Source organism: Pseudomonadota bacterium, assembly GCA_039818985.1.
Classification (GTDB): Bacteria; Pseudomonadota; Alphaproteobacteria; order Sphingomonadales; family Sphingomonadaceae; genus Alterisphingorhabdus.
Genome location: JBCBSU010000001.1, coordinates 1,265,817 through 1,323,487, shown reverse-complemented (window position 1 = coordinate 1,323,487; position 57,671 = coordinate 1,265,817). Strand labels below are relative to the sequence as shown.

General features: G+C 58.3%; 54 protein-coding genes and 1 tRNA gene (2 of these 55 cut by a window edge). 17 read left to right on the top strand and 38 right to left on the bottom strand.

The window, feature by feature from the left end:
• Positions 1–15, bottom strand: the 5' end (the start) of a protein-coding gene (locus tag AAFX04_06285; protein MEO1045029.1) for a lytic murein transglycosylase. 978 nt of this gene lie to the left of the window's left edge; 15 of the gene's 993 nt are visible here — the first part of the coding sequence; its start codon is at positions 13–15; its stop codon lies beyond the left edge, outside the window.
• Positions 16–236: 221 nt separating this feature from the next.
• On the opposite strand from AAFX04_06285, the gene AAFX04_06280 reads away from it, so the two are divergent.
• The 3 genes from AAFX04_06280 to AAFX04_06270 all read left to right on the top strand — a co-directional run bounded on the left by AAFX04_06280 (position 237) and on the right by AAFX04_06270 (position 2,916).
• Positions 237–326: transfer RNA gene (locus AAFX04_06280), tRNA-Ser, on the top strand.
• A 580-nt stretch (positions 327–906) separates the two neighbouring features.
• Complete coding sequence (locus AAFX04_06275) at positions 907–2,103, top strand: S8 family peptidase (protein MEO1045028.1); 1,197 nt, start codon at positions 907–909, stop codon at positions 2,101–2,103.
• A gap of 27 nt (positions 2,104–2,130) precedes the next feature.
• Positions 2,131–2,916 carry a DUF6065 family protein gene (locus AAFX04_06270; protein ID MEO1045027.1) on the top strand — a complete coding sequence of 262 codons (786 nt, stop codon included), beginning with the start codon at positions 2,131–2,133 and terminating at the stop codon, positions 2,914–2,916.
• A 15-nt stretch (positions 2,917–2,931) separates the two neighbouring features.
• Here AAFX04_06270 and AAFX04_06265 read toward each other — a convergent pair whose 3' ends face one another.
• The gene (locus AAFX04_06265; GenBank protein MEO1045026.1) at positions 2,932–3,228 is read right to left on the bottom strand and encodes a hypothetical protein; all 297 of its coding nucleotides are present in this window, start codon (positions 3,226–3,228) and stop codon (positions 2,932–2,934) included.
• Between the two features lie 243 nt (positions 3,229–3,471).
• On the opposite strand from AAFX04_06265, the gene AAFX04_06260 reads away from it, so the two are divergent.
• Positions 3,472–4,416 carry an alpha/beta hydrolase gene (locus AAFX04_06260; protein ID MEO1045025.1) on the top strand — a complete coding sequence of 315 codons (945 nt, stop codon included), beginning with the start codon at positions 3,472–3,474 and terminating at the stop codon, positions 4,414–4,416.
• 41 nt (positions 4,417–4,457) lie between these two features.
• Entirely contained in the window at positions 4,458–5,051 is a 594-nt protein-coding gene (locus AAFX04_06255) for a peroxidase-related enzyme (protein ID MEO1045024.1), read from the top strand.
• 24 nt (positions 5,052–5,075) lie between these two features.
• Here AAFX04_06255 and AAFX04_06250 read toward each other — a convergent pair whose 3' ends face one another.
• The 6 genes from AAFX04_06250 to AAFX04_06225 all read right to left on the bottom strand — a co-directional run bounded on the left by AAFX04_06250 (position 5,076) and on the right by AAFX04_06225 (position 10,258).
• A complete protein-coding gene (locus AAFX04_06250) occupies positions 5,076–5,387 on the bottom strand; it encodes a hypothetical protein (GenBank protein MEO1045023.1) in 312 nt (103 codons plus the stop codon).
• Positions 5,388–5,488: 101 nt separating this feature from the next.
• The gene (locus AAFX04_06245; GenBank protein MEO1045022.1) at positions 5,489–6,712 is read right to left on the bottom strand and encodes an amino acid permease; all 1,224 of its coding nucleotides are present in this window, start codon (positions 6,710–6,712) and stop codon (positions 5,489–5,491) included.
• Between the two features lie 17 nt (positions 6,713–6,729).
• Entirely contained in the window at positions 6,730–8,124 is a 1,395-nt protein-coding gene (lpdA, locus tag AAFX04_06240; GenBank protein MEO1045021.1) for a dihydrolipoyl dehydrogenase, read from the bottom strand.
• Positions 8,125–8,550, bottom strand: a complete 426-nt coding sequence (locus AAFX04_06235) for a hypothetical protein (protein MEO1045020.1) — start codon at positions 8,548–8,550, stop codon at positions 8,125–8,127.
• Positions 8,547–8,915, bottom strand: coding sequence for a hypothetical protein (locus AAFX04_06230; protein ID MEO1045019.1), 369 nt, complete (start codon positions 8,913–8,915; stop codon positions 8,547–8,549). The genes AAFX04_06235 and AAFX04_06230 overlap by 4 nt, the downstream gene beginning before the upstream one ends.
• 56 nt (positions 8,916–8,971) lie before the next feature.
• Positions 8,972–10,258: a pyruvate dehydrogenase complex dihydrolipoamide acetyltransferase gene (locus AAFX04_06225; GenBank protein MEO1045018.1), complete on the bottom strand. Its 1,287-nt coding sequence runs from the start codon at positions 10,256–10,258 to the stop codon at positions 8,972–8,974.
• A gap of 140 nt (positions 10,259–10,398) precedes the next feature.
• Here AAFX04_06225 and AAFX04_06220 point away from each other — a divergent pair, with 140 nt between their 5' ends.
• Positions 10,399–10,854, top strand: coding sequence for a universal stress protein (locus AAFX04_06220; protein MEO1045017.1), 456 nt, complete (start codon positions 10,399–10,401; stop codon positions 10,852–10,854).
• A gap of 74 nt (positions 10,855–10,928) precedes the next feature.
• Here AAFX04_06220 and AAFX04_06215 read toward each other — a convergent pair whose 3' ends face one another.
• From AAFX04_06215 to phaR, 4 genes are all read right to left on the bottom strand, one after another.
• Entirely contained in the window at positions 10,929–11,453 is a 525-nt protein-coding gene (locus AAFX04_06215; GenBank protein MEO1045016.1) for a peroxiredoxin-like family protein, read from the bottom strand.
• A gap of 124 nt (positions 11,454–11,577) precedes the next feature.
• Complete coding sequence (gene rnr, locus AAFX04_06210) at positions 11,578–13,824, bottom strand: ribonuclease R (protein ID MEO1045015.1); 2,247 nt, start codon at positions 13,822–13,824, stop codon at positions 11,578–11,580.
• Between the two features lie 4 nt (positions 13,825–13,828).
• Positions 13,829–15,361 (bottom strand): proline--tRNA ligase, encoded by a 1,533-nt coding sequence (gene proS, locus AAFX04_06205; protein MEO1045014.1) that lies wholly within the window; start codon positions 15,359–15,361, stop codon positions 13,829–13,831.
• A gap of 51 nt (positions 15,362–15,412) precedes the next feature.
• Positions 15,413–15,997 (bottom strand): polyhydroxyalkanoate synthesis repressor PhaR, encoded by a 585-nt coding sequence (phaR, locus tag AAFX04_06200; protein ID MEO1045013.1) that lies wholly within the window; start codon positions 15,995–15,997, stop codon positions 15,413–15,415.
• Between the two features lie 31 nt (positions 15,998–16,028).
• Here phaR and AAFX04_06195 point away from each other — a divergent pair, with 31 nt between their 5' ends.
• On the top strand, positions 16,029–17,105 hold the full coding sequence (locus AAFX04_06195; GenBank protein MEO1045012.1) for an alpha/beta fold hydrolase: 1,077 nt from the start codon (positions 16,029–16,031) through the stop codon (positions 17,103–17,105).
• 110 nt (positions 17,106–17,215) lie between these two features.
• Here the strand turns inward: AAFX04_06195 and alr are convergent, their stop codons facing one another.
• The 15 genes from alr to pgi form a co-directional block, all read right to left on the bottom strand.
• Entirely contained in the window at positions 17,216–18,247 is a 1,032-nt protein-coding gene (gene alr / locus AAFX04_06190; protein ID MEO1045011.1) for an alanine racemase, read from the bottom strand.
• A gap of 8 nt (positions 18,248–18,255) precedes the next feature.
• On the bottom strand, positions 18,256–19,893 hold the full coding sequence (locus AAFX04_06185) for an MFS transporter (protein ID MEO1045010.1): 1,638 nt from the start codon (positions 19,891–19,893) through the stop codon (positions 18,256–18,258).
• Positions 19,894–19,959: 66 nt separating this feature from the next.
• Positions 19,960–21,933, bottom strand: a complete 1,974-nt coding sequence (locus AAFX04_06180) for an acetyl/propionyl/methylcrotonyl-CoA carboxylase subunit alpha (GenBank protein MEO1045009.1) — start codon at positions 21,931–21,933, stop codon at positions 19,960–19,962.
• A gap of 247 nt (positions 21,934–22,180) precedes the next feature.
• Entirely contained in the window at positions 22,181–23,191 is a 1,011-nt protein-coding gene (gene bioB, locus AAFX04_06175; GenBank protein ID MEO1045008.1) for a biotin synthase BioB, read from the bottom strand.
• 27 nt (positions 23,192–23,218) lie between these two features.
• Positions 23,219–23,806, bottom strand: coding sequence for a hypothetical protein (locus AAFX04_06170; GenBank protein ID MEO1045007.1), 588 nt, complete (start codon positions 23,804–23,806; stop codon positions 23,219–23,221).
• The gene (gene scpA, locus AAFX04_06165) at positions 23,803–25,947 is read right to left on the bottom strand and encodes a methylmalonyl-CoA mutase (GenBank protein ID MEO1045006.1); all 2,145 of its coding nucleotides are present in this window, start codon (positions 25,945–25,947) and stop codon (positions 23,803–23,805) included. Before scpA ends, AAFX04_06170 begins: the two co-directional genes overlap by 4 nt.
• Positions 25,948–26,049: 102 nt before the next feature.
• Positions 26,050–26,850 (bottom strand): enoyl-CoA hydratase-related protein, encoded by an 801-nt coding sequence (locus AAFX04_06160; protein MEO1045005.1) that lies wholly within the window; start codon positions 26,848–26,850, stop codon positions 26,050–26,052.
• A 121-nt stretch (positions 26,851–26,971) separates the two neighbouring features.
• Entirely contained in the window at positions 26,972–27,406 is a 435-nt protein-coding gene (gene mce, locus AAFX04_06155; protein ID MEO1045004.1) for a methylmalonyl-CoA epimerase, read from the bottom strand.
• Entirely contained in the window at positions 27,403–28,407 is a 1,005-nt protein-coding gene (locus AAFX04_06150) for a DUF808 domain-containing protein (protein MEO1045003.1), read from the bottom strand. Before AAFX04_06150 ends, mce begins: the two co-directional genes overlap by 4 nt.
• A 106-nt stretch (positions 28,408–28,513) precedes the next feature.
• Positions 28,514–28,801 (bottom strand): GIY-YIG nuclease family protein, encoded by a 288-nt coding sequence (locus AAFX04_06145; protein ID MEO1045002.1) that lies wholly within the window; start codon positions 28,799–28,801, stop codon positions 28,514–28,516.
• 120 nt (positions 28,802–28,921) lie between these two features.
• On the bottom strand, positions 28,922–30,454 hold the full coding sequence (locus AAFX04_06140; protein ID MEO1045001.1) for an acyl-CoA carboxylase subunit beta: 1,533 nt from the start codon (positions 30,452–30,454) through the stop codon (positions 28,922–28,924).
• A 70-nt stretch (positions 30,455–30,524) separates the two neighbouring features.
• Positions 30,525–31,550 (bottom strand): NAD-dependent epimerase/dehydratase family protein, encoded by a 1,026-nt coding sequence (locus AAFX04_06135; protein ID MEO1045000.1) that lies wholly within the window; start codon positions 31,548–31,550, stop codon positions 30,525–30,527.
• 84 nt (positions 31,551–31,634) lie between these two features.
• Entirely contained in the window at positions 31,635–32,126 is a 492-nt protein-coding gene (locus AAFX04_06130) for a hypothetical protein (GenBank protein MEO1044999.1), read from the bottom strand.
• Positions 32,127–32,172: 46 nt separating this feature from the next.
• Complete coding sequence (gor, locus tag AAFX04_06125) at positions 32,173–33,522, bottom strand: glutathione-disulfide reductase (GenBank protein MEO1044998.1); 1,350 nt, start codon at positions 33,520–33,522, stop codon at positions 32,173–32,175.
• Positions 33,523–33,549: 27 nt separating this feature from the next.
• Entirely contained in the window at positions 33,550–35,067 is a 1,518-nt protein-coding gene (gene pgi / locus AAFX04_06120) for a glucose-6-phosphate isomerase (GenBank protein MEO1044997.1), read from the bottom strand.
• 106 nt (positions 35,068–35,173) lie between these two features.
• On the opposite strand from pgi, the gene lepB reads away from it, so the two are divergent.
• The 3 genes from lepB to era are packed head-to-tail and all read left to right on the top strand — an operon-like array spanning position 35,174 to position 37,604.
• Positions 35,174–36,034, top strand: a complete 861-nt coding sequence (gene lepB, locus AAFX04_06115; GenBank protein MEO1044996.1) for a signal peptidase I — start codon at positions 35,174–35,176, stop codon at positions 36,032–36,034.
• 32 nt (positions 36,035–36,066) lie between these two features.
• Positions 36,067–36,702: a ribonuclease III gene (gene rnc, locus AAFX04_06110; GenBank protein ID MEO1044995.1), complete on the top strand. Its 636-nt coding sequence runs from the start codon at positions 36,067–36,069 to the stop codon at positions 36,700–36,702.
• Complete coding sequence (gene era / locus AAFX04_06105) at positions 36,699–37,604, top strand: GTPase Era (protein MEO1044994.1); 906 nt, start codon at positions 36,699–36,701, stop codon at positions 37,602–37,604. Before rnc ends, era begins: the two co-directional genes overlap by 4 nt.
• A 128-nt stretch (positions 37,605–37,732) precedes the next feature.
• Here the strand turns inward: era and topA are convergent, their stop codons facing one another.
• The 3 genes from topA to plsY form a co-directional block, all read right to left on the bottom strand.
• Entirely contained in the window at positions 37,733–40,291 is a 2,559-nt protein-coding gene (gene topA / locus AAFX04_06100) for a type I DNA topoisomerase (GenBank protein ID MEO1044993.1), read from the bottom strand.
• 106 nt (positions 40,292–40,397) lie between these two features.
• A complete protein-coding gene (gene dprA / locus AAFX04_06095) occupies positions 40,398–41,573 on the bottom strand; it encodes a DNA-processing protein DprA (protein MEO1044992.1) in 1,176 nt (391 codons plus the stop codon).
• Positions 41,574–41,580: 7 nt separating this feature from the next.
• Complete coding sequence (plsY, locus tag AAFX04_06090) at positions 41,581–42,207, bottom strand: glycerol-3-phosphate 1-O-acyltransferase PlsY (protein ID MEO1044991.1); 627 nt, start codon at positions 42,205–42,207, stop codon at positions 41,581–41,583.
• Between the two features lie 135 nt (positions 42,208–42,342).
• Between plsY and murI the strand changes: the two genes are divergently transcribed.
• Together murI and hemA are read left to right on the top strand one after the other, a co-directional pair.
• Positions 42,343–43,143, top strand: a complete 801-nt coding sequence (gene murI, locus AAFX04_06085) for a glutamate racemase (GenBank protein ID MEO1044990.1) — start codon at positions 42,343–42,345, stop codon at positions 43,141–43,143.
• A 292-nt stretch (positions 43,144–43,435) separates the two neighbouring features.
• On the top strand, positions 43,436–44,650 hold the full coding sequence (gene hemA / locus AAFX04_06080; protein ID MEO1044989.1) for a 5-aminolevulinate synthase: 1,215 nt from the start codon (positions 43,436–43,438) through the stop codon (positions 44,648–44,650).
• A 28-nt stretch (positions 44,651–44,678) separates the two neighbouring features.
• On the opposite strand, the gene AAFX04_06075 is transcribed toward hemA, so the two are convergent.
• Entirely contained in the window at positions 44,679–45,581 is a 903-nt protein-coding gene (locus AAFX04_06075) for a DUF5694 domain-containing protein (protein ID MEO1044988.1), read from the bottom strand.
• A gap of 107 nt (positions 45,582–45,688) precedes the next feature.
• Here AAFX04_06075 and AAFX04_06070 point away from each other — a divergent pair, with 107 nt between their 5' ends.
• Entirely contained in the window at positions 45,689–46,687 is a 999-nt protein-coding gene (locus AAFX04_06070) for a ligase-associated DNA damage response exonuclease (GenBank protein ID MEO1044987.1), read from the top strand.
• Complete coding sequence (locus AAFX04_06065; protein ID MEO1044986.1) at positions 46,687–48,285, top strand: cisplatin damage response ATP-dependent DNA ligase; 1,599 nt, start codon at positions 46,687–46,689, stop codon at positions 48,283–48,285. Before AAFX04_06070 ends, AAFX04_06065 begins: the two co-directional genes overlap by 1 nt.
• Here AAFX04_06065 and AAFX04_06060 read toward each other — a convergent pair.
• The 6 genes from AAFX04_06060 to AAFX04_06035 form a co-directional block, all read right to left on the bottom strand.
• Complete coding sequence (locus AAFX04_06060) at positions 48,282–48,959, bottom strand: class I SAM-dependent methyltransferase (protein ID MEO1044985.1); 678 nt, start codon at positions 48,957–48,959, stop codon at positions 48,282–48,284. The genes AAFX04_06065 and AAFX04_06060 overlap by 4 nt on opposite strands.
• 4 nt (positions 48,960–48,963) lie before the next feature.
• A complete protein-coding gene (locus AAFX04_06055) occupies positions 48,964–50,184 on the bottom strand; it encodes a DUF3419 family protein (GenBank protein MEO1044984.1) in 1,221 nt (406 codons plus the stop codon).
• A gap of 163 nt (positions 50,185–50,347) precedes the next feature.
• Positions 50,348–50,890 carry a fasciclin domain-containing protein gene (locus tag AAFX04_06050; GenBank protein ID MEO1044983.1) on the bottom strand — a complete coding sequence of 181 codons (543 nt, stop codon included), beginning with the start codon at positions 50,888–50,890 and terminating at the stop codon, positions 50,348–50,350.
• A 95-nt stretch (positions 50,891–50,985) separates the two neighbouring features.
• Positions 50,986–51,714 carry an anti-sigma factor gene (locus AAFX04_06045; GenBank protein ID MEO1044982.1) on the bottom strand — a complete coding sequence of 243 codons (729 nt, stop codon included), beginning with the start codon at positions 51,712–51,714 and terminating at the stop codon, positions 50,986–50,988.
• Complete coding sequence (locus tag AAFX04_06040; GenBank protein MEO1044981.1) at positions 51,711–52,256, bottom strand: sigma-70 family RNA polymerase sigma factor; 546 nt, start codon at positions 52,254–52,256, stop codon at positions 51,711–51,713. Before AAFX04_06040 ends, AAFX04_06045 begins: the two co-directional genes overlap by 4 nt.
• Positions 52,253–53,242 carry a pyridoxal-phosphate dependent enzyme gene (locus tag AAFX04_06035; protein MEO1044980.1) on the bottom strand — a complete coding sequence of 330 codons (990 nt, stop codon included), beginning with the start codon at positions 53,240–53,242 and terminating at the stop codon, positions 52,253–52,255. Before AAFX04_06035 ends, AAFX04_06040 begins: the two co-directional genes overlap by 4 nt.
• A 62-nt stretch (positions 53,243–53,304) precedes the next feature.
• Between AAFX04_06035 and AAFX04_06030 the strand changes: the two genes are divergently transcribed.
• Entirely contained in the window at positions 53,305–54,525 is a 1,221-nt protein-coding gene (locus AAFX04_06030) for a saccharopine dehydrogenase family protein (GenBank protein ID MEO1044979.1), read from the top strand.
• Positions 54,526–54,635: 110 nt separating this feature from the next.
• Here the strand turns inward: AAFX04_06030 and AAFX04_06025 are convergent, their stop codons facing one another.
• Positions 54,636–55,856 carry an MFS transporter gene (locus tag AAFX04_06025; protein MEO1044978.1) on the bottom strand — a complete coding sequence of 407 codons (1,221 nt, stop codon included), beginning with the start codon at positions 55,854–55,856 and terminating at the stop codon, positions 54,636–54,638.
• A gap of 338 nt (positions 55,857–56,194) precedes the next feature.
• Here AAFX04_06025 and AAFX04_06020 point away from each other — a divergent pair, with 338 nt between their 5' ends.
• Together AAFX04_06020 and AAFX04_06015 are read left to right on the top strand one after the other, a co-directional pair.
• Complete coding sequence (locus AAFX04_06020; protein ID MEO1044977.1) at positions 56,195–57,367, top strand: carboxynorspermidine decarboxylase; 1,173 nt, start codon at positions 56,195–56,197, stop codon at positions 57,365–57,367.
• 173 nt (positions 57,368–57,540) lie between these two features.
• A protein-coding gene (locus AAFX04_06015; GenBank protein MEO1044976.1) for a type III PLP-dependent enzyme crosses the window boundary here: on the top strand, positions 57,541–57,671 show its 5' end (the start). The gene runs 1,060 nt beyond the window's last position; 131 of the gene's 1,191 nt are visible here — the first part of the coding sequence; it begins with the start codon at positions 57,541–57,543; the stop codon falls past the right edge of the window.

Genomic DNA, 57,671 nt, shown 5'->3' with positions numbered 1-57,671 from the left:
TGTCAGCAGCGTCAATGAGGCGATTATGGCTGCTGTTATGCGCGTTGCCCGCCTAAGCCAGAGACCCGCAAAAGACCGTCGGCGTGATGATTTTGAATGATAATGCAATGTCATACCCGGTTATTGCCACAAAGCCCGGCAGAGCCAAAGTCTTTCCCCCTCAGCCGACCGCTTTCTGCGTCCTGCTGCAATTTGCTTTTGCAACTACTGCAATATGGCATTAGGGAAGCGACGCCGGACAGGTGGCAGAGTGGTCGAATGCACCGGTCTTGAAAACCGGCGAGGGTGCAAGCTCTCCGTGGGTTCGAATCCCACCCTGTCCGCCATTATTTTGATCTCGCGACAATTCGCTGCGCTCATGTCTCCGATGGGGCGGCCTTTCGGCCGACGCGCAGTCGCGCTTGCGAACCCTAATGGGCTCGAATCCCTGTCTCTCAGCCATTTCCCCGTTTCCTGTGTTGGAGATCACCAGGCTTACACGCCTTGTCCTCGCTGATGCTGGCCATGCTCTGCTCTATGGCATCATGACAATATGTCAATTATGTGCACTTCTTGTCAAAGCCAGGTTTCACTGACATTTCTGTAAGTAAAATATATATCCAGCGCCTGACAAGTGTGACCAATTTATACAATTGATTGACGTCTATTCTATACAATTCGTTTACAATATATAGTGAATATTGAAAGCAACTGCTGTTAACCAAATGATTTTTCTTATATATTTGCAAATGTAACAGAGTGTCTATATCATTGTTTATTGCGACTCCGCGGCGAATGTGATTCCCCAATCGATTCACGATAGAAACATTATGCGGAGCGTTCGGGTGTGGCATCCGCCACCGTGCATGCCGGAAGACCGGTACTGCAACGCGCATGATTGTAACCCAACTCATGAGAGGAAAGATCATGCCAAAATCTAAAGCAGACGAACGTAAACCGGTGATCATCACCTTCAAGCGCAAAGACAAGCGCTCGACAAAGGCTGACAAGCAGGAAATCCTGCAGGAGTCGGTCACGTCCGAGGTCCGGTTCCTGACTTCCAATGATTTCTCGAAACAGGCGCGCGCGGTCGGTTCGGGCGAGGAGCTCAGCGCGATCGGCTATGACGTCAATCGCTACCAGGCACCATTGCTGATGGCAAACCTCACCCAGTCCGAAATCGACAAGCTGAAGAAGAACAAGGACATCGCCCGTATCGAGGAAGACGGCAAGATGTACGCGCTTGATGATGCCGGTCCGCTGGCCCAGACGACACCGACCGGTGTCAGTCAGGTCAAGGCACCTGCGGCATGGCCGAGCAGCCAGGGTGAGGGTATCAAGGTGTTTATCTGTGATACCGGTATCGATTCCGACCATCCCGATCTGGTGGCCAATCTGCGGACCGGAAAGAGCTTTGTCACCAATGAGAGCTCCACCGAGGACTATCATGGCCATGGCACCCATTGTGCCGGTACAGTCGCTGCAGCGATGAACGATATCGGTGTGGTCGGAGTTGCGCCCTATGCCTATCTCTATCCCGTGAAGGTGCTCGCCAGCAATGGCAGCGGCAACTGGAGCTGGTTGATTGCTGCGCTCGACTGGATCATGGACAAGAAAGGCGCACGTGTCGCCAGTATGAGTCTGGGCGGCGGTGGCGCACCGCAGGCACTCGGCGATATGTGCGAGGCGGCCTATGATGATGGCGTACTGCTGGTTGCCGCGGCCGGCAACTCCGGTCATGGTGCCGATACGGTCGGTTTCCCGGCCCGTTATCCACATGTCATGTCGATATCCGCGGTCGATGATTCCGATATCATTGCAAATTTCTCCAGCACTGGCCCCTCGGTCGAAGTGTGCGCGCCTGGCGTGCAGGTGCTCTCGACAACACGGGGCGGCGGCTATGGCCGAATGAGTGGGACGAGCATGGCATGCCCGCATGTCTCGGGCGTGGCGGCTCTGGCCTGGGGCTCGCATCGCGGTGCCAATAACAAGCAGATCCGCTGGATCCTCAACACCTTTGTCGACAAGGTCGGTGATCAGGATCCGGAAAAATATGGCAAGGGCCGGGTCGATGCCAACACGGCTGCTTTCTATATCGGGAATGCTCCCGAGTTCGTGATCTGATCTCTACCGGCTGAACGGGGGCGGGATATGCAGCGTCAGGATTTCCGTATCGAGGTTATCGGTCTGGTTCCACGCTTTCATCGTCCCACCCCCGCTTCACCCCGCACCCGCGACAGCGTGCCCTCAGGCTATGGCACGCGCGAGCAATGCCGCCCCTTTGTTGCGGCAGCGGCGCTGGGTGTGACAATCCCCTCACCCTTTCGCTGGGGTTATTGCACCGCCGATGCCGTGCCTGCAGGCTGCCGCAAATTTCGCTCACCAATAGAAGGCGGATGTCCGGACCGGCTATTCTATGTTGAGGATGACGCCAAATATGGCTTTCACCGTAACCAGTTCACCATTTCCGATATTGTGCGAAGCGGTGCCGGTGATGTGGTCATTCCCGGACTGAGTTTCTTCAATCGCGAGGATCAGCAGCATTTCGTCAAGCTGCATCTACCCTATATTTTCCGCACTGATGAGGATGTCGGCCTGTTCTTCGACGCACCGGTCAATCGTGACAATGAAAATGGTCTCACGCCGCTCTCGGGTCTGGTCGAAACCGCATGGTATAGCGATGCGGTCAATCTTGTGCTGCAATTACCACCCATGCCGGGCGCGGTGCATATCGCCGCCGGCGATCCGATTGCACAAGCCTACCCAATGCCGATGGCGATCGTCAGAACCAGCCTGGATTTCCCGGAGCACCATCGCCGTGTGGTCCGTGATACATTTTCAGACATGGCCGCATGGCGGGCAAAGATCAAAGCCGATCGTTCCGCCTATAAAAAGATCGCCAAGGCGCAGTCCGGCAAAGCCGGTGCCGAAGACTGATAGCCTAAGCAATGACTATTGCTGTTCGGGAATTCCCATCATTCCGTCCGGTTCGATACGGCGAATGCCTTCGATCTTCGCCAGCGTCTGCAGACCTTTAAGCGTGACATTGCAGATGATGATCGGGGTGCTTTTCATTTCAGAGACAATTTCGACGCCGGGAAGCGCGATATCAGGACGCGCCGACTTTTTCTCATAGGTAATAATCACCCGCTCGACATGATCTGCATCGGCTTTGTGCTGCGCAAATTGCTGATACAGTACGTCACTCACCTGTGGCATATTACTGTCTCCTGGAGGCGCTTCGGCCATGGACATCCTATTCGGGCTTTCAGGCGTTTCACTCTCGGGGACCATGGGCACCGTATCGGTCTGTGCCGTCTGTGTCTGACTGCACCCCGGAGCGGTGCCAAGCATGATGCAACCGGCGAATGAGGAAAAAAGAAGTGCCTGTGCTTTGCTGTACATTACCGACTATCAAATCCCATAATTACCGGCACAATATACACTTTGCTTCAGCAAAAATGAAGGATTCACCGCGTGTTTGCCGCCTCCCTGAAAACAGAAAGCCAAGCATCTGACAGCCTTGAACAATTTAATATTGTTCAGCTTGGCGATGGGCGTGATCTTGCCTATGCCTTTTTTGGCGATCCGGATGGTTTTCCGGTTTTTTACTTTCACGGAACGCCGAGCAGCAGATTCGAGGCGGCTTTTGCCGACGATGCCGCATGCATACATCATATGCGCCTTGTCGCAGTTGATCGCCCCGGCTTTGGCCGTTCCAGCTTTCAACCTGAGCGCCGTTTTGTCGACTGGCCGGGTGATGTCATCGCTCTGGCTGATCACCTGAAACTGGAGACTTTCGGCATTGCAGGACATTCGGGCGCTGGACCACATCTCTTTGCCTGTGGTGTATCGATATCGCCTGATCGACTGGCATTTATCGGCGCCCTTGGCCCATGGGGTCCGATTGCGACAGCGGAAACCGCACACAGCCTCAATGCGCTGGACCGCGCCTATATGCGCATTGCACGGCATATGCCCTGGACAATGCGTGCTGCCTTTGCGCCCATGGGTTGGGCCATTCGCTACTGGCCAGACCTGTTCTTCACGATCATGAAAAACGCCGTGTCACGGGCGGATCGTATGGTGCTTGAAAACTCCGCGATGCGAACCCTATTCCAGACAATATTGTGCGAAGCCTTCCGCCAGGACAGCCGCGGTCCGGCATATGAAGCGGGCATTGCCTATCGCGACTGGGGGTTCGATATTGCCGATGTACAGGTTCCGACCTGTATCTGGTTGGGTGAAGAGGACATTTTCGTGCCTCAGGCCATGGGCCACCACATGGCAGAGAATATAGCCAATATCGAGTTCCACTTCGTCCCCGGCAAAGGCCATTTCAATATCGAGAACTGGGACGATATATTTGCTGCATGCGCGCGCCACATATCGGGGCACGTATCTTCAGCCTTGCCTCCGGAGACACTCTCGCCCTAGCCTTGGCCCGATATCCGCATATGCATCAGGGAGAAACCGCTATGGCAGGACGCATCCACCCGCCCGAAACTATTGGTGCCGAAAGTGCCCGGATAGTGGCGATGGCTGAAGCGGTGATGGGCTTCACCCCCAATTCGATGCTGGTCATGGCGCATCGGCCTGACCTGCTCAGCGGTTTCGCCCAGCTGATGCAATCGGTTTACGGCCCGGCGTCGACACTGGCACCCGATCTGCGCCAGCTTATCGCCTATGCCGTAAGCAGTGCCGCCGGATGTCTCTATTGCCAGGCGCACACTGCCCATGGGGCGCACCGGGCGCAGGTGGATGAAGCCAAGCTCGCCGCGATCATCGATTATCACGCTTCACCGCTTTACAGCGATGCGGAAAAGGCGGTGCTCGATCTTGCCTTTGCTGCGGGGCAGCACCCCAATGGTGCGACCGACGCACATTTTGCTGTGCTGAAAGCGCATTTCTCCGATGCCGAGATCGTCGATATCGTCTCGGTGATCGCCATGTTCGGCTTTCTCAACCGATGGAATGACACATTGGCAACACCGCTGGAGGCGCATCCGCGTGAATTTGGCGAGCGTGTATTGCAGGATGCCGGCTGGCACCCCGGAAAGCATCGCGCATGAGAAAACGCCTTACCGACGCAAAAATCAGGTTTCTTTCGACGGACGGGTATTTGACTGCTGCATGTCGTCATAGCCATTGACCATGGCGTTCATGACGCTGTCAGCCTCTTCCCTCGCATATTCCTGGGCTTCTTCAGGGGTCGAGCCATAGGCGACTTCGTCCTTGGCAAGAGCCTCGATATAGGCACTGCGCTTTTCCAGACACGCCCCTTGGGCAGCCTTTTTGAATGCGCGGGTACCGGTCTTCTTGTCGAGATGCTCGATCGTTACATCGACCATGCAATTGGAATAATCCTTGCGTAAGGAATCCAGATCTCCGGCCTGTGTAACCAGCATGAGTGCTATCAAGCTGCTAAACATTGTTCACGCCCTCCTTCTGGCGGCAGCATAATCCAAATATCGATGCCGGAAAAGAGAATATAGCCGATTTTACGATGCTATCCGGCAACTGAAAGCTGCGCGGTCAGCAGGACAAGGCTGAACAGCAATCCGGCAACAGGTACCAGCAGCGGATAGCTGGCAATATCGTCACCACTGGCCCTGCCGGTCAGCTTAAGCCTGATCAGCGCGGCGTTGATCAGCACGAATACGCACAGGGTGATGAAGCTTGTGGCGCCGGCCAATGTGCCGGTCGGGAAGAACATGGCGAGCAGCAGGACAACCGCTCCGGAAAAGAATGTCGCCATAATCGGCGTGCGCGTTTTCGCATTGACCGCAGCCAGCCAGGCCGGTGCACCGCCACGGCGCTTGCCGAGATCATGGATGACCCGCGCCGCCATGACAATCTGTGCCAGCGCGCCATCGACGATCACCAGCAGGCCCAATATGGCCAGAAAGCTGCCATCATAGCCGCTGGCACGCATGACTTCGACCAGTGGTGCGCTTGTCGCTGCCAGCGCGTCCGGCGAGAGTGTCGATACTGCCACAAGCGCGACCGCGCAGTAGAAGAACAGCGACACGCCCATGGCGATAATGATAGCGCGGGGCAGTGAACGTTTGACGTCCTGCACCTCTTCGCCCAGGGTCACCAGATCCTCGAAGCCAATAAAGGCGTAGAAGGCGAGGAAGCTGCCGAGCAAGACGCCCATCGCCCAGCCCGTGCCGTCGCCGAGCCCGCTCACCGCCCGTTCCGGATAGTTGATGACATTATCGCCAGCAACAAACAGAACGATCACCAAGCCCAGCAAACCAGCCCCGGTGCAGATCAGCATGAACCATATCGACTCCTTGATCCCGATGGCGGCGATGGTGGTCAGCGCGATCAGAAGCAGTGGGATCGAGACATTTGGCGGGATTGGCAGGAAAGCCATGAGATATCCGGCAAAACCGGTGGTAATGGTCGCCGAGGACACCAGACCGGCGGCGATAACCGCCCAGGCAGTGATCCAGGTCAGCCAGCGCTGCCCAAAAGCGGTATCGATATACACCGCCGACCCGCCGCTTTGCGGGAAACGCGCGCCCAGCTCGGCATAGCTGAGCGCACTGAACCCGGCAGCAATGGCGGCGAAGAGAAAGGCCAGCGGCGCCAGATAGCCCGCTTCACCGGCAATTTCACCGATAACAACATAAATGCCCGCACCAAGGATGGTTGCGAGACTGTACACCGCGAGCATATTGGGTGTGACCACGCGGGCAAGTTGTTTGTCCTGCTCTCCCGCCATGGCTCCTCCGCGATCAGCTACATATGCAATGTGCGTCCATAGGCTGATAGCACAGATTCATGCATCATTTCAGAAAGCGTTGGATGCGGGAAGACGGTGTGCATCAATTCTTCCTCGGTGCTTTCGAGCTGACGGGCAATGGCATAGCCCTGGATCAGTTCGGTGACTTCAGCCCCGATCATATGCGCCCCGAGCAGTTCGCCGGTCTTGGCATCGAATACGGTTTTGATAAAGCCATCGGCCTCGCCCAGCGCAATCGCCTTGCCATTGCCGATAAAAGGGAAATTGCCGATTTTCACCTCATGCCCGGCTTCTTTGGCCTTGGCCTCTGTCAGGCCGACTGAGGCGACTTGTGGGCGCGAATAGGTGCAGCCCGGAATATTCCAGGTGTCGAACGGATGCGGGTTGAGCCCCGCCATATGCTCAATCGCGACAATGCCCTCATGGCTGGCCTTATGCGCCAGCCATGGCGGGCCGGTAACATCGCCAATGGCGCGAATACCCTTCACATTGGTGCGGCCAAAGCCATCCACCTTGATATGGCCGCGATCGGTCTCAACACCGAGCGCTTCGAGTCCGATATTCTCGGTATTGGGAGCGATACCGATAGCAACAATGGCATGGCTGAAATCATGGGCTGTCGTCTTACCGTCCTTGGTCTTGATCTTGGCGGTGACACCCTTGCCGCTGGTTTTGAGCTCCTCAACCCCTGCCCCGGTGAGGATGGTCATACCCTGTTTTTTCAGCGTCTTTTCCATATGTGCGCTGATATCTGCATCCTCGACCGGCAATATGCGGTCGAGCATTTCGACGATGGTGACTTCGGCGCCCATATCGCTGTAAAAGCTGGCAAATTCGACTCCGATCGCACCAGAGCCGATAACCAGCAGCTTCTCCGGCATCACCTCGGGTGTCATCGCATGACGATAGGTCCAGATACGCTTGCCATCGGCCTCAGCAAAAGGCAGGTCGCGTGCCCGCGCGCCGGTGGCGACGAGGATTTCCGGCGCTTCCAATTCACGGGTCTGGTCACCCTGTGTCACTGACAGTTTGCCGACACCCGTAATGGTACCAGTACCTTCAACCACAGTAATCTTGTTCTTCTTCATCAGCGTTTTGACGCCAGCATTGAGTTGCCCGGACACCCTACGCGAGCGCTGAACGATCTTGTCGAGCTCAAAACCCGCCTTTTCGACCTTCAGGCCATAGGCATCGGCATGGCTCATATAATGGAAGATTTCCGAGGTGCGCAGCAGTGCCTTGGTCGGGATACAGCCCCAGTTGAGGCAGATACCGCCAAGCCGCTCACGCTCGACAATCGCGACATTCATCTTCAATTGTGCCGCGCGGATGGCAGCAACATAGCCACCGGGGCCGGAACCGAGGACGATTAGATCAAATTTTTCCGCCATTTATGTAATTCCTATATGCTTTACAGCCCAGTCTGACATTCGCCATAACACACCCCATAGGCCTCCCAGCAAGAATACGAGCAGCAGCGGTGGCAAAACACTTTTTGGGGGTTGGCCCTGGCGATTTTTTCTTCTTTTTTCTCTGTTGATGAATAGCAAAGCTGAGCAAAAAATCAGAACAATTGATGCTGCGACTATGGGAATGATAATGTCCGCCATATCCGGGTTACGATCAGCGCCTACTATGGCCTCCAGCGGAAGCAAGAATACCAGCGCCGCAAAAGTCAGTGGCAGCGTGTAGAAAAGTGGCAACATCAGGACGAGTGGGGCCTCTTTCTGTTTGCTTAATCCGGTAAATATTACAAATGGTACCCATAGGGTTATTACAAATATCCCTACCCGCATGAATAAAGTGGCCAAGATCACGAACCAATCGCTCCTGATAATTCGACCAGCCATTCGGTAAGCCGCCAAAGCACGCCCCAAATCGCGCCCATCAATACCCAGAAAACAAAGCCAGCCCAATCATTCCATTTGCCTTTGGAAAGTCTGTCCGTGAGGCTGGAAATTTCGCCCTTCTGCGCTATCGCGAGGGTTACGAAGAATACCAACGTCCCGCCAATGACTGGAATAGCAATATTCTTGAGTGCGGATTGGCCAATGTGATCTAGATAATATTCAGCCGGGACAAACAGTAAAAGCGCCCCTATTATGGCTGGAATGGCTCCAAAAAACGGTATCAGCACCACCATCATGCTGTTTTGTTGCTTGCTAAAAGATGCGAACAGCATGATTGGTAGACAGAACAGCACGATGCTTATCGCAACTCTGGCCAATATAATTAGCATCAAGCAACAAGTGCCATCGGGCTTTCAATCAACTGCTTCAGCGCCTGCATCAGCTCTGCCCCATCTGCACCATCAATAGCGCGATGATCAAAGCTGCCGGTGGCACTCATTATTGTGGCGATTTGTAAGGAATCATCGATCACCGCCGGGCGCCTCTCCCCTGCCCCGACCGCGAGGATCATGCCCTGGGGCGGGTTGATCACCGCATCAAACTGGGTAATGCCAAACATACCCATATTGGAAATGCTCGCCGTTCCGCCCTGATATTCATGCGGTTGCAGCTTGCCGTCGCGCGCCTTGCCCGCCAGTTCCTTCATCTCGGTTGAGATGGCGGAGAGCGATTTGGTGTCGGCTTCCTTGATGATCGGCGTGATCAGGCCCGAAGGTGCGGCGACCGCAACCGAGATATCGGCACGCTCATAAGTGATAAGCTGGTCGCCAGCAAAGCTGACATTGCATTTCGGCACTTCCATCAGCGCCTTGGCCAGCCCCTTGATCAGCAGGTCGTTGACCGACAGCTTGATGCCCTTGGTCTCGAGCGCGCCGTTCAGTTCTTTGCGCAGCTTGAGCAGCGCATCGAGACGAATGTCAAGCGTGAGATAGATATGCGGTACCGTCTGCTTCGCCTCGGTCAGGCGACGGGCAATGACCTTGCGGACATTGTTGAGCTTCTCGGCGCTGTACGGAATATCGGTGACAAATTCGCTCGGTGCCGTAGTCGGTACACGCGTTGTAGCTTCTGCGGCAGGCGCGGCGCTGGCGATCACCGGCTGTGCCTGTTCGACATCGGCCTTGATAATCCGTCCCTTGGGACCGGAGCCACTGATCTGCTTGAGATCAAGCCCCTTATCGGCGGCGATACGCCGCGCCAGCGGACTGGCCTTGACCCGCTCGGACCCTGAGCTCGCAGGCGCTAGAGCGGGAGCCGGGGCGGCAGCAGGCACGGGCGCAGTTTCTTCCTCTGCCGGCGCTTCGGTCGCCGCTGGGGCCGCAGCGGGCGCAGCACCGCCAAGCTGCATCGCCGCAGCCTCGGCAATATCTTCGCCATCCTCGGCGAGCACGGCAATCGTCTCGCCCACCGCGACGTTCTCGCTGCCCTCGGCAATGATGATCTTGGCGATCACGCCCTCATCGACTGCCTCGAATTCCATTGTCGCCTTGTCGGTCTCTATCTCCGCCAGCAGATCACCGCTGGTCACTTCATCGCCTTCCTTGACCAGCCATTTGGCCAGCGTACCTTCCTCCATTGTCGGAGAAAGCGCAGGCATTTTCAGCGCGATGGGCATGGTATGACCTCTTTCGTTCGGGGAGGAAGCAGATTGACCGCCCTTCTGTCGTTTCGACCCTTATATGGTCAAGTCCATATCCCTTGCCACAAGGCGTTTTTTCGCACAATCTGCAAATGCTGCCCGCACCGGAGAAGATCATGCGTAAATATCTCGTCGTTATCGATGAAACGCCCGAGGCCCGGATTGCCTTTCGCTTCGCCTCGCGCCGGGCGGAAAAGACCAATGGCGCGCTGCACATTCTGGCGCTGGTGCCGAAAGAGGATTTCGTTGCCTGGGGCGCTGTTCAGGCGACCATTGCCGATGAGGCCGAGCGCCGCGCCGAGGCGCTGGTCGCCGGTGTAGCGGGCGATTATTTCAGCCAGTCGGGCAAGCGCCCGGCCATTGCGGTGATGCAAGGCGATGCGGTCGAAAGTCTGAAGAAATTTCTCAGCGAGCATGATGATATTACCGCGCTGGTGCTGGGCGCAGCGGCGAGCGGTGCGCCTGGTCCGCTGGTCAGCCATTTCGCCGCCAGCCAAGCCGGGTCACTGCCCTGTCCAGTGATGGTGATACCCGGAGGATTGGGCAATGAGGAAATCGACCGGCTGAGTTGAGCGCGACTTGAGAGAAATAGCGGAGCCGGCTATTCGCCGCGTGCAAAACGGCTCCGCCATATGCTGCAATCAGATCAGGCAGCGACTTCACCGCGTGCCGGATAACCATGCTCCAGCGCATAATCAATGCCCTGGATCAGTTCACCCAGCGGCGGCCGGGTAAACGGCATGGTCTGGACGCTGCCGAAATAAAGGGTTCCGTCAGGGCGAACCAGAAACAGGCCCGGCTCGGAGAAACGCTGCGGTTCATTGTCGTTGATGCCGTCGGAGAGATAGAGGCCGAAGCTGCGCGCCTGTTCTTCGGTCAGACCATAGCCGAGCGTCAGTGCGTCAATCCGCCATTTCCCGGCGGTTTCACGAGCTCGTTCCTCACTGTCCATGCTGATCGCCACCGCCTTGATGCCGCGCTCTTCCAGTTCGGGAAGCTTGCGCTGCAGTTCGCTGAGCTGGCCGCGACAAATCGGGCAATGCAGCCCACGATAGAACAGGATTAGGGTGAAATTCTCAGCCTGACTATCGGCCAGAGTAAAATCCCCGCTCTGCACGGTGGGAACCGAAAGCGCCGGTACGGGCTGTTTGGGAAGCAATTGGGTCATCATCTATCTCCTTCTGACCGCATGACAAGCGGATGGGACGGCTCCCTCATCTGGCACAAATGGGAAAGCGCGATGACCGATGCAGCAAAGAAAAGCTTATACGGCCAACAGTCTGGGTATCGCGACGCTATTTCCGGATATTACGCGGTTTGCCCCTGCGGCCCTGACGATATTTGCCAGCTCGGCGACCTGTTGGCTTGGTGCGTGGCGCATGGCTTTCATAAGGCAGCGGCTCTGGTTTTTCAGGCTCGAATTTCATCGCACCGGAGACCGGATTGGCTTCTACCAGACGCATTTTCAGCCGCTGGCCAACGGCATAGCGGGTATCGCTGATCTCTCCGGTCAGGCTCTGCGCCGCTTCGTCATGGGTGAATCGCTCACGCCCTAGTGTCGACACCGGCACCAGCCCATCGCCGCCGAAATCGACAATGGTGACGAAGAAACCGAAGCTTTGTACCCCGGTGACGCGGACATCGTAAATCTGACCGATGCGCTCGGCGAGATAGGCGGCAACATAGCGGTCAACCGTCTCGCGTTCGGCCTCCATGGCGCGGCGCTCGAAACCGCTGATCGCCTCGCATATCGGTCGCAGGTCTTTGGCGTCATCGCTGCTGAGTCCCTGCCTGCCGCTGTCCTTGCCGGCAAGCCGGTACCCCTCGACCAGCGCGCGATGCACCAGCAGGTCGGCATAACGCCGAATGGGCGAGGTGAAATGGGCATAATGGCCCAGCCCCAAACCGAAATGCCCCATATTGTCGGGACCGTAATAGGCCTGGGTCTGGCTGCGCAGCACCTGGGTGGTGAGCAGGATACGCATATCCTCATCCTCAACCCGGGCCAGCAGCCGGTTGAACAGCTCGGGGCGGATCACCTGACCCAGCGCCAGGTTCATATCCATGGTGCGCAGATAATCGCGCAGCGCCACCAGCTTTTCGCGCGACGGGGTCTCATGCACGCGATAGGCAACTGGCTGTTTCTTCGCCTCGAGCGCCTTTGCCGCAGCGACATTGGCGGCGATCATCATGTCCTCGACCAGGCGATGCGCATCGAGTCGCTCGCGCACCGCGACACCACTGATCGCGCCCTTGTCGTCGAGCACGATGCGGCGCTCGGGCAGGTCGAGTTCGAGCGGATTACGGCGCTCGCGCGCCTTTACCAGCAGCTTCCAGCACTTCCAGAGCGGTGTCAGCACGTCCTTGGCCAGCGCGCTCTTGCCCGCATCATATTGCGCCTGGGCATCCTCATAGGCAATATTGTGCATCAGGCGGATCACCGCACGGCTGAAGCGCCAGTCTTTGAGATCGCCATTGGCGGCGATGCGCAAATGACCGGCCATGGCGGCGCGATCCTCACCCTGTTTCAGTGAGCACATATCGGCCGAAAGCGTCTCGGGCAGCATCGGCACCACGCGATCAGGGAAATAGACGCTGTTACCGCGCCTGCGCGCCTCGCGGTCAAGGGCGGTGCCGGCACGAACATAAAAGCTGACATCGGCAATGGCGACGATCAGTTTATAGCCGCCTGGATTGTCTTCGCTGTCATCGGGTGCAGCCCAGATCGCGTCGTCATGGTCGCGCGCATCGGCAGGGTCGATGGCGATAATCGGCAAATGCCGCAAATCCTCGCGGTCCTCGATGCCGAGTGGCTGTTTCGCCACCCGGGCTGCCTCGTCGAGCACCGCCTCGCTGAAATGATCGGGAATGCCATATTTGTGGATCGCCACCGCCGAAAAGGCTCCGGGCTGCATCGCATCACCAATGACCTCACGGACATAGGCACGGGCCCGGTCACGCACGCCCCTTTGCTCGGCACGGACAAGCTGACCGATTTCGGCATCGCCCATATCGGAGATCGGCACGGTAAAGCGTTTCGACTTGTCGGTCATCGCCAGCATCGGATTGCCGCGCGCATCTTGCTGCAACACGCCGAGCAGCATTTCGCTGGCCTTGGCCAGTTTTTTCATCGGATAGGCGCGCCAGCCCTTCCCAACCTGTTCGGTACGCGCCAGCACCCGGTCACCCTTGCCCAACGCTGAACGGCGACCGCGCTCGACGATGCGCAATTTGGGCGCCGGTGTTGCCGCATGCCAGCTTTCGGGCAGCGCAGTCACTTCGTCATTATCGACACTGATGATGCGCAGCACCGTGACTTTGGGCACGCCGCCCATTTTGTGGAAGGCACGGCCCGGTGTGCTGTCGATCAGCCCCTCATCGGCCATGTCCTTGAGCAACGTTTTCAGCGCGATCTTGTCGGCACCACGCAATTTGAAATGACGGGCGATTTCACGCTTGCCTGCCGGCTGCTCGGAGCCGGCAATGAAATCGAGGATCGCCTTGCGTGTCGGCAGATGACTGGCGGATGCCTTGCTCGACACCCGCTTAATAGGCCTTGCCGACCAGAATACGCTCGACCGCCGGCTCGCCGGTGAAGATGCATGCCCCGGTCGCTACGCCGGCATCCTGCGGCACATTGCGCAGCGTCAGCTTGCGCCCCTTGAGGACTTCCTCGACCTGTTCCAGCGCCGCGCCGGTCGGCTTGCTCCAGCTCACCTCGAGCCAGCCAATATGGCCTTTTTGCGCAAAATGTTCGGTCAGTGCCTCAAGCGTGGTCACATCATCGCGGATATTGGCCCGGGTACGTTCCGCCGCCTCGTCGAAAAGCTGCTGCTGGATCGCTTCGAGCATCGGCGCCGCCGCTTCGGCAAACGCACCACGCGGCATCACCTCGCTGGCGAGTTTGCCATTGTCCTGATAGAGCGCGGCGCGGTTGAGCACGGTGACATTGCCCGCCTCGGCATCGCGACCGCCAATCTCGACCAGTATCGGCGCGCCTTTCTTGACCCAGGCCCAGCGCTTGACCGCGGCTTTGCCGGGACGGCTGTCGAGATGCACCCGCACCGACTCACCCAAAGCGGTGACCCCATTGAGCGATGCCGCCACGTCGCGGCAATAATCGAGCAGCGCCTCGTCCTCGGGCTGGTCGCGCAGCATCGGAATGATGATAATCTGATAGGGTGCAATAGCGGGCGGCACGCGCAGGCCGTCATCATCGCCATGGCTCATGATGATGCCGCCGATCATGCGGGTCGAAACGCCCCAACTGGTGGTATAGGCAAACTGGAACTGGCCTTCGCGATCCTGATAGCGGATATTCTGCGCCTTGCTGAAATTCTGGCCAAGATAATGCGACGTGCCGGCCTGAAGCGCCTTGCCATCCTGCATCATCGCTTCGATGGAATGAGTCGCATCGGCACCCGGGAAACGCTCATTTTCCGGCTTCTCTCCCGCGATCACCGGCATCGACAGATCTTCCTCGGCAAAGCTGCGGTACATTTCGAGCACCTGCAATGTATGCTCGACAGCCTCTTCCTCACTGGCATGGGCGGTATGGCCTTCCTGCCAGAGAAACTCGCTGGTGCGCAGGAACATCCGGGTGCGCATCTCCCAGCGCACGATATTGGCCCATTGGTTAATCTTGATCGGCAGATCGCGCCAGCTTTGCAGCCAGCGGGCGAAGGCGGTGCCGATCATGGTTTCTGATGTCGGACGCACCACCAGCGGCTCTTCGAGTTTTGCTTCGGGATCTATATCGAGGCCATTGTCGCCCGCCTTGAGCCGGTGATGCGTGACCACTGCCATTTCCTTGGCAAAGCCGTCGACATGTTCGGCTTCCTTGGCGAAATAGGACATCGGAATGAACAGCGGGAAATAGCAATTTTCATGGCCGCTTGCCTTGATACGCCTATCGAGCAGCGCCTGCATCCGTTCCCATATGCCATAGCCCCATGGCCGCATGATCATGCAACCGCGCACGCCTGATTCTTCGGCGAGGTCTCCCTCGGAGATGGCGAGTTGATACCATTTGGCAAAGTCTTCCGCCCGGGTGACGGGCAAGGCGTTTTTCTTGGGCAAGGGATCTGCTTTCTTGAACGAAATTATGGCCGGGCGCTGTCGCAGCCAGAGTCAGTCTTTCTGGGTCAGATTATCGAGCTGGCGCTGCATCGCCGCGAGCTGCTGCTTCAGCGCATCGATATCATCACTCTTTGGCGATGGTTCGGCTGGTTTGGTCTTGGCATGGTCCTTGTGCGAGCCGCCCGCTTTCGGCGTGAAGGTTCGCACCGCCGTCTCGAACATCTCCATATTGCGCTGTGCAATCTTCGCGAAGGGGTTATTGGCAATACTGTCGCCAACCATGTTTTGCAGCTTCTGCTGATTGTCGCGAAAGGCCTGCATAGACGCTTCGAGATAACCCGGCATCATCGCCTGCATCGAATTGCCGTACATGCCGATAATCTGGCGCAGGAAACTGGTGGGCAGGATTTGCTCCTCGCCGCTTTCCTCATCCATGATGATCTGGGTCAGGATCGAGCGGGTGATGTCATCGCCGCTCTTGGCGTCGATTACCTTGAACTCATCGCCATTGCGAATAAGCGTCGCAATATAGTCGAGCGTGATATAGCTTGATGAATGGGTATTGTAGAGCCGCCGATTGGCATATTTTTTGATGATGATCACGCCATCATCGGTCTTGTGTTTTGAGGCGGGCATGATTTTCAGAACTCCATGAAGGAAGGCACCATTGGCCGATAACCCCCTTCTAGCATCCCTGCATGATGCACCGCAACATGGTCCGCGACCGCTCCCGCTTTTTCTGGAGATAGCGCGTGAGCAATTGCAGCATGATCCCGAGGCACTGGCCGAATTGCTGACGGGTCTGGAGCGGTTTCAACAGGCCACCAGGTCTGCACCGGCGAGTGATGCTGCGATCATCGATGCACAGGGCCCGGTGCAACTGACGCGGTGCAACAGCCGGGATCTGTCACAGCCTCTCGATATCATCCTCGTGCCCTCCCCCATCAATGCGCCGCAGATACTCGACATGGTCGAGGGGCGCTCGCTGATCGGTCATCTGGAAACGCAGGGGCTGGCATGCGGGCTGGTCAATTGGGGCGCGATAACGCCCGATCGTGGCATGGAAGACGCGACCACTTTTGCCCGCGACTATTTGCGACCGCTATTGCAGCGTCAGCAACAGCCGGTGCACCTGATCGGCTATTGTCTCGGTGGGCTACTGGCGCTGACAGCAGCGAGCATCGCCGATGTACGCAGCCTGACCCTGATCGCCAGTCCATGGAACTTTGCCGGCTATGGCGATGATCGCCGCGCCGACATACAACAATTGTGGCAGCGCAGTCGTGAACAGTGCCAGTATTTACGCGTCGCACCAATCGAGCTGATCCAGCAGGGCTTCTGGTCGCTTGACCAAAGGCGCGTTGTCCAGAAATACCGCGCCTTTGCCCGGATGGATGCAGACAGCACAGAAAGCGCGATCTTCATCGCCATTGAGGACTGGGCCAATGGCGGCGAGCCTCTGCCCTTCGCCTTTGCCGACCAGCTCTTTGATGACTTTATCGCCAGCAATATTGCAGCATGTGGTGAGTGGACCATTGATGGCATTAGCATTGGACCGGAAGCCGTGAATGCACCGGTGCTAGAGCTGCTGTCATCGACTGATCAGATTACGCCGATGGCAACATCCGCAGGCTTTCCCAACCGCCATGTCTATGCCGGCGGCCATGTCGGGATGGTTGTTGGACGCAGTGCGCGGCACAAAAGCTGGGCCGATATCAGTTCATGGCTGGCCAGTAATTCATAACCCTAAAGTCCGTTCGCCCTGAGCCTGTCGAAGGGCTGTATTTCCCACGCAAAAAACGACGCTTCGACAAGCCCAGCCCGAACGAATGTTTTGGCTTCAAACATGACTCGTTATGACCAGCGACGCTGGAAGCGGCTGCCCAATACGGTCAGCAACTCATATTGCGACAGACCCGAGGCAGCAGCAGCGCCGGGCAAGTCATAGTCCACATCAACCCAGTCTCCCTCGGCGATATCGTCCGCACCGGTGATATCGATGATCGTCAGATCCATCGAAACCCTGCCGACAACCGGCAACGCGCGACCGGCCATATGGACCTGACCATTATTGGAAAAGCCGCGCAGATAACCATCGGCATAGCCCAGCGAAATCGTTGCAAGGCGCATGTCATGCGGCGCGGTGAAAATGCCATTATAGCCGAGCGTCGCCCCTTTGGGGGCATCGCGTATTTGCAATATGGCCGCCTTAGGGAACACCACCTGACGGATATTGTCGCGCAATTCTTCGCGAATGATACCGCCATAGATCGCAATGCCGGGGCGGGTGACATCGAAATGATAGTCTTCGCCAAGCGCAATGCCAGCACTGTTGGCAAGGCTGTAGCGCCGCGCCGGAACCGCGTCTTTCACTGCAGCAAAGGCTTTTTGCTGCGCAGCATTTTTTGCGGAATTTTCATCGGCGCTGGCGAGGTGGCTCATGCAGATGTCAATTTTCAGCTTGCGCACCAGCGGGTCACCTATATCTTCCGGGGCCAGTCCGAGACGGAACATGCCGGTATCGATCATCAGGTCGCATAGCCCGCCACCGGCATCGATCCAGGTCCTCGCCTGGGCCAGCGAGTTGATCACCGGCTTGGCCGGCATCTGGCTGGCAAGGTCGAGGTCATTCTCACCGACGCCGTGCAGCACCGATATCCCGGCTTCGGATGTTACCCGCAAAATCTCGCGCGCCTCGGTCCAGTGGGCGACAAAGAAATCGTTGCACCCGGCTTCGCGCAGGCGTTCGGTGACGGCGCGTCCGCCCAGTCCATAGCCCTCGGCCTTGACCGCAGCGCCGGTGCTGGCCTGCCCGCTCATACGGTCGAGCGCCCGCCAATTGGCCACCAGCGCTTCGCCATCGAGATCAAGCCGCAGGGTGCGCATGGCGTGGCCTATTCGTCCCATTCATGGGCATTGAGCGTTTCCTTCAGACCAAAGGCTGTGACCAGAAACGCCATCGCGACGACCGCCATGGTATACCACAGCCCGGCATAGGGATCGCCGGTCTTGGCGATGATGAAGCTAGCGATAAAGGGTAGGAAGCCGCCAAAATAGCCGGTGCCGATATGATAGGGAATCGACATCGAGCTGTAGCGGATACGCGGCGGAAACATTTCGGCGAGCAGCGCCGCAACCGAACCATAGGTCGCACCAGACAGTGCGCTGAGCACCAGCAGGCTGAGGATGATGACCACCATCGCACCGGGCTCAGGCACGACCGGTGTAAAATCATAACCGGCATGCGCCACTGCGGTCTCGATCTCGAATTCGCTCGGATCGGTCAGCCGTTGCTTACCCACGGTCACGGTCACCGGGTCGTCGGCGCTACCATCGCCCAGCTCGTTGAGACTGTAAGGCAGTCCCTTGCCGGTGAAATAGGCGATCACCTTGCCGCAATCGGTCGCCTGCACCTCGGCAAAAGGGCTATAGTCACAGGTGCTGCCGCTGATGGTGATTGGCGCGCTGAGTTTGGTCTTCTCCAGTTCCGGATTGGCGACGCTGCCGAGCATCCAGAAGGTTGGGAACAGTAAGATCAGCGTCAGGAAATAGCCCCAGACAATCGGCTTTTTGCGCCCGACCTTGTCCGACAGCCAACCAAAAAAGATGAAAAAGCCCATGCCCATAGCGGCTGCAATGCCGACCAGAATTTCCGCCGTCGTCTCTTCCACTCGCATCGGCCCGCGCAAAAAAGTCAGGCCGGAGAACATCGCAGTGTACCAGATGACGGTCAGGCCCGCGGCAATGCCGAACAGCGCCACTAGAAGCCGTTTGATATTGCCGGGATAGGTGAAGCTCTCCTTGAACGGGTTGCTGGCGATCTTGCCTTCCGCTTTCATCGCCTGGAACACGGGGCTTTCCGACAGCATCAGCCGCATCCACAACGACACCGCGAGCAGCACCAGCGACAGCAGGAACGGCACCCGCCAGCCCCAGTCATTCCAGGTCGCATCGCTCATCAGCGCCTTGCTGGACAGCACCACGATGAGGCTAAGGACAAAGCCGCCGACCACGCTGGCCTGGATAAAGCTGGTATAGAAGCCGCGCTTTTCCGGTGGTGCATGTTCGGAAACATAGATAGCAGCGCCGCCATATTCCCCGCCCAGCGCCAGCCCCTGCAGCACGCGGAACAGGATGATGATGATCGGCGCAGCGATTCCGATGGTCTCGGCCGAGGGGATCATCCCCACCCCGGCAGTGGCAATACCCATGAGCGTGACAGTGACCAGAAAGGTGTATTTGCGGCCCAGCCTGTCGCCGAGAAAACCAAACAGCACCGCACCTAGTGGTCGGAAACCGAAGCCGACGGCAAAGCCAGCCCAGACCAGCAGCACCTCCAGCGTCGCATTATCGCTGGGGAAGAATGTTCGCCCGATTATTGCGGCCAGCGTACCGTAGATAAAAAAATCATACCATTCGAAAATGGTGCCGAGCGAAGACGCGCCGATAACCAGACGGATGTCCTTTTTAGACGGCACATAAACATCGTCTGCGCCCGATGGGACGGCATCGCTGCTGAGTGTCTCAGCCATTATCTCTCCCCTGTCCGCGCAATGTGACCCTGCGTCGGATATTCTGCAATGCCTGCTTAGCCGTGATCAGTCCAGCTCCATGATGATTTCGTCAACCGCAAGACTGTCGCCGGCCTCAGCCTTGATCGAAACCACGGTCGCGGCTTTTTCGGCGCGCAGAATGTTCTCCATCTTCATCGCTTCGACAATGGCAAGCGGCTGACCTTCCTCGACCTTGTCGCCTTCCGTGACCATGGTTTTGACGAGCAGGCCAGGCATCGGGCAGATGAGCAGCTTGGAGAGGTCGGGTGGAGTTTTTTCGATCATGTGCACCGCATGACGCGCGACATGATCGGGCAGCACCCGCAGTTTGTGGATCGCGCCGCGTGTCGTCAGCATCAGACCGATCTCAGACGTCGCCACTTTAACCGCCAGTTCCGCGCCATCGACTTCGGCAACCACCAAACCATCGCCTGGCGTATAGGCCATGGAGAGATCGACTTCGGTACCGTCGACGATAATCACATCCTCGCCAATGGTGACTTCCATCGCCGCATCACCGCTGACGACCTGCCATTCGGATGACGGCCGCAGCCGTTTGCCCAGTTGGCCGGTAATGCGAAGGTCGCGATCGGCTTCGGCGGTTTTGATAAACGCCGCAATCGCCGCGAGCTGGCGCAGCAACTGGGCCGATGCAGGCGCGCCTTCAAAGCCCTCGGGATATTCCTCGGCGATAAAGGCTGTGCTGATATCGCCCGAGCGGAAACGCTCATGCTGCATTACTGCAGAGAGGAAATCGAGATTATGGCCAAGCCCCTCGATGACAAAGCGGTCGAGTGCATCAATCTGCGCATCAATCGCCGCCTCGCGCGTTTCGGCCCATGTAATGAGTTTGGCAATCATCGGGTCGTAATAGATAGAGACTTCGCCGCCTTCGGTAACACCATCATCGACACGTACACCATCTTTCGCTTCCGGCGGCTGATAGCGCACCAGACGCCCGATGGACGGCAAGAAGCCGCGATAGGGGTCTTCGGCATAGACACGATTCTCGACTGCCCAGCCCGTCAGCGTCACATCATCCTGGGTGAGCGCCAGCTTCTCGCCTGCCGCGACGCGGATCATCTGCTCGACCAGATCAAGCCCGGTAATCTGTTCAGTCACCGGATGCTCGACCTGAAGTCTTGTGTTCATTTCGAGAAAGTAGAAGCTCTTGTCGGCACCAACGATCAGCTCAACCGTCCCTGCGCTATAATAGCCAACCGCCTTGGCAAGAGCCACCGCCTGTTCACCCATCGCCTTGCGCATGTCCGGGTCAACAAAGGGCGATGGTGCTTCCTCAACCACTTTCTGATGTCGTCGCTGGATCGAACATTCGCGCTCGCCGAGATAGAGCGTATTGCCATGCTGATCGCCCAGCACCTGAATTTCGATATGGCGCGGCTGCTCGATAAATTTCTCGATAAACACCCGGTCATCGCCAAAGCTGTTCAGCCCCTCGCGCTTGGTCGCCTCAAAGCCCTCACGCACATCCGCTTCGGACCAGGCGAGCCGCATACCCTTGCCGCCGCCGCCGGCGCTGGCCTTCATCATCACCGGATAGCCAATATCATTGGCGATTTTCACCGCATGCTCGGTGTCGTCAATCTCGCCGACATAGCCAGGCACGATATTGACCCCGGCCTCACGCGCCAGTTTCTTCGATTCAATCTTGTCGCCCATCGCGGCGATGGCGTTGGCCGGCGGGCCGATAAAGGCGATGTCATTCTCCGCCAGCGCCTTGGCAAAGCTTTCACGCTCGGAGAGAAAGCCATAGCCCGGATGCACCGCCTCTGCGCCGGTGTCCTTGCAGGCCTGAATGATCTTGTCGGCGAGCAGATAGGATTCCGCAGCAGGCGGCGGCCCCAGATGCACCGCCTCATCCGCCATCTCGACATGCGGACTGCGTGCATCGGCATCGGAATAGACCGCGACTGTGGCGATACCCATTTTTTTGGCGGTGCGGATGACGCGGCAGGCGATTTCGCCGCGATTGGCGATCAGGATTTTTTTGAAAGTCATTTCACGGTCAACTTTCTAAGCAATTTCGCAAAGAGAAAGAATGAGATTATGAACAGGATCTGCGATCCAGGAAAGAACCAAAATCTCCTAGCGTCGCTCCAATTACAATCTGTACTAGAAGAAAATGCGGGGCATGGGCCCATCGACCACACGTATAGGCTTAATAGTCCCCAAAAAACACCAGCAAGGAGTAATAGCTGTAGCAATAAATGCGCCCAAGCTGGCATAGTCCCTTTCTGCTTGCTCATCACTCTGCGGCTTCAACTACCTGCTCTAGTTTCTCCGCACGCATAGGCTCCTCACCCTGCAGCGCCTTTAGTCCCAGCTTCGCAAACAATTCCGCATCACTGTCATCCCCGGCATTGGGTGCGGTGAGCAGCTTGTCGCCGGTAAAGATCGAGTTCGCGCCTGCCATAAAGCACAGCGCCTGTGTTGCCTCGCTCATGCTTTCGCGGCCTGCGCTGAGGCGAACCATCGACATGGGCATGGTGATCCGCGCCACCGCAACGGTGCGGACAAATTCGATATCGTCAATCTTGGCCAGCGGCGTATCGGCGAGCATATCGCCCAGCACCGTGCCCTTGACCGGCACCAGCGCGTTGACCGGCACGCTTTCGGGATGTTGGGGCAGTGTGGCCAGCGTATGGATAAAGCCGACGCGGTCATCACGCGTCTCGCCCATACCAACAATGCCGCCGGAACAGACATTGATGCCACTGTCGCGCACATGCTCCAGCGTTTCGATGCGCTCATCAAATTTGCGGGTCGAAATCACCCGCTCATAATATTCGGGTGAGCTGTCGATATTGTGATTATAATAGTCCAGTCCCGCCTCGGCCAGCATATCCGCCTGTTTACGCGTCAGCATGCCCAGCGTCATGCAGGTCTCCAGCCCCATATCGCGCACGCCTTTGACGATCTCGACAATCGCCGGCATGTCGCGGTCCTTGGGGTTGCGCCACGCCGCACCCATGCAGAAACGCTGCGAGCCATTGTCCTTGGCTTGCGCCGCCATTTGCAGGATCGCGCGGACGTCCATCAGTTTGGTAGCTTCCACCCCGCTATCGGCATGGACCGATTGCGAGCAATAGCCGCAATCTTCAGGGCAACCGCCAGTCTTGATCGACAACAGCGTGCATAGCTGGACCTCATCCGACGCATGGTATTCACGGTGCAAAGTAGCGGCGCGGAACAGCAATTCGGTGAAGGGCAGATCGAACAGCTCTGCAATTTCCGCGCGGGTCCAGTTAGTTTTCATTTTGCTCTTTCTGTGTTCTGCCGGGCTTTACAGGGTCTCCGACACATATTCGGGCAATCGCATGACAATCAGCCGCGCCATCAGCCGGCCTTTGCCATCGGGGCTGCTTTTGAAGAAGATGCGAAGATGCTCCCCTGCTTCATTTTCAAAGGTCCATATAGTCGTATTTCGGCCGCGGCGACCAGAAGATTCGCCATTGCCGATCAGCAGTTTGCGGTTGATACTCCCGGCTATGGAAAGGTGGTCGGGCGCGGTGGCAATGGTGGTGGCAACCGCGCATTGCGGCGCCGGCATTGCGCCACGCGCCATAGCCGGCGTCACATAGTCGACCCTGACCGCTCCATTGTCCCAGCGCCACGGCGCACGCGAGTTGCGATCCCGCGAAAGACCATGGACATTGTCCTCCATGGCGCGGCGAAAGTCGGTCTCCGAGGGGAATGGCGCGAAGCAGAAATCGCGGAAAATGTCGACCATGTCGCTGGCGGTCATATCGGGGGAAAGCATTATCCGGGCTTCCGACTCCTCATCCTGCACCGGCTCCTGTCCTGTCTGCGCCGCTGCCGAACCCACCGGCACCAACAGCGTAACAGCACAGAGGGCGGCGAGACGCTTCACTCGGCCGCTTCCCGCGTTTCACTATCGGGCGGCGGCATATTGTGGCCCAACAGCCGCAGCACATCGGCGGCGCATTCGACGATATTCGAGCCGGGACCATAAATGCCGACCACACCATTGTCGCGCAGATGCTGATAATCCTGTTGCGGGATCACGCCACCGGCAAAAACCTTGATATCGCCGCGCCCCGCTTCCTTCAGCCTCGCGATCAGCTCGGGGATCAGTGTATTGTGTCCGGCGGCGAGGCTGGATGCGCCAATGGCATCGACATCTTCGGCAATCGCCAGTTCCATGGTTTCCTGCGGCGTCTGGAACAATGGGCCGGAGACAACCTCAAAGCCCATATCGGTAAAGGCCGAGGCGACAACATTTGCGCCGCGGTCATGGCCATCCTGCCCCATTTTGGCGACCATGATCTTCGGTGCCATGCCATTGCGCGCTGTGATGCTTTGCACCGCATCGACAACCTGCGCATAGCGCGCGTCATTGTCATGCGCCGCTCCATAAATACCGCGCACAGGATTTGGCTGGGTGGCATAGCGACCGAAAACAGCTTCCATCGCCGTGCTGATCTCACCCAAAGTGCAACGCGCCCGCGCCGCTTCCACCGCCAGGCCCAGCATATTGCCATCGGCCTTCGCGCCTTCGGTAATCGCTGTCAGTGCCGCCTGCGCCTTGACCTCGTCGCGTTCGGCGCGCGTCTTTTCGATGCGCTTGATCTGTTCGGCACGCACCTTGGCATTGTCGATTTCGAGAATATCGACCGGTGGTTCGTCCTCAAGCCGATATTTATTGACCCCGACAATAACGTCCTCGCCCTTGTCGACCCGCGCCTGACGCGCGGCGGCGGATTCCTCGATGCGCTGTTTCGGCAAGCCACTGGCAATCGCCTCGGTCATGCCCCCTGTGGCATCGGTTTCAGCAATCAGCGCTTCGGCTTTCTCGACCAGCTCGTTGGTCAGTGCCTCGATATAATAGCTGCCGCCCAGCGGATCGACGACATTGGTCATGCCGGTCTCTTCCTGCAGGATCAGCTGGGTGTTACGCGCCAGTCGTGCCGAGAAATCGGTGGGCAAGGCAATCGCCTCATCAAAGCTGTTGGTGTGCAGGCTCTGGGTGCCGCCAAAGGTCGCGGCCATCGCCTCAATGGTGGTGCGGATGATATTGTTATAGGGGTCCTGCTCGGTCAGCGAGACACCGCTGGTCTGGCAATGGGTGCGCAGCATCTGGCTGCGGGCATTGCCGCCAAAATCGGCGATAATCTTCGACCACAGCGTCCGCGCCGCACGCAGCTTGGCGACTTCCATGAAGAAGTTCATGCCGATGCCGAAAAAGAAGCTGAGCCGTCCTGCAAAGGCGTCGATATCCATGCCGCGATCGAGCGCAGCTTTCACATATTCCTTGCCGTCAGCAAGGGTGTAGGCCAGCTCCTGTACCGCCGTCGCACCAGCCTCATGCATATGATAGCCGGAAATCGAAATCGAGTTGAAGCGCGGCATATGCTCAGCGGTATAGGCGATGATATCGGCGATAATCCGCATCGAGGGCGCAGGGGGATAGATATAGGTGTTGCGCACCATAAACTCTTTGAGGATGTCGTTCTGGATCGTGCCCGAAAGCTGATCCTGCGCCACGCCCTGCTCTTCTGCAGCGACGATGTAAAAGGCGAGACAGGGGATCACCGCGCCGTTCATCGTCATCGAGACCGACATTTTGTCGAGCGGAATCTGGTCGAACAATATCTGCATATCGGCCAGCGTGTCGATGGCAACACCCGCCTTGCCGACATCGCCCGTGACCCGCTCATGGTCGCTGTCATAGCCGCGATGGGTGGCGAGATCGAAAGCGACAGACAAGCCCTTCTGCCCGGCGGCGAGATTACGGCGGTAAAAGGCGTTGGACTCTTCAGCGGTCGAGAAACCGGCATATTGCCGGATGGTCCAGGGCCGCCCGGCATACATGCTGGCCTTCACACCACGGGTATAGGGCGCAAAACCGGGAAACCCGGGATCGGGAGCATCCTCGCCGGTATAAAGCGGTTTGACATGGATACCCTCGGGCGTATCCCAGCCCAAAGCGCGGCCCTTCACTTCCTTGGTTTTAAGGACCTTCCAGTCATCGAGAGTCGGTTTGTCTGTCATATTTGTCTAATAACCGTTCGGGCTGAGCCTGTCGAAGCCCTGTTCTTTTTTGCAAGAGAAAGTGCGACCCTTCGACAAGCTCAGGGCGAACGGTATTTGTATCTATTTACCGGTAAACTGCGCCTTTTCTTTTTTCAAAAACGCTACCGCACCGATGCGGGCATCATCGCTATTGCCCGCATCACGCTGGGCATTGGCTTCGGCGTCGAGCGCCTCGGCATAACTCCGGTCAAGATTGTCCACCGCCAGACGCCGCATCAGGCCGAGCGCCATGGTCGGTCCTTCGGCCAGCCGCTTGGCCAATGCCCGCGCTTCGTCCATCAGGCCGTCATTGTCGACAACGGCGTAGACCATACCCCAGTCATAGGCTTTCTGCGCCGGGATTTTCTCACCCAGCATCATCATTTCCATTGCCCGTGCCTTGCCAATCAACCGCGGAAGCATCCAGGTTGCACCGCCGTCCGGCACCAGGCCGATATTGACGAACGCCTGCAGGAAATAGGCGCTTTCCGCAGCCAGCACGAAATCGCCCGCCAACCCCATGGAACAGCCGACACCGGCAGCCGGTCCATTGACCGCAGTGACGAGCGGAATCGGCAGTTCGGCAATCGCCCGCATCATCGGGTTATAGGCATAGTTGAGCGAGTATTTGGCGCCATCGCCACCCAGGCCGCGCGACTTGCCTTCGCCAGCACCAGCGGCAAGATCTGCACCCGAGCAGAAGGCCCGCCCTGCCCCGGTCATCAGCACGCAGCGCGCGCCTTCACTCACTGCCTGGGCCAGTGCATCACTGATCTCGTCCGCCATTTCCAGCGGCGCTGCATTGAGCCGCTCCGGACGGTTCAGCGTGATGGTGGCTATATTGTCGGTCAGGTCATAAAGGATGGTTTGAAAGTCTGACATCCGCTTCCTCTCTCATTTTCGTCATCCTGAACTTGTTTCAGGATCTGGCCACAAGCTATATCGATTATCATTTGCTGGCAGGAGATGCTGAAACAAGTTCAGCATGACGATGATTTGATATTCATGCGTCTTTCGGCGTTTCCATTATCTCGGTCAAGACCCCGCCCATATCCTTTGGGTGGACGAAGAAGATCAGCGTGCCATGCGCGCCGATACGCGGCTCGCCGAGCACTTTTTTGCCCATCGCCTCGAACTCGGCCTTGGCGACGTGAATATCGGGAACCTCATAGCACATATGGTGCTGGCCGCCTTTGGGATTGGTCTTGAGAAAGCCATGGATCGGCGAATCTTCGCCCAGCGGTTCGATCAGCTCGATCTGAGTGCCTCTGCCGCCGTCCTGACCGGGGGTATCGACAAAGCATACTTTTACGCCCTGCGCCGGCATATCGAATGGCTCATGGATTTCGGTGGCGCCCATGACATCGCGGTAAAAGGCGATGCTGTCGGGAATGGACGGCGTGGCGACGCCGACATGGTTTAGCGGTCCGAGTTTCATGCGGTCTGTTCTTCCTCTTGGGTCGGTCCGTGCGGGATCAGCCGGTGCACAATCGGCGCGATTACCGCACCTATGGCGATAGCGATTACGCCGGAGAGCACCGCAAAGACAAGCCATTCGATCAGGCCTGTCGCACCTGCAGGTGCGATATTGGAAAACCAGTGGCCCACCCCTTCGATCCAATGCTCGGGCCCATGCCAGCCCAGCACCGCGGCATTATGCACCAGCAGGCCGCCGCCGACCCAGGCCATGGCCAGCGTGCCGACAATCGAAATGGTGGTCAGCAATTTGGGCATGAACAGCACCAGTCCGCGACCGAAAGCGGCCATGCCATTGGTGCGCGTCTTGGCAAGGTGCAGCCCGAAATCGTCCATTTTGACGATCAGCGCCACCGCGCCATAGACGACGACGGTAATCACCACGCCGATCAGCGCCAGCACCAGCGCCTGTTGCCACCAGACTTCCTCGGCGACTTCGGAGAGCGCAATCGCCATGATCTCGGCCGAGAGGATCAGGTCGGTGCGGATCGCGCCGGCGGCCATGGCTTCTTCGCGCTCCGGACCCACCACCACCGCCGGTTTGTCACGGACATTGCTCTCGTCAACATGGAACAGCTCGAGAACTTTCTCCGCCGCCTCATAGCTCAGGAACAGCCCGCCGATAATCAGGATCACCGGAATCAGAAACGGCGCAAACTGGCCGAGCAGCACCGCGATCGGCAAAAGGATCACCAGCTTGTTGAAGAATGAGCCTTTGGCGATACGCCAGATCAACGGCAATTCGCGCGCCGGGGAAAAGCCGGTGACATAGCTCGGCGTAACCGCCGCATCGTCAATCACCACCCCGGCGGTCTTGGTCCCCGCCCGCGCGGCGGCGGCGCCGATATCATCGGCAGACGCCGCCGCGACCTTCGCCATTGCTGCGGCGTCATCGACAGAGGCAGCGGCTGCTTTGGCTATAGCGGCGACGTCATCAAGAAGGGCGACTAGTCCTGAGGGCATTTATTGCACTTCCCGCAGCGTCATTGCGAGGAGCCGGAGGCGACGCGGCAATCCAGAGCAATCCCGTAACACCCTGGATTGCTTCGCTTCGCTCGCAATGACGGACTTATAGAATGTCATCGTATAAATCTTTCCATTGAGGGTTGAGGGCTTCGATCAATTCCAGCTTTTTACGCCGCGAGCCACCTTTGATCTGCTTTTCACGCAAAATAGCTGTTTCTATGGTTTCATGCTGCTCATACCAAACAAGCATCTTGCACCCATAGCGTTTGGTATAACCCTCCACCAATCCCTCGCGATGCTGATAAACACGTTTAGGAAGATCGGAAGTGACACCAGTATAAACCGCGCCATTCCGCCTATTAGCCATCATATAAACGTAAGGATGCTTCACGAAATGCTCTCTCAATCCGTCATTGCGAGGAGCGAAGCGACGTGGCAATCCAGAGCAGCAGGGCACGGCGCTAGCGGCTCTGGATTGCTTCGCTACCCTCGCAATGACGATTGGTATTAATCACAACGGAATATTATCATGCTTCTTCCAGGGGTTCTCCAGCTGCTTGTTCCGCAGCTTGCGTAACCCCAGCGCAATCCGCTTTCGCGTGGAATGCGGCATAATCACCTCGTCGATAAAGCCCTTTGACGCAGCGACAAACGGGTTGGCAAAGCGGTCTTCATATTCCTTGGTGCGCTCGGCGATCTTGTCGGGGTCACCCATCTCCTTGCGGAAGATAATCTCCACCGCGCCCTTCGCGCCCATCACCGCGATTTCGGCGCTGGGCCAGGCATAGTTCAGATCGCCGCGCAGATGTTTTGACGCCATCACATCATAGGCGCCGCCATAGGCTTTGCGGGTGATGACAGTGATTTTCGGCACCGTCGCCTCGGCATAGGCGAAGAGCAGCTTCGCGCCGTGCTTGATAATGCCGCCATATTCCTGCGCCGTGCCCGGCAGAAAGCCCGGCACATCGACAAAGGTGATGATCGGAATATCGAAGGCATCGCAGAAGCGGACAAAGCGCCCGGCCTTTTTCGATGCACCGATATCAAGGCATCCGGCGAGCACCATCGGCTGATTGGCGACCACGCCCACCGTGCGCCCTTCGACCCGGCCAAAACCGCAGATGATATTGGCCGCATGTGCAGGCTGTATCTCGAAGAAATCGCCCTCATCGAGCGTTTTGCGGATCAGCTCATGCATATCATAGGGCTGGTTCGGGTTATCGGGGATAAGCGTGTCGAGGCTGTCCTCAATCCGGTCCCAGGCATCGGCGGTGGGCCGTTCGGGGACGTCTTCGCGGTTGGAGAGCGGCAGAAAGTCAATCATCCGCCGCGCCGCCAACAGTGCCTCGATATCATTGTCATAGGCGACATCGGCGACGCTGGTCTTGGTGGTGTGCGTCACCGCTCCGCCCAGTTCTTCCTGCGTCACCACCTCATTGGTCACCGTCTTGACCACATCGGGGCCGGTGACGAACATGTATGAGCTGTCCTTCACCATGAAGATAAAGTCAGTCATGGCGGGAGAATAGACCGCACCACCGGCGCATGGTCCCATGATCAGCGAGAGTTGCGGCACAACACCGCTGGCGAGCACATTACGCTGGAACACCTCGGCATAGCCGCCGAGCGATGCCACACCTTCCTGAATCCGCGCGCCGCCAGAGTCATTCAGGCCAATCACCGGCGCGCCGACCTTCATTGCCATGTCCATCACCTTGCAGATTTTCTCTGCATGGCGCTCGGAGAGCGAGCCGCCGAACACCGTGAAATCCTGGCTGAAAACATAGACCAGACGGCCATTGATCGTGCCCGATCCGGTGACCACTCCATCGCCCGGTATCTTCTGGTCCGCCATGCCGAAATCGGTGCAATTATGCTCGACATATTGGTCCAGCTCTTCAAAGCTGTCCGGATCGAGCAGGATATCGACACGCTCGCGCGCGGTCAGCTTGCCCTTGGCGTGCTGGGCGTCGATCCGTTTCTGACCACCGCCCATATGCGCTGCCTCGCGCTTGGCTTCCAGCGCCTCGATAATGTCCTGCATAAATGCATCCTCTTGTTTACCGGATTTATGATGCTGCGATAAGGTTCGGCCAGATAGCTGGCAAGACTTGTCAGCCTTTTATGATGCCATGCGCCACCAGACTACGCGCCGTGTCCTCTATCGACTGTTCAGCCGGGATATAGTCAAAGCCCAGGGTTCGGGTGGTATGAGTGCCGTCAACATCGCGCAAATTGCCAAGCTCTCCCTTGACCTGCTTCATCTCTTCCATGAACAGGGCGAGCAACTTTACCAGGAAATCGGGCATGTTGCCGCTGGGTACTTTTTTCGCATATTCAGGCACCCGCCGACGCAGGGTTTCGGCCATATCGGCCATCCACAAGAAGCTCTGGCTGGCCGGGAAACGCTCACCCCGGACCTTTTCCGCCGCAGCCTCGAGCGCCAGCACATGCGCCTTGGCAACATCGCGCACATCAACCACGCCAATGCCCATATTGGGGATAAGCGGGATCGAGCCATCCATCAGCTTCTTGACCATCTCGATAGAGGTGGAGAGATCATCATTCTCGACCGGACCGAGCACGGCCACCGGATTAACCGAGCAGAACAGCATATCCGGCGCATTTTCGGCGACCCAGTCACGCGCCGCGCGTTCAGCAACGGTTTTGGACTGGATATAGGGCGCAACACCGGGCGCGTTGAGATTGGTCCAGTCATTCTGGTCAAAATGCGTCTTCGCTCCGCCATGGCCATAGGCAATGGCTGCCGCTGAACTTGTCTGGACAAAGCGGGTGACACCGGCATCCCTGGCAAAACGCAAGGCGCGCAATGTGCCTTCGCGTGCCGGGATGATCAGCTCATCGGCATTTTTTGGCACCGCCATCGGAAAGGGCGATGCGACATGCGCGACATGGCTGCAGCCCTGATTGGCCTCGGACCAGCCCGCATCGGACATCAGATCAGCCTCGAATATCTGCAGCCTGTCACCGGCATCGGACCAGCGCTGGTGCAGCCGGTCTTCGCTTTTTGCTTTTGAACGGACGGTGGTGTTGACCTGCCAGCCCTTGTGCAGCAGCTGGTCGATCAGTTCACCGCCAATATAGCCCGTGCCGCCGGTTACCAGTGCCCTGCCCGTCATAAGCGCCTCTCCATTGCGTTTTGTCTAGCTTATGAGGCGCTAGGGCAATTGGCAATGTCGGAAGGATGCCGTGGTGCAGTCGGTCTATTCGGCTTGCGGCTGTTTCAGGCGCGCCTCGAACATCGGTGCCACCGTTTCGGAATAGAACAGCAGTTCGGCGGGTTCATGACGCCATGCGGTGCGATATTCGGGGAAGCCGATCGCAGCTTTTACACTTTGGCCATCGCTGCCATAGGTTGATCGCATCGCGGCAATGATCGCGTCTTTTTCACCCGGCTCTACCAATATCCAGACAATGTGCAGCGCATCATCGGCGAAGACGAATTCAGCAAGACGCGGGCGACCAAGAAAATCGAAGCCCTGACAGTCAATCTGACTGTGTGATTCCTTGGCCAGTGGAATGCGTGGCGGATCGAATTGCCGTAGCTCGATAGCGGTGCACAGACCTTCGAGCTGTGTCATCATTTCTTCGGTTGACGCACCGAAGGTGACAATATCGGGCTTGCGCGGGTCGAGTTCCGGCTGTTGCGCGGCAACCTGTGCCGGCATCATCGCGGCAAACAGCAATTCGATCATGGTGGCGACATCCTTTCCTGTAATTGTCGCCACCTGTTATACTGTATTACTTCAGCAATACAAGCTCTTCCGCCATGCTCGGATGCAACGCCACGGTGGCATCGAAATCATCCTTGGTCAGTCCGGCTTTCACCGCCACTGCGGCTGCCTGCAAAATCTCCGGTGCATCCGGGCCGATCATGTGCAGGCCGAGGATCTTGCCGCTTGGATGCTCGACAACCATCTTATACAGGCTGCGCTCGTGCCGGTCGGCAAAAACATTGCGCATAGCACGGAAATCCGAGGAATAGACCCGGATATTACCATATTTGTTGCGCGCTTCGCCTTCGGTCAGGCCGACCGAAGCAATGGGTGGCTGCGAGAACACCGCCGAGGGAATACAGCCATAATCGACAGTCTTGGGATTGTTGTTGAACACTGTCTCGGCAAAGGCCTGGCCTTCGCGGATGGCGACTGGCGTCAACTGCACCCGGTTGGTAACATCGCCCACAGCGTAGATGCTTTCGACGTTGGTCCGACTATATTCATCGACCTTGATCGCGCCCTTGTCATCAATCTCGACTCCGGCATTTTCCAGACCGAGCCCGTCAATTTTCGGGCGGCGGCCGGTAGCGGCAAGCACGACATCGGCAATGACCGGGCGATCCCGGCCATCCATATAGACATCGAGCGCGCCATCTTCGCGCTTCTCGATCTTGTCGAAGGTGCAGTTGAAGCGATAGTTGATGCCCTTGCTCATGCCGATCTGCAGCAGGCGATCGCGCAGACTTTCATCATAGCCGCGCAGGATCACATCGGAGCGATTGACAACGAACACCTCGCTGCCCAGCCCGTTGAAAATACCGGCAAACTCATTGGCGATATAACCACCGCCTGAAATGATGACGGTTTCAGGCAGCTTCTCGAGATGGAACATCTCGTTCGATGTAGACATATGTTCACTGCCCGGAAATTCCGGAACAACCGGCCAGGCACCGGTGGCAATCAGGATATATTTGGCGGTGACAGTCTTGCCGCCCGCCAGCTTAACCTGATTTGGCCCGGCAACCTCTGCGCGCTCGAGTATGATCTCGACATCATGATTGTTCAGCGTGTCGGTATAGGCGCTGTTGAGCCGGTCGACATCCTTGAGCACATGGTCGCGCAATGTGTGCCAGTCGAACCTGGCATTATCCCAGGTCCAGCCAAAATTTTTGCCATCTTCCAGCTCTTCGGAAAAATGCGAGCCGTAGACCAGCATCTTCTTGGGTACACAGCCACGAATGACGCAGGTGCCGCCGACGCGATACTCTTCGGCTACAGCGACTTTGGCACCGAAAGAGGCCGAAACGCGGGCGGCACGGACACCGCCCGAGCCGGCGCCAATGACGAAAAGATCATAGTCGAAATCACTCATAATCTGGGTTCCTTTATCCGCTGCGTGCTATCGCAATCCAACGCGATCGAGCAGCGCCTGTGTCGATGGATCAAACTCCCCGGCACCCTGTGCAGAAATGGACTTGGCGATGCTTTTCCCCAATTCAACACCGAACTGATCAAAGGGATTGATGCCGAAAAACACTGCGTTGGCGAAAACGCGATGTTCATAAAAGGCGATAAGCGCTCCTATAGCAGCGGGTGAAACATCGTCGAGTAAAATGGTTGTGGAGGGGCGGTCGCCGTCATAATGGCGATGCGGATCATCCGATGCCCTGCCCTGCATCAGCGCCGCGCCCTGGGCAAAGCAGTTGGACAGCAGGATTGCATGATGCTCAGGGTCAAGATCATGTCCCGGCTCGGCGCTGGCGACAAATTCGACAGGCAGGATGTGGCTACCCTGATGCAAGAGCTGGAACACCGCATGTTGCGCATCGGTACCCACCCCGCCCCAGCTGATTGGCGCAGTTGCTGCGGTCACGGTATCGCCATGCAGTGTCGCCGATTTGCCGTTACTCTCCATTTCCAACTGCTGAAGATAGGCAGGCAGCAGCCGCAACCGCTCGTCATAGGCAAACACCGCGCGAGTCTGCGCCCCTGCTCCGCGCGCATAATATTGATCGACACAGGCGGCTAGCAGCGGCGCATTCCTGGCAAATGGCGCATCACGAAAATGTTGATCCATGGCGGCAGCACCGGCGAGCAGTGCATCAAACGCCTCCTGCCCCGCTGCCAGCATCAGCGGGAAACCGATTGACGACCATAAGGAGTAGCGACCGCCAACGCTTTCGGAAAAAGGCAGGATGCGGGCATCATCAATGCCCCATTCACTGGCTTTTTCCGGCGATGCGGTAAGCGCGATGCAGCGGCCATAGGGATCATCGATACCCTGCTGTTTCAGCCAGGTGACGGCGCTGTCGGCATTGCGCAATGTCTCGGTTGTGGTGAAGGTTTTCGAGGCAATGGCGATCATCGTCGCCGCCGGATCGCAGGCCTCCATGGCCTCGGCCAGCGCCGCGCCATCGACATTGGAGACGATATGCACATCGCATTGTGCTTCCTCGCGCGCCAGCGCATCACACAGCAGTTCCGGCCCCAGCGCCGAACCGCCAATGCCGATGTGAATGAGGTGCCGTATCGGCCCAAAAGCACCAGCCTGAATCGCCGAGGCCAGTGCATAGGCACGCTGGTGCAGGGCATAGGCGCGTTCGACCGCTTCGGGCGAACCGGTGCCGCGTTCGGCGCTATGTTCAGCAGCGCGCTGCTCGGTGGGATTGACGATATCGCCGCTCAATAGCTGGTCACGCGCCGGTGCCATGCCGATATCTTCTGCCCTGGCCGCGAATCGGGCGATAATATCATCGGTCAGATGGGTTTTGCTGAAATCGAAATAGAGCGTCGCATCACCGCAATCGGCTGCGATGGAAAGCTGCGAAAGCCTGTCGGGATTATCAGCGAACAGCGTCTCGATACGCGGCGGGTCCGAAGCGGTTTTATCGAGCCAGTCCGCAAATGATTCCGTCATAGCTTCCTCCTGCCAGCCATTGTCTAAGCCTTATATGGCCATGACACCGCTTGACCTTGCCGAGCCATGCCGCCAAAGCGTCCACAAAGTCAACAAGGGCCGATAAATGACCGACAATAGCGTCAAAACCGCAGAAGCGACCGACAATGCGGCTGATGAAAACAAGGAAGAATGGGGCGATTTTCTCAAGTTTCTCGCCAAATTGCTGATCGTCATACTGATCTTTCGCAGTTTTATTTTCTCGCCATTCAATATCCCGTCGGAATCGATGCAGCCGCGGCTGCTGATCGGCGATTATCTCTTCGTCAGCAAATGGTCCTACGGCTATAGCAAATACAGCCTCCCCTTTTCGCTGCCACTTATCCCGGGGCGGATATTTGCCAGCCAGCCAGAGCGCGGCGATGTGGTGGTTTTCAAGGCACCGCCCAGTAACGAAGAGGATTATATCAAGCGGGTCATCGGCCTGCCCGGCGATACGGTACAGATCGTCAATGGCGGGATTGTGCTCAATGGCACTCCCGTACCGCGTAGCCGACTGGTCGATTTCGTCATTCCGGTGACTCCGAACATGATTGCGGCCAATGGCCAATCACCCTGCTATACCAAGCAATTCGAAGAGATTGCCGCCGATGGCAGCCTGCAATGCCGCTATCCGCGCTATCGCGAAACCCTGCCAAATGGTCGTAGCTATGATGTGCTTGATCTTCAGAATATTGGATTTCCTGACAATAGCGATATCTATACCGTGCCCGAGGGACATATGTTCCTGATGGGTGATAATCGCGACCGTAGCCAGGACAGCCGCTTTCCGCAGATCGCCGGACAGGGGATCGGCTTTGTACCGCAGGAAAATCTGGTTGGCCGCGCTGCTTTCACTGTATTTTCGACCGATGGCTCGGCTTCATGGCTGCTGCCCTGGACATGGTTCTCAGCCGCGCGCTGGGATCGTATCGGAGAAGGCTTTTGAGCGAGCAGACACTGCTGGCTTTTCTCGAGGACATGCTGCCGGCCCCGGTCGGCGATAACCGACTCTATACTACCGCCTTTACCCATGGCAGCGCGGCAAAGACCGCCGATTATCAACGGCTGGAATTTCTTGGCGACCGGGTGCTCGGCGTCATCATTGCGGATGCATTATATCGCCAGTTCCCAGAGGAGCCCGAAGGCCAATTGTCGACGCGGTTGAACCGCCTGGTATCGCGTGCAAGCTGTGCCGAAGTCGCACGTGGCCTTGGCCTGGCGCCGTATATCATCCTCGGCAAGCAGGCGCGGGATGATGGTGGCCGTGACAGCGACAATATATTGGGTGACGTCATGGAGGCACTGATCGGGGCACTTTATCTCGATCACGGTATCGAGGCCACACAAAGCTTCGTCATGCAGTATTGGCAGCCGCGCATGGACAAGGCCGATGCCCCCGACAAGCATCCCAAATCGCTGTTGCAGGAATGGGCGGCGGCGCATCGCCGTGCCACCCCGAGCTATGCCCTGCTCGATCGCAGCGGCCCCGACCATGCTCTGCAGTTCACCGTCGAAGTCAGCATCCACGCCGTCGGCTCAATAACCGCCACCGGACGCAGCAAGCAGGATGCAGAGACCGCCGCAGCCCAGGCCTTTCTGGAACAATATACATGAGCGAGATCATGCCCACACGCTGCGGCACTGTCGCCCTGATCGGTGCGCCCAATGCCGGCAAATCGACCCTGGTCAACCAGCTGGTCGGCCAGAAGGTCGCGATCACCAGCGCCAAGGCGCAGACCACCCGCACCCGGATGACCGGAATAGCGCTCCTCGGCGCTACACAGGCGCTTATCCTGGATACACCGGGGATTTTCGAGGGCCGCGACCGGATGGACCGGGCCATGGTCGCCGCCGCACGCGACAGCCTCGATGGTGCCGATGTGGTACTGGTGATGCGTGATGCCGCACGCAAAAAGCACCATCCAGATGAACAGATTCTCGACTTTCTCGAAGGCCATAAGGGTCCGGTGGCACTGATCCTCAACAAGGTCGACCGCGCCGACAAGGCGAAACTGCTGACGCTGGCGCAGGAAATGTCGGTGGAGATTGGTGCCGATGAGACCTTCTTCACCAATGCGCTGAACGGTGAAGGGATCGATCCACTACGCGACTGGCTGGCAAGGACTCTACCCGAAGGCCCGTGGCATTATCCCGAGGATCAGGTCAGCGATGTCAGCCAGCGGCTTTTTGCCGCCGAAGTCACCCGCGAACAGCTTTACCATCAGCTGCACGCCGAGCTGCCCTATGCCAGCGTGGTGATGACCGAGAAATATGACGAGCGCAAAGACGGCTCGCTGGAGATCCACCAGCAGATACTTGTCGAGCGCGAGACGCAAAAGGCCATTATCCTCGGTAAGGGAGGAAGCCGGATCAAGGAAATCGGCGCCAGGGCGCGCGAGGAACTGGCCGGCCTGATCGGTGCCCCCGTACATCTCTATCTGCACGTCAAGGTCGATCCGAACTGGCGCGATACCCGCGATATCTATAGCGAGATCGGTCTCGAATGGGGCCGGTAGATTTCGCTTTGAGCCGTTCGGGCTGAGCTTGTCGAAGCCCTGTACTTGCTTTCAAGGTGGAGAACGGCCGTTGGTGCGGCGCACTATCTGCGACTCCGACAGGCTCAGGGCGCACGGATTGAGAGAGGCTATTTCCCGCTTTTCGCCGCAGCCTTTTTCTTGGCTGCCGGCTTCTTCCTTGCTGTCGTCTTTTTCTTAGCCGGAGCTTTTTTGCGCTTCTTTGCCGGACCTTTGGCAGCGCGTTCGGCAATCAGCGTCAGCGCCTCATCCAACGTGATCGTATCCTTGTCCTTGTCGCGCGGAATGGTCGCATTGGTCGTGCCATCGGTGACATAGGGACCGTAGCGGCCATCCATCAGTTTGATATCCGCCTCAGTCTCGGGGTTCTTGCCGAGCACCTTGAGCGGCTCCTGTGCCGTCCGGCCTCGGCCTGGACGTTTTGCCGCTTCAGCCAGCTTCACCACCGCCGCATTCATTCCGGTCTCGAACACCTCGGCGGTGGATTGCAGTTTTGCATATTTTCCATCATGGACCAGATATGGCCCGTAACGTCCTATGCTGGCAGAGATTTCCTTTCCGGTTTCAGGATGACCCCCAAGCACACGTGGCAACGACAGCAGCTTGAGCGCCCAGTCGAGATCGACATCGGCGCGCGGCAAATCCTTGGGCAGTGAGGCGCGTTTCGGTTTTTCGCCCTCATCGGCTGCACATTCGATATAGGGACCAAACCGTCCGGTTTTCAGGCTGACATCCTTGCCTGTTTCCGGATCCTGTCCCAGCAGCTGGTCACCCTGGTCTTCGCCATCATTGGCACCGCCCGGCTGAGCGAAGCGGCGGGTATATTTACACTCGGGATAGTTGGAACAGGCGACAAAGGCACCATAGCGACCGCCGCGCAGCGCCAGTTTGCCATCGGCACAGGCGGGGCATGCGCGTGGATCACTGCCATCTTCCTTTTTCGGGAACAGATAGGGTTCCAGAAAGGCATCGAGTTCCTTGGTGATGTCCGACGGCTTCTGTTCCATGACCTCTTCGGTCTTGGGCTTGAAGTCGCGCCAGAAGGCGCTCAGCAGCTGCTGCCAGTCTTCGCGGCCGCCGCTGACATCATCAAGCTGTTCTTCCAGATCGGCGGTGAAGTCATATTCGACATAACGGGTAAAAAAGCGCTCAAGGAAACTAACCAGCAATCGCCCGCTTTCCTCGGCGAAGAAGCGGTTCTTCTCAACCCGGACATAGCCACGGTCCTTCAGCACCTGGAGGATAGAGGCGTAGGTCGATGGACGGCCAATGCCCTTTTCCTCCAGCGTCTTGACCAGGCTCGCCTCGCTATAGCGCGGCGGAGGCTGGGTGAAATGCTGGGTGGTGTCGACCTTGTGGCAGGTCGGGCAGTCGCCCTTGTGCATCGGCGGAAGGATGCCTTCCTCCTCATCGCGACTATCGTCCGAGCCTTCCTCATACAGAGTCAGGAATCCCGGGAATTTGACCACCTGCCCGGTGACGCGCAGGCCATGCTGGCCGGTGCCGTCGAGCAGCGATACCGTGGTCCGTTCCAGCGAAGCCGATGCCATCTGGCTCGCCAGGGCGCGCTTGTAGATCAGTTCATAGAGCCTGGCATGATCGCCACTGCCGGCCTTGGCACGGCTGAAATCGGTCGGCCGGATCGCCTCATGCGCTTCTTGGGCATTCTTGGCCTTGCTGCTGTAATGGCGCGGTTTTTCCGGTAGATAACCGCCCGAATAGCGGCTGGAAATAGCGTTGCGTGCAGCAGCGATGGCGCTCTCGTCCATCTGCACCCCGTCGGTCCGCATATAAGTGATCGCGCCATCCTCATAGAGACGCTGGGCAATGCGCATTGTGTGGCTGGCGGCAAAACCGAGCTTGCGGGCGGCCTCCTGCTGCAGCGTCGATGTGGTGAAAGGCGGCGGCGGGTTGCGCCGCATCGGCTTGGTTTCGACAGTCTCGACGCGGAAAGTGCTGTCTTCAACGATCTTCTTAGCCGCCTCGGCCGCGCCCTTGTCGCCAATAGACAGCTTCTCGACTTTTTCGCCATTGAGCTGCACCAGACGTCCGGTGAAGCGCTGTCCCCCCTGTTCCAGCTCGGCGGTGACCGACCAATATTCCTGCGCTACAAAAGCTTCGATCTCGCGCTCACGAGTGACGACGAGCCGCAGGGCCACCGACTGCACCCGTCCGGCGGACTTGGCGCCCGGCAGCTTGCGCCACAGCACAGGTGAAAGGGTGAAGCCGACCAGATAATCGAGCGCACGGCGCGCACGATAAGCGTCGATCAGGTCGTCATCGAGACCACGCGGCCTGGCCATGGCATCCAGCACAGCCTTTTTGGTGATGGCGTTGAAAGTGACCCGATCGACCTTTGACGGTAGCGCCTTGCGCTTTTTCAGCACTTCGAGCACATGCCAGCTGATCGCCTCACCCTCGCGATCAGGGTCGGTCGCCAGCACCACGCGATCCGACTGTTTCGCCAGATCGGTGATCGCTTTGAGCTGCTTGGTCTTGTCACCATAATTCTGCCAGGTCATGGCAAAACCATTATCCGGATCTACCGAACCGTCCTTGGGCGGCAGGTCGCGGACATGGCCATAAGAGGCGAGCACGCGAAAGTCTCCGCCGAGATATTTTTCGATGGTTTTGGCCTTGGCGGGAGATTCGACAATGACGAGCTGCATTAGGGGGTCCGGCCTTTCAAAGTCGTTACGCTGTGAGCAGTTAGGTGGGCGCGGTTATCGCTTTTGTCCAGTGCCGTCCAGCTTTTCGTGGTAAAAGCTGTGTCGCTCAGGAGGCTTCTGCGCGTTGCACCTTGCCACCGGCAAGCCGGGTCAGCTGGCCGCCAATCTCCAGTTCCACCAGCACCGCTTGCACTTGCTCGACGGGCATATCGCTCAATATGGCAAGGTCGTCCGGGGTGATCGGTGCAAAGCTGAGATGGGCGGAAATCCGGTCATGGTCCGATGCGGTGATATCCGCAGCCATGACCGGTCCGGACTGAGCAACAGGCTCTGCCGAGGGTGTTTCGAGCAGACGGGACTGAACCGGTCCGTGCCCATTGTCCTGTGGCGGCCGTGGTGTGATTTCGCCGATATTGGCCAGTGCCTCCACGATATCCTCGACATTGCGTACCAGCGTCGCGCCGTCGCGGATCAGGCCGTTACAGCCTTCGGAACGCGCATCGAGCGGCGAGCCGGGAATGGCCAGCACTTCGCGTCCCTGCTCATTGGCCAGCCTGGCGGTAATCAGCGAACCCGAACGCGGCGCTGCCTCAACCACCAGTGTTGCACAGGATAGCCCGGCAATGATTCGGTTGCGAAACGGAAAGTTTCGCGCCAGCGGTTCGGTGCCTGGCGGATATTCGGTGATCAACAGACCGCGTGCCGCAATATCGCGCTGCAAGTCAGCATTTTCGGGGGGATATTCCAGATCTATGCCCGAAGCGATGACCGCCACCGTGTTTGCTGTGCTGTCATCACTGCCGCCAATCGCGCCTTGATGCGCCTGGGTATCAATGCCGCGCGCCAGGCCGGAAACGGTGACCACGCCCTGCTGCGCCAGACCACGCGCCAGCTGAAATGCCAGCTTGCGCGCCGCTGCCGAACTGTTGCGTGCGCCTACCATCGCCAGCGTCGGCTGCGCCGCCAGCGCGGTATCGCCAGCGACGATCAGCACCGGTGGCGGGCTGTCCATATGCCGCAGCAGCAGCGGATAATCCCTATCATCGCTGAGCACATGGCGGGCACCAAATCGCTCTACCGCATCAATCTCGCGCAGCATATCCTGTTCGCGGGCGATGGTGACGCGGCTCTTGCCACTGCGCGCGGCTAGGTCGGGCAAGGCCTGCAACGCCCCAGCGGCACTGCCAAAACGGTTGACCAGATGGTGATAAGCTACCGGTCCCACATTACGCGACCGGGCGAGTTGCAGCGCAGCAACAAGATCTTTCCGGTCGCGCGCCATAACGGGATTATGCCTTTTTGCCCTGACCGACCTTGGGCTCTTCGCCGCGTGTCAGCCTGGCGATGTTGTCACGATGCCGCCACAGCACCAGAGCAGCGCATCCGGCCAGCAGCATGGCGATATTAGGCAAGGCGAAAAATATCGCCGAAACCGGCGCAATGATCGCTGCGAGCATCCCCGAGAGCGAGGAGTAGCGGGTAACCGCGAGTGTCCCAAGCCATACCAGAGCGTAAATCGCACCGATGGACCAGACCAGGCCGAGACAGACGCCCATCAACGTCGCCACGCCCTTACCGCCCCTGAAACCGAGCCATAGCGGATAGAGATGGCCAAGAAATGCCCCTGCCCCGGCGGCAAGCGCACCATTGGTGCCGGGCCAAAGCGCCTGTGCAACCAGCACCGGCACTGCACCCTTGGCCAGGTCGAGCAGCAGCGTCGCCGCCGCCAGTCCCTTGCGCCCGGTGCGCAGGACATTGGTTGCACCGATATTGCCCGAGCCGATGGCGCGCAGATCGCCAGCGCCGGTCAGGCGGGTCAGCACAAGGCCGAAGGGAATCGATCCCAGCGCATAACCGAGCAGAAGGCCGAGCCAGATGCTGCTATTGTCGAACATGAAAAACGGCCCTTTCGTCATGGCGTCGTGCCGGATCCTGCCTTAGGACTAGGCGAGGCCATGGTGCCGGGCAAGGGCGATGACGAGACAGAGGCGGTGCCGGTGAAATTTCTCCGGCACAGTTGATCACTGCGACCCACATGCTAGAGGCTGGCCATGGCAACACATGATCAGCCGCTGCTGCTGCTCGATTCCGGCATTGGCGGGCTTTCCATATATCACAGCCTGCGTGCGCTGCTGCCGACAGCACCAATAGTCTATGCCGCCGATTTCGCCGGTTTTCCCTATGGGACGCGCAGCGAGACGGAGATAGCCGCACGTGTGCCGGCAATACTGGGGCGGCTGGTCGAACGCTATGCGCCGCAGACCGTCACCATCGCCTGCAACACTGCATCGACCGTGGCACTGGAACATGTCCGCTCGGCGCTGAGCACTCCGGTGGTCGGTACCGTTCCGGCGATTAAACCGGCAGCGCTCATGACGCAAAGCAAGGTAATCGGCGTGCTCGGCACCCAGGCGACGATCCGTCAGCCCTATGTCGACCGGTTGCACGATGCCCACGGGCCGGACACCCGGCTGTTGCGCCATGGCGCCCCCGATCTGGTAGACGAGGCAGAGGCCAAGCTGCGCGGTGAGCCGGTTGACATGCAGGTCCTTGAAGCCGCGCTGAACGGATTGCGGCAACAACCTGGTGGCAATCAGCTCGACATAATCGTGCTGGCCTGCACCCATTTCCCGCTGCTGCGCACCGAACTGACATCACTGCTACCACAAGGGATCGTGCTGATAGATGGTGCCGACGGGATTGCTCGCCGCATTGCCTATCTCTCTGGCGAGCGCGAATGGCCACAGGAGTCAAAGGGTAATATCTTCGTCACGACTGCGGAAAGCGATGCACTGATTCCCTATCACTCCCAGCTATCCCAAATGGGTTTCGCAGCGTTCGAGACTCTTTGAACGCACAGCAAAATGCAGTCGTTCGGGATGGCATTAAGTGAAAAATCCATTTAGTGAAAACGCATTAATCCGTTGGACCGATCAATGCGTTTCACATAGTGGTCCGGAACAAGCCGGATGCATGAAGCCATTATTCACACGGATAATCGCAACCAAAGTCGGGGTCCCGCGTTTACACGGTCACAGCCGGCCCGGCGCTCAATCAAGTGGCTGGCCCGCTGGTACAGTGATGGCGTTTGCGCTAGGCGGCGCCGATGGGCGCAAGGCAGTCATAGAGCAGAGTGAGGATTGCGTGGATTACGATCAGGTTTTCGACAGCGCCATTGACCGGCTGCACAGCGAGGGGCGTTATCGGGTTTTCATCGATATATTGCGCAACAAGGGTGCCTATCCCAATGCCCGCTGTTTCGCCGGACATAATGGTCCCAAGCCGATCACCGTCTGGTGCTCGAACGACTATCTCACAATGGGGCAGCACCCCAGGGTAATCGAGGCGATGGAAGAAGCGCTGCACGATGTCGGCGCCGGCTCGGGCGGCACCCGCAATATCGGCGGCAACACCCATTATCATGTCGATCTGGAGCGCGAACTGGCTGATTTGCATGACAAGGACGCGGCGCTGCTCTTTACCTCGGGCTATGTCTCCAATGATGCGACACTCTCGACACTGGCGAAAGTCCTTCCGGGCTGCATCATTTTTTCCGACGAGCTCAACCATGCCAGCATGATCGCCGGCATCCGCAACGCCGGATGCGAGAAGCACGTATTCTGCCATAATGACATGGCGCATCTGGAAGGGCTGCTCGCCGCCGCCGACCCCGATGCACCCAAGCTTATTGCCTTTGAGAGCGTCTATTCGATGGATGGCGATGTCGCACCGATCCACGCCATCTGCGATCTCGCCGACAAATATAATGCGCTCACCTATATCGATGAGGTCCATGCCGTCGGGATGTACGGCCCACGAGGCGGTGGCATTTCCGAGCGTGACGAAGCGGCGGAACGCATCACCATTATCGAAGGCACGCTGGGCAAGGCCTTTGGCGTAATGGGTGGCTATATCGCGGCTGATGCGCGGATTATCGACGTCATCCGATCCTACGCGCCGGGTTTTATCTTCACCACCAGCCTGTCGCCGGTACTGGTTGCCGGCGCGCTGGCCAGTGTGCGCCACCTCAAGGCCTCGAGCGAGGAGCGCGAGGCGCAGATGGCCGCAGCGGAAACGCTCAAAACAATGCTTGCCGATGCCGGACTGCCGGTGATGCCATCAACGACCCATATCGTACCGCTGATGGTCGGCGATCCGGTCAAAGCCAAGCAGATCAGCGACATTTTGCTGGCCGAATATGGCGTCTATGTGCAGCCGATCAATTTCCCCACCGTGCCGCGCGGTACCGAAAGGCTGCGCTTCACCCCGGGACCGGCGCATGACGAGGCTATGATGCGCGAGCTGACACAGGGTCTGGTGGAGATATGGGACCGGCTGGCACTGAAAATGGCGGCCTGACCGGCCCCATCATGGCAATAGCAGGAACCTATTCCGCCATGTCCGGAGCTTCTGCAGCTTGTTCACCATCTATCGCCGCCCGCAGAAAAGGCATGGTATCTGTCAGCACATAGCCCGGTGTTTGCTCGACAAAATGGCGCAGCCAATAGGCATGACCACTGCCGACAAGGACAAAAATCCGCTCCCCCGGTTCGGCAATAAGCTGCATTTTCCCGAACATCTTTGCATTGCGCATATACCAATAGGCGTTGAGTTCTGCGCCTGGCTGATCATTACCGTCACCAAATGCGAGCAGGCCATAATATAGCGCATTGTGCATCGGCAGCACTGTCTGCGGATCATTATGCTCAACCAGTGTTTCGGCGATTGTCTGCTTTGTCTGTGCAGCCTGTTGTTTAGCCGTTTTTTCCCAGACCTGAGCAACCATGCCCTGCAGGATATCGCCCATGTCATTCGCTTGGGCATAGGCCATCACTTTTCCCATCGGGAAGTAATCGGGCTCTCCCTCGGAAGGCTGTTCATCAAAACCATAAACCGCTTCATGCCCCAGCATTGCTGCAAGGCGATAGCCGACCTGGACGATTTCATTGCGGTTTTCCGCAAGCATGGCCTTGCTGAACTGTTCATATCCTTCATCTTCAAAGCCGGGCGCAGGACGCTGTGTTTCGACAAGGACGCGATCAGGTTTCCACTCGGCCAGCACCTTGACCAGCTGCTCCAGCTCCGCCTGGCGCTTTGGCGTCCGTACATCGGCGACCTCCATATTGACCACATCCTGGCCGGGATTGGCAAAATGATAGGTGCCGAAGATCATGACTTCCACCGGGGCGTCATCCCTGACCGGCGGTTCCTCACTTTGTGCAGCGGCGTTTCCAGCCAGAAAGAGTGAAAGACAGGCCGCAACCATCGGCAGCCTTTTCGAGATTGTCATAAGCACGGGCGCTACTCCCTCCATACCCTGCCCATGACTGTATTATTTACATATATCACCAACGTCAACAAACTTGACTATACGCGGCCAGCGGCCACATTCGCTGCATGGAGAGCGACTGGATCGAACCGCATCCCTACGGCATTTATGTCAAACCTGCCGATGCATGGATCGACCCGATGCGTGCGGTCGATACGGCTTTGGTCACCCATGGCCATGCCGATCATGCGCGTGGCGGACACAAACGTGTTTTCGCAACACCTGAAACACTGGCGATCATGGGTTTGCGCTATGCCACCGGCGATGAGGGCTATGCCATGGCCTATGGTGAAAGCCTCGATCTCAGGGGCGTAACCGTGAGCTATCACCCGGCGGGCCATGTGCTCGGGTCGGCGCAGATCAGACTGGAATATCAGGGGGAAACGGTGGTGGTCACCGGCGATTACAAGCGCCGACCCGACCCGACCTGCGCCCCGTTCGAGATAGTGCCCTGCGATGTGTTCATCACCGAGGCGACCTTTGCGCTGCCGGTGTTTCGCCATCCGCCGACACAGGAGGAACTGGCCAAGGTACTGGCCCTGCTCGATGCGCAGCCCAAGCGCTCGGTGCTGATCGGCGCCTATGCGCTGGGCAAGGCACAACGGGTCATCGCCGAGCTGCGGCTGCTCGGCTATGACAGGCCGATCTATCTCCACGGGGCACTGGAGAAAATGTGCAATCTCTATGGCGAACTCGGTGTCGACCTTGGCGATCTGCGCCCGGTGGCGGGCACAGAAAAGGCGGATATGACCGGGCATATTATTCTTGCCCCGCCCTCCGCGCTCAATGATCGCTGGAGCCGCCGCCTGCCCGACCCGATTACCGCCATGGCCTCGGGCTGGATGCGCATCCGTCAGCGCGCGCGGCAGCGGAATGTCGAACTGCCGATCATTCTATCCGATCACGCCGACTGGGACGAGCTGACCAGCACCATCCGCGAGGTCAATCCGCGCGAAGTCTGGGTCACCCATGGCCGCGAGGATGCGCTGGTGCACTGGTGTGGCCTGCACCAGATCCGGGCGCGAGCCCTGACGCTGGTGGGCCGTGATGAAGCGGATGATGGCTGATGCAGACTTTTGCACAGCTTATCGACAGGCTTGTCTACACCCGCTCGCGCAATGGCAAGCTGGCGCTGATCGCCGGTTATCTGCGCACCACGCCCGATCCCGATCGCGGCTGGGCACTGGCAGCGCTCACCGGAGATCTCGACTTTCCGAATGTCAAAATGTCGGCGGTGCGGGAGGCTGCAGAGCAGCGGGTTGATCCGGTGCTGCTCAAGCTCAGCCGCGATTATGTCGGTGACAGTGCCGAAACCATCGCGCTGATCTGGCCCGATAGCGCCAAAAGACGCGATGCGACAGACATGACATTGCTGCCGCTCGGCGAAGCGGTCGATCAGCTTATGACAGTGTCACGCAAAGACGCCCCCGCCATGGTCACCACTATGCTCGACAGACTCGATGCCAATGGCCGCTATGCGCTGATCAAGCTGGCCACAGGGGCGATGCGCGTCGGCGTCTCGGCGCGGCTGGCCAAAACCGCCTTTGCACAAGCCTTTGCGGTCGAGACCGATGCAGTGGAAGAGCTGTGGCATGCACTGTCGCCACCCTATGCCTCGCTCTTTGCCTGGGGCGAGGGCCGCGCCGATAAACCCGATATCAGCGGTACACCCTATTTCCGGCCATTTATGCTGGCGCATCCGCTGGAGGATGAGACGGTCGACATGGCGGACTATGTCGCCGAGTGGAAATGGGACGGCATAAGGGTGCAGATCGTCTCCACCGGCAATGAGGTCAAGCTGTTCAGCCGGGGCGGTGATGACATCACCAGCGCTTTTCCCGATATCGCTGATAATGTCACCCGCGCCGGGGTCGCCGATGGCGAGCTGATGGTGCGCGGCAAGGATCAGGGCAGCGATATGCATGGTGGCGGTGCGGCCAGTTTTAACGCGCTGCAACAACGGCTCAACCGCAAAAAGGTCTCGACCAGGATGTTGCGCGAATCCCCAGCTTTTGTGAGGCTTTACGACCTGTTGATCGATGGCGGGGAGGATCTGCGCGATCTGCCATGGACCGAGAGACGGGCACGGCTCGAAGCGATTATTGCTGAATATGATCCCGAGCGCTTCGATCTGTCACAACTTGTCGATGTAGTCAGCTTTGACGAGCTGTCGAAACTGCGCGATGGCACCCGCGATGCCGCTATCGAGGGCGTGATGCTCAAGCGCCGTGACAGCCTGTATGTGCCGGGGCGCAAGACCGGATTGTGGTATAAATGGAAGCGTGACCCACTGATTGCCGATTGCGTGATGATGTATGCCCAGCGCGGATCGGGCAAGCGCTCATCCTTCTATTCCGACTATACTTTCGGTTGTTGGACCGAGGAGGGCGAGCTTTATCCGGTCGGCAAGGCCTATTCCGGCTTCACCGATGATGAGCTGAAATGGCTCGACCGCTTTGTCCGGCAAAACACCGTCAACCGTTTCGGCCCGGTGCGCGAGGTGGAGAAAACGCTGGTGCTGGAAGTCGCTTTCGACTCGGTGCATGACAGCAAACGGCATAAATCGGGGCTGGCGATGCGTTTTCCGCGTATCTCACGGATCAGGCGCGACAAACCGGCAGATGAAGCCGACCACATCGCAACGCTGCGCAATATGGTGCGTTAAGCGCCAGCAAACCCTGTGTTGGTAATCGTAATCATGATCGCATAACCGCGATAGCGCTGGCGAACTTTGCATTGCACGCCATGGTCCACCGCCAGTTGCTGGCAGAAATCGCCGAGTTCAGTGCGCGGCGTCACCTGGAACCGGGCCAGCCAGCCATAGAGCATGCGGCGGAAGAAACCCGGCCAACCATGCTGGTCACCGAAATCGACGATAAGCAATTCGCCGCCATCGGCGAGCAAGGACAGGCTGTTGCGGATCGTCGCCTGCCAGTCGGGGATCATCGACAGCGTGTAGGAACAGAAGACCCGGTCGAACTTGGCAATGCCAAAGGCCGACTGTGGTTGAAAATCCGTGGCATCGCCCTGAGTCAAGGCGATGCGTTCGTCCAGACCCGCCTTCGCCACCGATTTCGACGCGCTCGCCAGCATCGCGCTGGAAATATCGAAACCGAAGAACCGGGCCTGGGGAAATTGCCGCGCCGCGACGATGGAATTGCGCGCGGTGCCGCATCCGACTTCAAGGATATTCTGCCCCTCGCCCGGTTGTAATGCCGCAATCAGGCTGTCACGACCGAGCAGATAATATTTGCGGGTCACATCATAGATGTGCCGCTGTATCCCGCCATAGATATCGTCCATCTGCTCGGCATGCGCGCTGGCATCAGGTGACGGCATGACGTCAGTTTTTCAGGATATAGAGATGTACGCCGCCATATATCGAGGAGCGGTCGCGCCGGGTGTAATCATGCGATTCCTGAGCGCGATAGTCCCAGCGGTCGAGAATGTCCGGTGTCACCCGCCCCGGCAGCAGGCTGGGCTCTGCCGCGGTTCGGAACAGCACCCGCGCGCCAGGCCGTGCGGTGCGGGTGATCTGACCCCAGAGCCGGTTGAGCTCGGCATCACTCATCCAGTCCTGTGCATCGAGCAGCACATAGCGGTCGAGTGAAGCGGCATCCTCTGCCTCGAGCAGTTCGATGAAATTGGCATGACGGATGTCGACCCGGTCGACCCGGTCGCGCACCTGCTCGTAATTTGCATGCTGTAAATAGGGCGGCAGCGCGATATTGGCCTGGCGACCATAGCCACGGCCAAAGGCTTGCCAGGCAAAATAATTGTCCTTGATTTCAAATTCACAGGCCAGCTTTTCCAGACGCTTGCGCAGCACATTGGCCATTTTGTCATCACCTGCCAGCGCCTCGAACTGCGCTGGCGGGATACCAAGGCCAAAGAGCGATGCCGGCTGGTCAGTGAGCCAGCGGATGAATTTCTTGTCGAACACCGGGGCCAGCTTTTCCTCGAAAATCTGACGCTGTTCTTCGATGCTCTCAGCCCGCAGCAAGGCGCTCAGATCGATCTTGTAAAGCTTGGCGAGCAGATGCGCGAGGCCGATAAAATTGCCCAGCAGTCCGGTGCGGTAAATGCCTTTCTTGAAACCCGATATCCGCTTGCGACCGATCAGGTCCCGCCCTTCCCAATAGCTGCGCGTCATATCGTCGAGATGCGGCGCGAGATATTGTTTATAGGCGGTGATATTCTCCTTGCGATTGGCAAGGCCGAAAAAGCGGTACAGGCTATTGTGATTGGGCAGATGCTTGATCGCCGCAACCTTGAGCCGGTTATAGGCAATATGCGCGGTATTGAGATCGACCGCGATAATTTCCGCCGGATCATCCACCAGATAGGACATGGCATTGCAGCCACCACTGGCGATGGTGATCATCCGGGTCTCGGGCGTGATCTGCAATGCCTCCATATCGACCACCGGGTCTTCCCAGATCTGCGCATAGACAAGACCGCGAAAGGCGAAGGAGAAGGCCTTCTCCAGCAAACCCTGTTTGCCTTCCGACCCATGCAGCTGCACTGCGTCGCGGATTTTGGTATTTTTCAGCTTCAGTGCCATCACATATCCCCCGGCTGGCTATCCGGTTGCCCTAGGGGCAGGCGATGACTCGCCGGTGACAGTAAAATTGCGGATTTGTAACGGAAAGGCATTGCTCCGCCCGCGCACAAAAACGGCGCCGCAGACCATGCGGCGCCGCTTCCGACAGGTTCTTGCTATGCGGTCAGGACGGCATAACAACCGTGTCGATGACATGAATGACGCCATTGGACTGGCTGATGTCAGCTGCTTTGACCCTGGACTGCCCGCCCTTTTCGTCGGTCAGGATGATCGCACCATGTGAGTCCAGCGATGCGGTCAGATTACCACCTTCAACGGTTTTTAGTGTGGCCCGACCGCCACCAGTCTGGATCGAAGCGAGAATATCCTCTCCAGTGACCCGGCCTGCGACCACATGATAGGTCAGGATTTTCTGCAGTAGCGCCTTGTTCTCAGGCTTGACCAGCGTGGCGACGGTGCCGTCGGGAAGCTTGGCAAAGGCGGCATTGTTCGGCGCAAACACGGTGAACGGCCCCTTGCTCGACAGCGTGTCCACCAGGTCGGCAGCCTTGACCGCAGTCACCAGCGTCGAGAAATCATCGAGGCTGGCCGCCTTCTGGACAATGGTCTGGCCGCGCTGATGACTGCCGGCATGGGCCGGGATGGCGGTGCCCGCAACCAGTGCGGCGCTGGCAAGGACGAGGAAACGGGTGGCAATATTGGTCATGAGTATCTCCCAAAAGAAACGCATCGGGGGGTGATGCGCCAGCAGTTACGGCGCGCATCGCCAAACGGATGCACTATGGGAGAAATTTTTTTGGATCAGATGGTGGTGATGGTGCCCTGCGCAACAAAATCGGAGGTCGGCTGTGTGTGCGGCGTATCGCTTTCAGGCTCCATCGACACCGAGAATTGTGCGCCATCACGGATCAGTCCGCGTGGCCCGTCCGCCACCGCCAGCACCGTCTCGCCGCTGCGGTTGACAATGCCCAGCGGTCGCACCTCGCCCCCGGCGCCGACCACCCATAACACTGGCACAGTTTCGGTATCGGGCATGCCCTCGACGCGCACCCGCAGCTTCGCCGCCGCATTGTCGAAGCGCGCTGCCAGTATCAGACCTTCGATATTGCTGTCGAACCGGGCAAAGGCATATTGCTGCTGTTGCGTATCACTGCCCTGCGCCAGTTGCGGCGATGGTGCCTCGCCGCGCGGCAGCACAAGCGCCACCATCAGTGCCGCTGCGACCGCGCCGGAGACAATGGCGCTGCGCCGCCAAAAGGCCACTGCACCATCGGTCTGTGGCGGCAGAGTTTCCACTGCTCCGGCACCAGAAATCTCCTGCGCGATATTCTGCCATACATGCGGCGATGGCTCGACCTCGGGCAGTGCATCATAAAGCCCGCCCAGATCCTGGCGCCAATGCTCGACGCGTTCGGCAAAATCGGGATCGGAAAGGAGTTTGCGCAACGCATCGGCGCGCTCCTGCCCCTCGAGCACCCCCAGTGCCAGCTCCCCCGCCAGAACATCCTTGTCCTTGCCACTGATCGTCATGTCTTCACACCATCCAGGCAGCGTCGCAATTGCGCCATGGCCCGCCTTATCCAGCTTTTCATCGTTCCTAGCGGCACGTCCATCCGCTGTGCAACCTGGCTGTAGCTCAGCCCTTCGTAAAAGGCGCTGCGGATGGCCAGAGCACGATCCGATTCCAGCCTGTCGAGACACAGTTTGACATGGCGCGCATCATCATCGCGCTCCAACTCCGTAACCAGATTATCGATCACCATCTCTTCCTGCAGTTCCTCGCGCTCCGCCAGGCGGCTGTGCTTGCGCACTACATCGATCGCGCTGTTGCGGGCAATTGCCGCCATCCAGCTGATCGGCTTTGCCTTGCCCGGATCGAAATAGCGCGCTTTGTGCCAGATTTTGACATAGCTGTTCTGTAGCACATCCTCTGCAATCATCCGGTCGCGACAGATCATCAGGCAGATGCCGAACAGCTTGGCCGATGTGCGCTGGTATAGCTGTGGCAGCGCTGCCTGATCGCCCCTGGCCACCTGCTCGAGCAGCAGCGTCAGGGCGCATTTCTCATTCACGCGCCACGCGCCAATATGCCAGCATAGACAGCGGGATCGACATTGCCGCCAGAGAGTGTGACCGCGGTCCGGTCGGTAAGCGGTACCTTGCCCGCCAGCACCGCCGCCAGCGCCACCGCGCCGCCCGGTTCGAGCACCAGCTGCAGCCGGTCAAAGGCGACGCGCATCGCATCCTCAACCTCGGCTTCGTTTACCGCGATGCCGCTGGCATTGCGGTCGTGCAGCACCCCGAAGGTCAGCGGCGATACCCGCAGCGTTTGCAGAGCATCGCAGCGCGTCGGCGGCGGATTGTCGCCCACCGGCACGATCTCGCCTTGTTCGAGCGAGCGGCGCATATCGTCCCAGCCCTGGGGTTCGACCACGGTAATCGCCGCGTCGGGATTGACCAACGCACTGCCCGCTGCCAGCCCGCCACCACCGCAACAGGCGACAAGCTGATCGGGCGCTTCGCCGGTGCGGGCGATAATCTGCTCGCATATCTCCGCGCCACAACTGCCCTGCCCTTCGATAATCCACGGATCATCGAAGCTGGGCACGATGGTAGCTCCGGTATCGGCGGCGATGTCGGCGGCCATGGCCTCGCGCGATCCGGTCATGCGGTCATAGGTGATAACGCCGGCACCCATCGCCTTGGTCGCGCGCATCTTTGCCGCCGGGGCATTGGAGGGCATGATGATGGTCGCGGCAATGCCCAGCCTCTGTGCCGCCCAGGCCACGCCCTGGGCATGGTTGCCACTGGAAAAGGCAACCACACCTTTGTCGCGCTGTTCCTCGGTCAGATCGGTCAGCCGGTGCCACCCGCCACGGATCTTGAATGCGCCAATCGGCTGCAGGCATTCCGCCTTGCACCAGATGGTCGTACCGTCGATCTCCAGCGGCAGCAATGGCGTCGGCGGCAGGATCGCCGCGACCTTCTCCGCAGCGCGCGCGACACCCTCGGCAGACGGCGCGCGATCAGGGTGGATCAAGGGACTTGGTGCAGTCATGGCTTGTCTCTATATGGTGGCCGCAAACAGCTTTCCATCATCAAAATCTGAGGAGCAGGGATTTGGGCAGGATATTGGTTATCGGTGCCGGCGGTGTCGGATCGGTCGCGGTGCACAAGATGGCGCAGCTACAGGCGGCGGGCCGCGATACCTTCGCGCATATCATCCTCGCAAGCCGCACGGTCAGCAAATGCGAGGTGATTGCCCAATCGGTCAAGGAGCGCACCGGCGTGACCATAGAGACACATGCGCTGAATGCCGATGATGTGCCCGCAACGGTGGCGCTGATCAATCAGGTCAAGCCTGATCTCGTCTGCAACCTCGCCCTGCCCTATCAGGATCTGGCGATCATGGATGCCTGTCTGGAAACGAAAGTCCACTATATGGACACCGCCAATTATGAGCCGCGCGACGAGGCCAAGTTCGAATATCATTGGCAATGGGCCTATCATGAGCGCTTCAAACAGGCGGGGGTTATGGCGCTGCTCGGCTCGGGTTTTGACCCCGGCGTCACCAGCGTTTTCGCGGCGTATCTCAAGAAGCATTATCTCGACCGCATCGATACGCTCGATATTCTCGACTGCAATGGCGGCGATCATGGCCAGCATTTCGCCACCAATTTCAACCCGGAAATCAATATCCGTGAAGTCACTGCGCCTGCGCGCCATTGGGAAAAGGGCGAATGGGTGGAAACTCCGGCGCTCAGCCATAAGCAGAGCTTCACTTTCGAGGGTGTGGGCGAGAAGAATATGTACCTCATGTATCATGAGGAGATTGAGAGCCTGAAAACGCATATCCCCGAGATACAGCGCATCCGCTTCTGGATGACATTCGGCGATGCCTATCTGACGCATCTGGAAGTGCTGCAAAATGTCGGCATGACGCGGATTGATCCAGTGCTGTATGAGGGCAAGGAGATCATCCCGCTGCAATTCCTGAAAGCGGTGCTGCCCGAGCCCGCTTCCCTCGGCGAAACCACCAAGGGCAAGACCAATATCGGCGATATCGCTACCGGCATCGCCAAAGATGGTTCGGAAAAGACCTATTACATCAACAATATCTGCGACCATGAGGCGGCCTATGCCGAAACCGGCAATCAGGCTGTAAGCTACACCACCGGCGTCCCGGCGATGATCGGCGCGGCGTTGATCCTTGATGGCGTGTGGGCAGGGGAAGGCGTGTTCAACATGGAGCAGATGGACCCTGATCCGTTTATGGATATGCTTAACCGGCATGGTCTGCCATGGCAGGTAAAGGAACTGGATGGTCCGTTGGCGTTTTAGATTTGCAAGTTTCCGTCATTGCGAGCGCAGCGAAGCAATCCAGGGCGTCTTGCTATGTTCTGGATTGCCGCGTCGCTTCGCTCCTCGCAATGACGAAAAACCGGGATACCTTAGATTTTCTTAACTGACTGGCGCGTTCCCAACCACGACAACCCCAACACCAGCACCGACATCATCAGCACCAGCAGTGATGTCCCAAACCACCCCGCCGCAGCATAGACCGCAGTCCCGGCCCAGCTCGCCAGGCCGCCGCCGATAAACATCAGCATGATATAGATCGTCATCAGCCGCGTGCGGATTTCCGGTGTCTCGGTGAGGAAAGAGGCACGTCCTGCGACATCGATTACCGGGCCGACAATATTCAAGATCAGGATCGGCACGATCAGCAGCCAGATACTCCCGCCGGAAAAGAACAGCAGCATAATCCCGACCATCTGGATCATCGCCATCATCATCCGCGCGCGGGTGGCGCCGACGCGGTCACTCCAGCGGCCGAGCATCGGGGTGCTGAACAGATTGACGATGGCAATGGCGGTGAGATAGCCGACGACATCCGAGCCATAGCCAATGGTCGGCAAATGCAGGCCAATGCCCATCCATAGCGCCAGGAAAATGCCGAAATTGAGCCCCTGTATCGCGCCCGAAAGCAGCACGTGCTTATACTGCCACGCCATGGGCAGGGTCGAGGCCAGCAGCGCGCCATAGGAGATATCGGTGGTCGCCACGCTGTCGGATCGCGGCTGGCGCATGATCATCGGCAACAGCACCGAGAAAATCAGCATGAGGACCGCCGCGATATAATAGACATTGCGCCAGCCAAAATACTCGCCCACCAGCCCTGCGCCGAGGCGCGCGCCCAATATGCCGAGGATGATGCCGGTGGTGAGCACCGCCATCGCGTGGCCCATTTTCGCCGGATCGGTGCGCTTGGAGACATAGGCGGGGACCAGATAGGGTGTGATGGTGAACAGACCGAGCAGCATTGACCCGATGACAAACAACACAAAATTGCCCGCCAGCGCCATGATCACCACTGAGACAAATTGCGCCGCGGAAAACCATCCCGCCAGCTTGGCGTTGCCGAGCCTGTCGCCCAGAGGCAGGAGGAAGAAGATACCCACCGCCAGCGCGATCTGGTTAAGCGCCGGCACCGCGCCGATCAGCGCTTTTCCGACGCCGAAATCCTCGGCCACCATCGCGACAATGGGGTGGATATAATAGGCATTGGCGGTAACAATCGCACTGGCAAAGGCGAGCAGGTACAGGCGGGTACCGGACAGCAAGGCGCTGTCCTGCGGTATCACTTGGTCGATGGTCTGCGCTTTATTCACCTTGCCGCCTTTTGCATCCCTTCATCGTTCCTATGAAACATTGATAATGCTTAGTCGATAATTACGTTGCAATTACGAACTGATTTGTCGCAATAGGTTATAATGTTGCAATAGGTTATAAAGCGTCATTGCGAGCGCAGCGAAGCAATCCAGAGCCGAACGCAGCTGCCCTGGATTGCCGCGTCGCTTCGCTCCTCGCAATGACAATAAACCGAGGCGATATTCTCCAGCACCGCTTGACACACCTCCCCCGTTCGTGTCGAGCGAAGTCGAGACACAGACAGTCACGGCGATAGCCTCTCGACTTCGCTCGAGGCGAACGGGAAGGAAAATCTCAGATGCAAACCAAAGCCGGAGACCCGGGCGCCTTTGCCCATTTTGACCTGAACCGCGTGCCTTCCCCTGCATTTGTGATTGATGAGGCGAAGCTGCGCGCCAATCTGGAGATACTGGCAGATACCAAACACCGCTCCGGTGCGCATATCCTTTCGGCCCTGAAAGCCTTCTCCATGTGGGAGGTTGCACCGCTGATCGCTGAATATCTCGATGGGGTCTGCGCATCGGGTCTTTGGGAAGCCCGGCTCGGCTATGACAAATATGAGGGCGAAATTGCTACCTATTCGCCCGCCTATAAAGCGGCGGAACTGCCAGAAATTGCAGCGATATCCGATCATGTCATCTTCAACACACCCGGCCAGATCGCCACACATAGCGCCTTGATCCGTGGCCTGCGCGATGGTGGTGAGCAGTTTGATATCGGCCTCCGCATCAACCCCATGCTGGCCCTGGGTGAAGTCGCCAAATATGACCCTTGCAGTCCGCATAGTCGCCTTGGTTTCCCAATCGATCAACTCAATGAAGCCCATTTTGAAACGATAGACGGCCTGCATTTCCACACGTTGTGCGAGCAGAATTTTGAGCCGCTCTATGAGACATGGGAAGCGATTGTGCCCTATATCGCCGATCATGTTGACCAGCTGAAATGGCTCAACCTTGGGGGTGGCCATCATATCACCCGCGATGATTATGACCGCGAAGAGCTGGTGGCGTTTCTTGAGGATTTGCGCGAGACATCAGGATGCGAGGTTTACCTCGAGCCGGGCGAAGCTGTTGCGCTGGATGCCGGGATATTGGTCGGCGAAATACTTGACGTGTTTGACAATGGCATGCCCGTTGCCATCACCGATATCTCAGCAACCTGCCATATGCCCGATGTGATTGAGGCACCTTATCGTCCAGCCATGCTGCACGAACAGCGCAATGGCGAGCCGGTACGACTGGGCGGGCCATCCTGCCTCGCCGGCGATGTCATCGGTGATTATCGCCTGCCGGTGCCAGTAGAGCCGGCGCAGCGTTTCGCCTTTCTCGACCAAGCGCATTATTCGATGGTCAAGACCACCACTTTCAACGGCGTTGCTCTGCCCTCTATCTGGTTATGGAACAGCGGAACCGATGAACTGCGCTGTGTGAAAGAGTTTGACTGGACCTCATTCCGCGATCGGTTGAGCTAGAACTTACCGGCTCGCAACATTATTTCCGCATCGGTGCAACCTTTCGCTTTCCGGATGCGTTAGGCCTTTACATTTTTGCGCGCCAGTCATATAGCGCCCTTCCGCTGCCCCAAGGGGACTTCCAAACCGCAAGGCAGCGTTTGGTCTTTACTGATTTTTGGGGGTCCCTTGAGTTGTCCAGCTTTCCTGACGCCACAGCGCTGATCGACAGGCTCCAGCCTGACCAGCCCGTCACGCTCAACCGTCCGCATGCGGCGCACCGTGCCGCGCGCTATTTTGTCGAGCATTTCCCAGGCAAATCGCT

Bases quoted from the DNA above. Each gene is read 5' to 3' on its own strand.
- murI (MEO1044990.1), top strand. From the start codon at position 42,343: ATGGCAACACATGATCAGCCGCTGCTGCTGCTCGATTCCGGCATTGGC.
- AAFX04_06230 (MEO1045019.1), bottom strand. From the start codon at position 8,915: ATGCTGTTCGCATCTTTTAGCAAGCAACAAAACAGCATGATGGTGGTG.
- rnc (MEO1044995.1), top strand. From the start codon at position 36,067: ATGCTGCCGGCCCCGGTCGGCGATAACCGACTCTATACTACCGCCTTT.
- AAFX04_06160 (MEO1045005.1), bottom strand. From the start codon at position 26,850: ATGTCAGACTTTCAAACCATCCTTTATGACCTGACCGACAATATAGCC.
- AAFX04_06225 (MEO1045018.1), bottom strand. From the start codon at position 10,258: ATGCCCATCGCGCTGAAAATGCCTGCGCTTTCTCCGACAATGGAGGAA.
- AAFX04_06245 (MEO1045022.1), bottom strand. From the start codon at position 6,712: ATGGCGGGAGAGCAGGACAAACAACTTGCCCGCGTGGTCACACCCAAT.
- AAFX04_06250 (MEO1045023.1), bottom strand. From the start codon at position 5,387: ATGCTGGTTACACAGGCCGGAGATCTGGATTCCTTACGCAAGGATTAT.
- era (MEO1044994.1), top strand. From the start codon at position 36,699: ATGAGCGAGATCATGCCCACACGCTGCGGCACTGTCGCCCTGATCGGT.
- AAFX04_06035 (MEO1044980.1), bottom strand. From the start codon at position 53,242: ATGACTGCACCAAGTCCCTTGATCCACCCTGATCGCGCGCCGTCTGCC.
- AAFX04_06150 (MEO1045003.1), bottom strand. From the start codon at position 28,407: ATGCCCTCAGGACTAGTCGCCCTTCTTGATGACGTCGCCGCTATAGCC.
- topA (MEO1044993.1), bottom strand. From the start codon at position 40,291: ATGCAGCTCGTCATTGTCGAATCTCCCGCCAAGGCCAAAACCATCGAA.
- AAFX04_06220 (MEO1045017.1), top strand. From the start codon at position 10,399: ATGCGTAAATATCTCGTCGTTATCGATGAAACGCCCGAGGCCCGGATT.
- AAFX04_06270 (MEO1045027.1), top strand. From the start codon at position 2,131: ATGCAGCGTCAGGATTTCCGTATCGAGGTTATCGGTCTGGTTCCACGC.
- scpA (MEO1045006.1), bottom strand. From the start codon at position 25,947: ATGACAGACAAACCGACTCTCGATGACTGGAAGGTCCTTAAAACCAAG.
- gor (MEO1044998.1), bottom strand. From the start codon at position 33,522: ATGAGTGATTTCGACTATGATCTTTTCGTCATTGGCGCCGGCTCGGGC.
- plsY (MEO1044991.1), bottom strand. From the start codon at position 42,207: ATGACGAAAGGGCCGTTTTTCATGTTCGACAATAGCAGCATCTGGCTC.
- pgi (MEO1044997.1), bottom strand. From the start codon at position 35,067: ATGACGGAATCATTTGCGGACTGGCTCGATAAAACCGCTTCGGACCCG.
- AAFX04_06265 (MEO1045026.1), bottom strand. From the start codon at position 3,228: ATGGCCGAAGCGCCTCCAGGAGACAGTAATATGCCACAGGTGAGTGAC.
- AAFX04_06215 (MEO1045016.1), bottom strand. From the start codon at position 11,453: ATGATGACCCAATTGCTTCCCAAACAGCCCGTACCGGCGCTTTCGGTT.
- AAFX04_06180 (MEO1045009.1), bottom strand. From the start codon at position 21,933: ATGACTTTCAAAAAAATCCTGATCGCCAATCGCGGCGAAATCGCCTGC.
- AAFX04_06135 (MEO1045000.1), bottom strand. From the start codon at position 31,550: ATGACGGGCAGGGCACTGGTAACCGGCGGCACGGGCTATATTGGCGGT.
- AAFX04_06020 (MEO1044977.1), top strand. From the start codon at position 56,195: ATGCAAACCAAAGCCGGAGACCCGGGCGCCTTTGCCCATTTTGACCTG.
- lpdA (MEO1045021.1), bottom strand. From the start codon at position 8,124: ATGGCGGAAAAATTTGATCTAATCGTCCTCGGTTCCGGCCCCGGTGGC.
- AAFX04_06065 (MEO1044986.1), top strand. From the start codon at position 46,687: ATGCAGACTTTTGCACAGCTTATCGACAGGCTTGTCTACACCCGCTCG.
- alr (MEO1045011.1), bottom strand. From the start codon at position 18,247: ATGCGCACCCTGCGGCTTGATCTCGATGGCGAAGCGCTGGTGGCCAAT.
- AAFX04_06060 (MEO1044985.1), bottom strand. From the start codon at position 48,959: ATGCCGTCACCTGATGCCAGCGCGCATGCCGAGCAGATGGACGATATC.
- AAFX04_06130 (MEO1044999.1), bottom strand. From the start codon at position 32,126: ATGATCGAATTGCTGTTTGCCGCGATGATGCCGGCACAGGTTGCCGCG.
- AAFX04_06055 (MEO1044984.1), bottom strand. From the start codon at position 50,184: ATGGCACTGAAGCTGAAAAATACCAAAATCCGCGACGCAGTGCAGCTG.
- AAFX04_06050 (MEO1044983.1), bottom strand. From the start codon at position 50,890: ATGACCAATATTGCCACCCGTTTCCTCGTCCTTGCCAGCGCCGCACTG.
- lepB (MEO1044996.1), top strand. From the start codon at position 35,174: ATGACCGACAATAGCGTCAAAACCGCAGAAGCGACCGACAATGCGGCT.
- AAFX04_06045 (MEO1044982.1), bottom strand. From the start codon at position 51,714: ATGACGATCAGTGGCAAGGACAAGGATGTTCTGGCGGGGGAGCTGGCA.
- AAFX04_06070 (MEO1044987.1), top strand. From the start codon at position 45,689: ATGGAGAGCGACTGGATCGAACCGCATCCCTACGGCATTTATGTCAAA.
- AAFX04_06140 (MEO1045001.1), bottom strand. From the start codon at position 30,454: ATGCAGGACATTATCGAGGCGCTGGAAGCCAAGCGCGAGGCAGCGCAT.
- bioB (MEO1045008.1), bottom strand. From the start codon at position 23,191: ATGAAAACTAACTGGACCCGCGCGGAAATTGCAGAGCTGTTCGATCTG.
- mce (MEO1045004.1), bottom strand. From the start codon at position 27,406: ATGAAACTCGGACCGCTAAACCATGTCGGCGTCGCCACGCCGTCCATT.
- phaR (MEO1045013.1), bottom strand. From the start codon at position 15,997: ATGCCCGCCTCAAAACACAAGACCGATGATGGCGTGATCATCATCAAA.
- AAFX04_06185 (MEO1045010.1), bottom strand. From the start codon at position 19,893: ATGGCTGAGACACTCAGCAGCGATGCCGTCCCATCGGGCGCAGACGAT.
- AAFX04_06075 (MEO1044988.1), bottom strand. From the start codon at position 45,581: ATGACAATCTCGAAAAGGCTGCCGATGGTTGCGGCCTGTCTTTCACTC.
- dprA (MEO1044992.1), bottom strand. From the start codon at position 41,573: ATGGCGCGCGACCGGAAAGATCTTGTTGCTGCGCTGCAACTCGCCCGG.
- AAFX04_06275 (MEO1045028.1), top strand. From the start codon at position 907: ATGCCAAAATCTAAAGCAGACGAACGTAAACCGGTGATCATCACCTTC.
- AAFX04_06255 (MEO1045024.1), top strand. From the start codon at position 4,458: ATGGCAGGACGCATCCACCCGCCCGAAACTATTGGTGCCGAAAGTGCC.